Source organism: Streptomyces nanhaiensis (genome assembly GCF_046614825.1).
Taxonomy (GTDB): Bacteria; Actinomycetota; Actinomycetes; order Streptomycetales; family Streptomycetaceae; genus Streptomyces; species Streptomyces radiopugnans.
This window is the reverse complement of the sequence record NZ_JBKJFM010000013.1, coordinates 1-57,671: the sequence shown is the minus strand read 5'-3', so window position 1 is coordinate 57,671 and position 57,671 is coordinate 1. Positions and strand designations below refer to the sequence as shown.

Below are 57,671 nucleotides of genomic sequence, written 5' to 3'. Positions count from 1 at the left end.
TGGACGAGCCGCCCACCGCCCTGTTCGCGGCCAGCGACCAGATGGCGCTGGGCGCGATCGAGGCGCTGCGGCGGCGCGGGATGCGGGTGCCGGAGGACGTCAGCATCGTCGGGTTCGACGACCTTCCGGAAGTCCGCTGGTCCGCTCCGCCGCTGACGACGGTGCGCCAGCCGCTGGTGGAGATGGGCAAGGTCGCGGCCCGCACCGTACTGCGTCAGGCCAGAGGTGAGGAGATCGACTCCCCGCGCGTGGAACTCGCCACTGAGCTGGTCGTTCGTGCCAGTACGGCACCGCTGCGGAACTGATCCCGGCAGCGGACCGGACAACTCCGTATAACGGGCGCATCACGCTGCCGGGCCAGAGGTCCCGTTTTTTGTCAGACCTGTTGACACGGCTGAAACGCGTACGTACTTTCCCACCACCACTACCGATAATTTTCGGAGTCCTTCCGGAAGGTATGCGATGCGAACAGCAGTGCAGGGCTCGGCCGTGAGAGGCCGCAAGGGATTCGGGCGGCGCCACGCCGCCACGCTGACGGCGGCGGTGCTGGCCGCCTCCGTGCTCACCGCCTGCGGCAGCGGCGGGCCCGGCGAGGAGAAGGCCGGCGGAACCCTGGAGGTGTGGGTCTACCAGGATGCCTCGACCAAGGTGCAGCGCGAGGCGGTCGAGCGGTTCAACAAGACCTCCGACGTCAAGGCCAAGCTCGTCGAGGTGCCCGGCGAGGGCTACCAGGACAAGATGCGCAGCGCGATGGGCACGCCCAACGCGCCCGACGTCTTCTTCAACTGGGGCGGCGGCAGCATCAGCAACTTCGTCGAGAAGGACATGCTGGTCGACCTGACCCCCGAGATCCAGAAGGACGAGAAGCTCAAGGACGCGTTCCTGCCCTCGATCCTCAACGCGGGCAAGGTGAACGACAAGATCTACGGCGTCCCGATGCGGGGCATGCAGCCGGTGGTCCTCTTCTACAACAAGGACGTCTTCGAGAAGGCCGGCGCCCAGCCGCCCGAGTCCTGGGACGACCTGCTGGACCTGGTCGACACCTTCAAGAAGGATGGCGTCACCCCCTTCGCGCTCGCCGGCACCGACGCCTGGACCGAGCTGATGTGGGTCGAGTACCTGCTGGACCGCACAGGCGGCGCCGAGGTCTTCCAGCGCATCCAGGACGGCGACTCCTCGGCCTGGGGCGACCCGGCCGTGCTGAAGACCGCCGAGACCATCCGCGACCTGGTGGACCGCGGGGCGTTCGGCAAGAACTACGCCTCGGTCAACTACACCGCCGACGGCGCCTCCACGCTCTTCGCCAAGGGCAAGGCGGCCATGCACCTGATGGGCAGCTGGGAGTACTCCAACCAGCAGGCCAACCAGAAGGAGTTCGCCGAGAAGGGCCTGGGCTGGACCACCTTCCCCGCCCTCCCCGACGGCAAGGGCGACCCCAAGAACGTGGTGGGCAACCCCACCAACTTCTGGTCGGTCAGCTCCAAGCTGAAGGGCGCCGAGCGCGAGGCGGCCCTGGAGTTCGTCAAGACCGCCGCCGAGGACTGGTACGCCGAGGCCCTGGTGGACAACGGCGACGTGCCCACCACCTCCGGTTCGGAGGACATGCTCACCAAGCACCCCGCCCCCGACTACGCCCTCTTCCAGTACGACCTGGTGCGCGACGCCCCGAACTTCACCCTCTCCTGGGACCAGGCGCTGCCCGCGCAGCAGGCCTCGCCGATGCTCACCAACATCCAGAAGCTCTTCAACAAGCAGCTCAGCCCCGAAGAGTTCGTCGACGCCATGAAGGCCCTCAAGTGAAGCAAGCAGTACCGACCGCGTCGCCGCGCGTGGGCCGCCCGGGCATTGCCTGGGCGGTCCCCGGCGTGTTGTTCTTCGTCCTGTTCGCCGTCGGCCCCATGGTGCTCGTCGGCTATCTCTCCTTCACCAGCTGGGACGGCCTCGGCGACTTCCCCTCGGTCAGCGGCACCGGCAACTGGGAGCGCCTGTTCGAGGACCCCACCATGCGGCAGGCCATCTGGCTGAGCGTCCTGCTCACCGGCGTCAGCTGGCTGATCCAGACGCCCGTCGCCCTGCTTCTGGGCGTGTGGTCGGCCGGCCGGCAGCGGAACCGGGCCGTCCTCAGCGCGATCTTCTTCCTGCCGCTGCTGGCCTCCTCCGTGGCGCTGGCGCTGCTGTGGAAGTCGCTGCTGGACCCCAACTTCGGCCTGATCGCCGACATCGGCCCGTGGCTGGGGATCGAGGACGGCAATCTGCTCGGCACCGGCGACGGCGCCTTCGCCGCCGTGGCCTTCGTCGCCGCCTGGCAGTTCATCCCGTTCCACACCCTGCTCTACCAGGGCGGCGCCCGGCAGATCCCCAAGTCGTTCTACGAGGCCGCCTCCATCGACGGGGCGAGCACCGTGCGGCAGTTCTTCTCCATCACCCTGCCGCAGCTGCGCAACACCATCGTCACCTCCTCGGTGCTGATGGTCGTCGGCGCGCTGACCTTCTTCGACACCGTCCTCATCCTGACCGAGGGCGGACCGGGAACGGACACCACGATCGTGCCCTACCTGATGTACGAGACCGGCTTCCAGGCGTACGACATGGGCTACGCCAGCGCCATCGCCACCACCCTGGTGATCGTCGCCACCGCCATCTCCCTGCTGATGGTCCGGGCGACCGGCTTCAGCAAGATGCGCAGCACCCGGGAGGGGATGTGAAGACCGCCGTCCGGCCGGAGCACCGGCCCTCCCCCGCCGCCGAACGGGCCGGCGAGCCCCAGGCCCGCAACGACCGGGGCCTGCGCGGCAGGCTGCGCCGCGTCCGCAAGTGGAACATCCCGGCGGGCGTCGCCTCCGTCGTCTGGCTGGTCATCGTCGGCCTGCCGCTGTACGTCCTGGTCCTCACCACGCTGCGGGACCGCGACTCCTACTTCGACGAGGGCGCGCTGAGCCTGCCGGGCGACCTCACGCTCGACAACTACCGCACGGTGCTGGAGAGCGACTTCCTCGTCTACCTGCTCAACACCGCGATCGTCACGGTCGCCACCGCGGCCATCGTCGTGGTCCTGTCGGTGTGCGTCGGCTACACCGTGGTGCGCACCCTCAGCCGCACCTCCCAGCGGATCTTCCAGTTCTTCCTGCTGGGCCTGGCCATCCCCGCGCAGGCGGTGATCATCCCGATCTACCTGCTGATCACCCAGCTGAACCTCTACGACAGCCTGCTGGCGATCATCCTGCCGACCGCGGCCTTCTGCCTGCCCGTCTGCGTGCTGATCCTGGCCGGCACCATGCGGGACATCGAGGAGGAGATGTACGAGTCGATGGCGCTGGAGGGCGCGAGCCAGACCCGCGTCCTGCTCCAGCTCGTCGTGCCCCTCTCCCGGGGAGGCATCTCCACCGTCGGCGTCTACGCGGCGCTCCAGGCCTGGAACAACTTCCTCTTCCCCCTGATCCTCACCCAGTCGCGCGAGAGCCGGGTCCTCACCCTCGGCCTCTACGACTACGTCGGCCAGTTCCGGGTGGACATCCCCGCACTGCTCGCCGCGGTCGTGCTGTCGATCGTGCCGATCTTCGTCGTGTACCTCTTCGCCCGCCGTCAGCTCATCAACGGCCTCATGGGAGTCGGCGGACGCTGATCCGCGCGCCCCGTCCCACGGGACGCGCGCCGGACACGCCGACGCCGCACAAGGAGCCTCATGCATCACCATCCCTGGCAGGACACCTCCCGACCCGTCGAGGAGCGCGCCGCCGATCTGCTGTCCCGGATGACCCTGGAGGAGAAGCTCGCACAGCTCTCCAGCGTCTGGCCGGGTTCCGAGTCCGACGGCGAGGACGTCGCCCCGCTCCAGCACGAGGTCTCCGAAACCGTCGACCTGGACGCCCTGCTGCCCCACGGCCTGGGCCAGCTCACCCGCCCCTTCGGCACCGCCCCCGTGGAGCCGGCCGAGGGCGCGCGGGCCCTGGCGGCCTTCCAGACGAAGGTCGCCGCGGCCAACCGCTTCGGCATCCCCGCCCTGGCCCACGAGGAGTGCCTGACCGGCTTCACCGCCTGGCAGGCCACCATCTTCCCCACCCCGCTGGCCTGGGGGGCCACCTTCGACCCGGCGCTGGTGCGCGAGATGGCCGCGGCCATCGGCGACTCCATGCGCTCGGTCGGCATCCACCAGGGCCTCTCGCCGGTCCTGGACGTGGTGCGCGACCCGCGCTGGGGCCGCACCGAGGAATCCATAGGCGAGGACCCCTACCTGGTGGCGACGCTGGCCACCGCCTACGTGGCGGGCCTGGAGTCCACCGGGATCGTCTCCACCCTCAAGCACTTCGCGGGCTACTCCGCCTCCCGCGGCGCCCGCAACCACGGCCCCGTCTCGATCGGCCCGCGCGAGCTGGCCGACGTGATCCTGCCGCCGTTCGAGATGGCCCTGCGCGAGGGCGGGGCCCGCTCGGTCATGCACGCCTACAACGACCTCGACGGCGTCCCGGCCGCCGCCCACACCGAGCTCCTCACCGACCTGCTGCGCGAGGAGTGGGGCTTTGCCGGCACGGTGGTCTCCGACTACTTCGGCGTCTCCTTCCTGGAGCTGGCCCACCACGTCGCCGACTCCCCCGCCCGCGCCGCGGCCCTGGCGCTGGCCGCGGGCGTGGACGTGGAGCTGCCGGGCCTGCGCTGCTACGGCGAGCCGCTGCTGAAGGCGGTCCGCTCCGGCGAGGTGCCCGAGGAGCTGGTGGACCGCGCGGCGCTGCGGGTGCTGCGGCAGAAGTGCGAGCTGGGCCTGCTGGACCCCGACTGGTCGGCCGCCCCGCCCGCCGCCTCCGGCGGCGCCGTGGACCTGGACCCGCCCGCGATGCGGGCGCTGGCCCGGCGCGTGGCCGAGGAGTCGGTCGTCCTGCTGGACAACTCCGGCGGAGTGCTCCCCGTGCACCCCACCGCCCGCATCGCGGTGGTCGGCCCGTACGCGGAGGAGCGGGCCGCCATGCTGGGCTGCTACACCTTCCCCCGGCACGTGGGCGTCGAGCACCCCGAGCTGCCCGTCGGCGTGGAGATCCCCACGCTGCTGGACGCCCTGGGCGCCGAACTGCCCGGAGCGGTGCTCACCGACTCCCCCGCCGACGCCGACATCGTTATCGCGGCGCTCGGCGACCGCTCCGGCCTCTTCGGCCGCGGCACCTCCGGCGAGGGCTGCGACGCCGCGGACCTCACGCTCCCCGACGGCCAGGCGGCGTTCCTGGACGCCCTGCTGGAGAGCACCGACAAGCCCGTGGTGCTGGTGCTGCTCACCGGCCGCCCGTACGCGCTCGGCCGGTGGGAGGGCCGGCTGGCCGCCGTCGTCCAGGCGTTCTTCCCCGGCGAGGAGGGCGGGCCGGCGGTCGCCGGGGTCCTCACCGGGCGGGTCAACCCCTCCGGCCGGCTCCCGGTCAGCGTGCCGCGCGGCACCGGCGGCCAGCCGTGGACCTACCTCGTGCCGCCGCTGGGCCTCAAGGGCGACGCCAGCAACATCGACCCGACGCCGCTGTACCCCTTCGGGCACGGCCTGTCGTACACCTCCTTCGAGTGGGAGGCCGCGGGCGCCGGCGCCGGCACGCTGCCGACCGACGGCTCCGCCGAGATCCGCGTCACCGTGCGCAACACCGGTGAGCGGGCCGGCACCGAGGTCGTCCAGCTCTATCTGCACGACCCCGTGGCGCGCGTCGCCCGGCCGGTCGTCCAGCTCGTCGGCTACGCCCGGGTGGCGCTGGAGCCGGGGCAGGCGGCCGAGGTCGTCTTCGACTTCCACGCCGACCTGGCCTCGTACACCGTGCGGCCCGGGCAGCGGGTCGTCGAGCCCGGAGCGGTGGAGCTGCGGCTGGCCGCGTCCAGCGCCGACGTGCGCCACACCGTGCCGCTGACCCTGACCGGGCCGGAGCGCACCGTCGGCTTCGACCGCCGGATGACCTGCGGGACGGAGGTCCACGTCCTGCAGCCCTGACACGGGCCCTTCCAGCCGGGGCCCTTCGAGCCGGCGCCCGCCCCGCCCCCCGGCGGGCGCCGCCTTCCTCGCCTCGGCGTCCCGTCCGGCCTACGCTGTGCCGCGCGAAGGAGACGATCGCGCCGTCACCGTGGGAACGGGCGGGCGCCGAGGCGAGGAGCTGTGGCAGATGGGCTGGACGGTACGGGACATCCCCCGCCTGGACGGACGCACGGCCGTGGTGACCGGCGCCAACAGCGGCCTGGGCTACGTGACCGCGCGCGAACTGGCCCGGTGCGGCGCGCAGGTGGTGCTCGCCTGCCGCGACCGGACGCGCGGGGAGGCGGCCCTGGAACGGCTGCGGGCCGGGGCTCCGGAGGCACGGGCCGAGGTGCGGGTGCTGGACCTGGCCGATCTGGCGTCGGTGCGCTCCTTCGCCGACGCGCTCCCCTTCGACCGGCTGGACCTGCTGGTCAACAACGCGGGGCTGATGGCGATCCCGTTCTCCAGGACCGCCGACGGCTTCGAGACGCAGTTCGGCGTGAACCACCTGGGCCACTTCGCGCTGACCGGACTGCTGCTGGAGCGGCTGCTGGCCGCCCCCGCCGCCCGGGTGGTCACCGTCTCCAGCCTGATGCACCTGCTGTCGGACGTCGATCAGCACGACCCGGCGAGCGGCGCCAGGTACAACCCGTGGACGGCCTACGCCCGCTCCAAGAGCGCGAACCTGCTGTTCACCCACGAACTGGCCCGCCGCACCATCGAGCACCGCCTGGTGGCCGCCGCCGCCCACCCCGGCTGGTCGGCGACCGAGCTCCAGGGCAGGGGCCCGCGGCTGGCCGGCAACCGCGCCCTGGAACGCGGGGCGCACCTGCTCAACCGGCTGGTCGCCTCCTCCCCGGAACTGGGCGCGGCCCCCACCCTGTACGCCGCCACCGCCCCCGGTGTGCGCCCGGACTCCTTCACCGGCCCGCGCGTGCTGGGCATGCGCGGCACGCCCGGCCCCTCCCCGCGCGCCCGCCGCACCCGCGACGACGCCGCCTCCGCGCGGCTGTGGGAGAACTCCGAACGGCTCACCGGCGTGCGCTACGACTTCGCCGCGCGCTGAGCCGCGCGCCGGGCCGGGAGTCCGGCCGCACTCCCGTCCCGGCCGCGGCGACCGGCAGGCGGCCGGCGTGACGACCGCTGTGACGACCGGTGTTGGGGCAACCGGCCGCCCGGCGCGGCCGGTTGTTCATGTCCTGTCAAAGCAGGCTCCCTACCGTTCCAGGTCGTTCGACCCCGCGCCCGACCGGCCGCGGGGCCAGACGACTTCGGTGGAGTGAACGTGGAACGTCGTGACTTCCTGCGCGGGGCCGTACTCACCGGTTCGGTGGCCGCCTTCGGCGGCTCCCTGTGGCGCGGCGCCGCCCACGCCGCGCCCGCCCAGCCCGGCGCCGGGCCCTACGGGGCCCTGCGCCCGGCCGACGCCAACGGCATCCGGCTGCCCCAGGGCTTCACCAGCCGGGTGATCGCCCGCTCCGGGCAGAAGGTGCCCGGCACCTCCTACACCTGGCACAACGCCCCCGACGGCGGCGCCTGCTACGCCGACGACGGGGGTACCCCCATGTCCGCTCAGGGCTATGGGGGAGGCTGGATCTACGTCTCCAACTCCGAGATCAACCCCGGCGGCGGCGCGGGCGCCGTGCGCTTCGACTCCTCCGGGAACATCACCGGCGCCCACCGCGTCCTGTCCGGCACCCGGCAGAACTGCGCGGGCGGCAAGACCCCGTGGAACACCTGGCTGTCGTGCGAGGAGGTCGACCGCGGCTACGTCTACGAGACCGACCCGTGGGGCGTGAAGCCCGCCGTGCGCCGGGACGCCATGGGCCGCTTCAAGCACGAGGCGGCGGCGGCCGACCCGGTCCGCAAGGTGGTCTACCTGACCGAGGACGTCTCCGACGGCTGCCTCTACCGCTTCCGCCCCACCACCTGGGGCGACCTGTCCTCGGGGACGCTGGAGGTGATGACGGGCGGCTCGGGCACCTCCGGCTCCATAGGCTGGGCCCGCGTCCCGGACCCGTCGGCCGCCTCCACCGCCACCCGCCACCAGGTCTCCGCCGCCAAGCACTTCAACGGCGGCGAGGGCTGCCACTACGCGGACGGCACCTGCTGGTTCACCACCAAGGGCGACGGCCGGGTGTGGCGGCTCGACGCGGCGAACAACACGATCGCGCTGGCCTACGACGACTCCCTGGTCTCCGGCACCGCCCCGCTGACGGGCGTCGACAACGTCACCGGTTCGGCCTCCGGCGACCTCTTCGTCGCCGAGGACGGGGGCAACATGGAGATCTGCGTCATCACACCGGACGACGTGGTCGCGCCCTTCCTGCGGATCGACGGCCAGTCCTCCTCGGAGATCACCGGCCCTGCCTTCTCCCCCGACGGCTCCCGGCTGTACTTCTCCAGCCAGCGCGGCACCAGCGGCAGCGGCTCGGGCGGCATCACCTACGAGGTGCGCGGCCCGTTCCGCTCCTGAACCCGGCCCCGGGCGCGGCGGGGCACGCCGTGCGGCCCCACCGCGCCCGGCAGGTGCGGCGGCGGACGCGTCAGCGGTAGTCGTCCGGGTGGTCCTGCATCCAGACGTTGATCCGGCCGCGGGTGCCGAAGATCAGGTCCTGGTGGGACTCGAGGTGCTCGTAGGAGCGGTCCTCCCCGATCCGCTCCCGCATCGCCGCGATCCACTCGATCGGCTCGGTGAAGTGGCCGGGGCCCTTGCTGTCGGCCTTCATCGCCGCGTCGAGTCGTTCGAGTTCGTCGACGACCCGGTTGAGCAGGTACTCGCAGTTCCCCGGGGTGTCGCAGGAGTCGTTCAAGGTGGCCTGGAGCCCGGCGAAGGCGTCGCGGACCGCCTCGGGGCCCGGGCTCGGGTCCGGCGGCGAGAAGGCCGCGGACTCCTCGGCCTCCGCCGATGCGGAGGCGATGTTCCGCAGTTCCTCGGAGGCGGGCCCGGCCGTCGTCTCCGTGACCGCGGACCGGGAGGGCGAGGGGCCGCCGTCCGCCTCCCGGTCCGCGCCTGCGGAACACGACGGCAGCAGTAACGCGAGGGGGACGGCGAGCGCGGCGGCGCGGGCACGGCGGATACGGCGGGTACGCACGGTGTGGTCTCCGATCAGGCGGCCAACTGTTCTGCCGACCCCGGGAGTCGCCCGGACCGGGGCCACGCTCCGACCGTACGCCATGCCGCCGGGGCCGCCGTGTGCGCACCCGTACCGCCGTGCGCGCGCCCGGGGTGGCGGGGCGCGCGCACGGCGGGACCGGTCACCCGAAGGGGACGGTGAGGACCGAGCCGGAGCCGACCCGGAGCTTGGCCGGGGCGTTGCCGATCGCGCTCCAGACCTCGACGCGGATCGTTCCGCCCTTCAGGTCGCCCAGGCGGCCCGAGGCCGACTTCAGCCCGGCGCGGGAGGCGTCGTACTCCTCCCAGCCGTCCACCGGGTCGGTGGCGAAGTAGCGGTAGGTCTCCACCCGGTCGAAGGTGCCGTCGCCGGTCAGGTCGTACGACACCCGCGCCTGCTGGCCGAGCCCGACGGCCGTGCCGGCGTCCACCTTCAGGTTGAAGCCGGTGGCGCCGCCGGACTCGTAGGAGCCGTTGACGTTCCTGACCTCGTACACCAGCGGCCGGTAGGGAGTGCCGTCGCGGTTGGCGCCGCCCGCCGAGGCGATGGTGTCGGTCGAGGCGGTGGTGGCCTGCGCGGTGCTCAGCGTCCCGCCGGAGCGCAGGTGGAAGGTGTCGCCGGTGGCGGGCGGGTCCTGCGGGCCGCCGGGCTCGCCCGGGTCCGTGGGGTTCGCCGTGCCGGTGCCGGTGGCCGTGGAACGGGCCGGGACGCTCAGCTTCCCGCCGTCGGAGAACGTCACGGTCGCCGCGGAGCCGGAGTGGTTGTGGGCGACGTAGGTGCGGGTGCCGTTCTTGGTGAAGACCGCGGCGGTCGGGCTGTCGGCGGTGACGGAGGTGTCGGGGGCGCCGATCGCGTCCAGGGTGGTGACCCAGTGGTAGGTGTGGGCCCTGCTCTCGCCCGCCTCCGGCTCGTAGCCGCTGTTCTGGGCGTCCCAGGCGGCCTTGCCCTTGGCGGGGTCGGCCAGCGCCTGGAACTCCCAGAAGATGTCGCGCCACTCGACGGCCGGGCCGCCGTTGGCCTTCTCCATCTCGGCGATGCTGCGCCGGATGGCGTCCTTGTTCCGGGCCAGGTGGAGCGAACCGCCGGTCACGGGGAGGACGTTGATGCCGTGGATCTCCTCGGGGTTGGCCGTCCACCAGGTGGAGTAGGCGCCGCCGCTGCCCCAGACCATGCCGACCACGTCGTGGCCGAAGTTCTCGGGGTAGACCTTCTGGTCGGCGTCGAACCAGTACTGGGCGATGGCCTCGGACTCGGTGGTCAGCAGGTAGACGCCCAGGTCCCGCAGGGAGTCGTCACCGGTGGCCGCGCCCCACAGGACCAGGCCGGCGCTGAGGTTGACCGACTCCGAGGACGACTCCTGGTTGTTGCCCGCGGCGAAGCCGGCGTGCCCGGCGGCCCAGCTGTGCCCGGCGTAGACGTCGAAGCCTCGCAGGAAGGGGAACAGCTCGTCGGTGCGGCTGGGGTTGGCGGCGTCCCTCACCAGGGTCTTCACCATCCCGCCCCAGGCGGAGTCCGCCGCCCAGGCCCGGTCGTACTGGGCCACGATCGCCGCGGCCATCACGTAGTACGAGTAGTGGAAGTGGTGGTCGTTGAGCTCCTTGTCGCTGCCGTAGGAGGCGGGGTAGCCGATGAGGGTGCGCCAGTCGCGGTCGTAGGAGAACTCCGAGGCCCCGCCCGGAGTGAACCACTCCTGGAGCCGGCCCTTGATCAGGCCGAGCAGCTTGTCGCGGACGCCCGTCTCGCCGATCTGGTCGGCGATCGGCACCAGTTGGGCGAGCTTGCCGAGCTGCTTGCCCGTCCAGTAGGTGTCGGTGGCGCCCTCGAACGGGTCGGCGGCGTCGGCGACCTGCTTGAGGTACCCCGTCAGCCTGGCCTTGTCCACGGCGCCCGGAACGGGCAGGCCGGGCAGGACGCCGGTGACCTTCTGGGAGGTGGTGAAGGAGGCGCCCTCGCGGACCTTCATCTCACCGCGCGGCGAGGCGTAGGTCCAGCCGGTCAGGGCGTCGGAGGTGTGCAGCCACTGGTGGCGGTAGAGGGCCTGGAGGGTGCCGGTCTCGTCGCCCTCCTTGGCCGTCGTGGTCAGGGTGTAGGTGGCCTTCATCCGGCCGGCGGCCTCGTCGTAGTCCCAGGCCACCTTGGAGCCGGTGACGAAGCTGAAGGCGTACTTGCGGAAGGTGGCCAGCGCGTCGGTGCCCGGCAGGACGGCCAGTGAGAAGTAGTCCTTGGAGCCCAGGTCGGCGCGGATGTCGGTGCCGGAGACGGTCCAGTCGCTGCCGGAGGGGGCGAACAGCGCGTAGTGCCGGCCGCCGATGGTCACGCCGAGCACGTTGCCGTCGTCGGCGAAGACGGTCGGGGTGCTCGCGGCGGAGATCCGCGCGGCGCCGCCGGTGCCCTGGGCGTACACGTAGGGCAGGCCGTGCCCGATGGTGGCGCGCAGGGTGCGGGAGCCGTCGGACCAGCGGGGGGTGACGGTCCAGTCGCTCCAGGAGTCGGCGCGGGCGTCGGGCGAGTCGAGGCCGGCCAGGCCGAGGGTCAGGTCGCGCTTGTGCGTGAACTCGTACTGGCGGCCCTCGCCCACGACGGCGTGCGAGGCGGGGTAGCCGACCTCCAGGCCGCCGGAGACGGCACGGTAGGTCAGGGGGTGGCCGTACATGTTCTCGGAGTACGGGTTGTCGGGGTAGCGCTGGAAGGCCAGGGAGGACCACCAGTCGTTGGTGGGCACCGGCTTTCCGGCGGCTTCCGCGGTGACCTTGGGCTTCACCGGCGCCCCGGCGTTGTTCTCCGGCCCGGCGGCCCCGGCGGGGCGGGTGTCGCTGTAGCCGCCCTGGCCGACGGGAACGGTGGCGGCCGCGGCGCTGCCCGTCCCGACGACGCCGAGGCCGGTGGCGACGGCCGCCGAGGCCGCCACCGCCGCCAGCAGCGCGGCGGGACGTCTGCGGAATCTCATGAAACGGCTCCTGAGGGGGGTGTGCGTGGGGGAGGTCTGAGAGCGCTCTCAGATTCCGGCAACGTAGGTTTCACCCTGACCGAGCGTCAAGATGTTCGACAGAAACAATCTTGAAAAGCCTTCGAGCGTTCAGGAGTTGACGCCTTTGACCCCGGTACGTCCACCGGGCCCGCCGCCCCGGACCCGGCGGCCGGCCCGTGGCACGGACGCGGAAGGGCGGCGCCTCCGCACAGGCGCCGCCCTTCCTTCGGGTGCCGGGACCGCCGTTCCCGCCGGTGAGGGTCGGTCGGCGGGACGGTCCCGGTGTCAGGTGGTCCTCGGTCGTTCCCCGGCCGCGGGTCAGCGGCTGTCGCTGCCCTCCCCGCTCTCCATGGCCGCCGCGCGGCCCGCCTCCAGGCGTGCGACGGGGATGCGGAACGGGGAGCAGGAGACGTAGTCCAGGCCGATCCCGTGGAAGAAGTGGACCGACTCCGGGTCACCGCCGTGCTCTCCGCACACGCCCAGCTTGAGGTCGGGACGGGCGGCCCGTCCGGCCTCGACCGCGCCTCGCACCAGCGCGCCGACGCCGTCCTTGTCGATGGTCTCGAACGGCGAGACCCCGAAGATTCCCTTCTCCAGGTAGGCGGTGAAGAAGCTCGCCTCCACGTCGTCCCGGCTGAAGCCCCACACGGTCTGGGTCAGGTCGTTGGTGCCGAAGGAGAAGAAGTCGGCGCACTCGGCGATCTGACCGGCCGTCACCGCCGCACGCGGCAGCTCGATCATGGTGCCGATCAGCAGCTTCAGGTCCACGCCGCGGGCCTGCTCGATCTCGGCGATGACCTTCTCGGCCTCCTCGCGGACGCACTCCAGCTCCTGGACGGTGCCCACCAGCGGAATCATGATCTCCGCGCGGGGGTCGCCGCCGGCGGCGGCCCGCTCGGCGGCGGCCTCGGCGATGGCCCGCACCTGCATGGTGAACAGACCGGGTATGACCAGGCCCAGGCGCACGCCGCGCAGGCCCAGCATCGGGTTCTGCTCGTGCAGCCGCCGGACGGCCTGCAGCAGACGCTGGTCGTCCTCGTCGGTCTCGCCGCGGGCCTCCGCGAGCGCGACCCGCACCGACAGCTCGGTGAGGTCGGGCAGGAACTCGTGGAGGGGCGGGTCCAGCAGCCGTACCGTCACCGGCAGGCCGTCCATGGCCGTCAGCAGCTCGACGAAGTCGCCCTTCTGCAGCGGCAGCAGCGCGGCCAGCGCGGCCTCGCACTCCTCCTCCGTCTCGGCCAGGACCAGGCGCTCGACCAGTTCGCGGCGCTCGCCGAGGAACATGTGCTCGGTGCGGCACAGGCCGATGCCCTGGGCGCCGAAGCGGCGGGCGCGGGCGGCGTCCTCGGCGTTGTCGGCGTTGGCCCGCACCCGCAGGCGGCGCTCGCCGTCGGCCAGGGTCATGATCCGGTGCACGGCCCGGACCAGTTCGTCGGCCTGCTCGTCGGGCCGGATGCGGCCCTCGAAGTACTCCACGACCGGGGAGGGCACGACGGGCACCTCGCCGCGGTAGACGCTGCCGGTGGAGCCGTCGATGGAGATGACGTCGCCCTCGGCGACGACCAGGCCGCCCGGGGCGGTCAGGCGGCGCCGCTTGAGGTCGACCTGGAGCTCCTCGGCGCCGCACACACAGGTCTTGCCCATGCCGCGGGCGACGACGGCGGCGTGCGAGGTCTTGCCGCCGCGGGAGGTGAGGATGCCCTCCGCGGCGATCATGCCGTCGAGGTCGTCGGGGTTGGTCTCGCGGCGCACCAGGATGACCTTCTCGCCGGCACGGGCGCGGGCCACGGCGGTGGCGGAGTCGAAGACGGCCGCTCCGACGGCGGCGCCGGGCGAGGCGGCGATGCCCCGGCCGATCCGCTCGGCCGCGCCGTCACCGATCCGCCCCTCGTCGAAGCGCGGGAACATCAGCTGGGCGAGCTGGGCGCCGTTGACGCGGCGCAGCGCCTCGGTCTCGTCGATCAGGCCCTGGTCGACGAGCTGGGTGGCGATGCGGAACGCGGCGGCGGCGGTGCGCTTGCCCACCCGGGTCTGCAGCATCCACAGCTTGCCGCGCTCGATGGTGAACTCGATGTCGCACAGGTCCCTGTAGTGGTTCTCCAGGGTCTCCATGATCTGCATGAGCTGGTCGTAGGACTTCTTGTCGATCGTCTCCAGCTCGGCCAGCGGCACGGTGTTGCGGATGCCGGCGACGACGTCCTCGCCCTGGGCGTTGGCGAGGTAGTCGCCGTAGACGCCCTGCTGGCCGCCGGCGGGGTCGCGGGTGAAGGCGACGCCGGTGCCGGAGTCGGGACCGAGGTTGCCGAAGACCATCGAGCAGACGTTGACGGCCGTGCCCAGGTCGTGCGGTATGCGCTCCTGGCGGCGGTAGAGCTTGGCGCGCTCGCCGTTCCAGGAGTCGAAGACCGCGCGGATGGCGAGGTCCATCTGCTCGCGCGGGTCCTGCGGGAAGTCGCGGCCGGTCTGCTCCGAGACGATGCCCTTGAACTCCTCGACGAGGCTCTTGAGGTCGCCGGCGTCCAGGTCGACGTCGGTGGACGCGTTCCGGGCCCGCTTGGCCTCCTCCAGCGCCTCCTCGAACAGATCGCCGTCGATGCCGAGGACGGTCTTGCCGAACATCTGGACGAGGCGCCGGTAGGAGTCCCAGGCGAAACGTTCATCCCCGGACTGGGCGGCGAGTCCGGCCACGGAGGCGTCGGACAGGCCGATGTTCAGGACGGTGTCCATCATCCCCGGCATGGAGAACTTGGCTCCGGAGCGGACGGACACCAGCAGGGGGTCGTCCGCCTGGCCGAGCTTCTTGCCCATCTTCTCCTCGAGGGCCTCGAGGTGGGTGCTCACCTCGTCGCGGAGGGCCGGCGGCTCGGAGCCGGAGGCGAGGTAGACCTTGCACGCCTCGGTGGTGATGGTGAACCCGGGAGGGACCGGGAGACCGAGGTTGGTCATCTCGGCGAGGTTGGCTCCCTTGCCGCCGAGGAGGTCCTTGAGGTCCTTGTTGCCCTCGGTGAAGTCGTAGACGAACTTCTGGGTTACGTGAGGCTCTTGGTTTTCCGGCAAGAGAATCGCGCTCCTCGCTGGATCCCCTCGGCGGAGGCCGGGGGAAGGCTGCCCTGACGGCGGGGAGCGTACCCAGATCGAAGGATTTCGAGTACGGCCACCATTAGTCCATGGGGGCGTAACCGCTCATCCGCCGACGGATCGAAAGTAAAGGATGATTCAAGTGCCGCGAACCCGGTCGTTCACCATTCGAATCCATCGATGCGTTGGGTGGCGACCGGGGCCGCATTCACGACTCTGAGTGATGACGGAGACGGGCGGGTGAACGGAAGAGGGGTGGCACCGAGTGCCACCCTTTGAGAAGTACAGGGCCGCATTAAGCGCTCATATGAGCGCGCCCTCTATCAGAGTGGCGAGCATCACCCTCTTGACGGGCCCAACATCTCAGCCATTGGACACATACGGGAGCTACGCCGCTCGAATGAGCGCCCCCTAGACGGCCCCACCGGCCCCCGCCGGCCCCCTTCGGCGCCCCCGCCTCACAGCCCCATGGCGGCCAGCCGGGCATCGGCCCGCTCCGGTGCGTACAGGTGCTCCACGACCATCGCCCCCGCCCCCACCAGACCCGCCCGCTCCCCCAGCCGGGAGGTGACCACGGTCAGATGAGCGGTGCTGCGGGGCATCGCCCGCTGGTAGAGCAGCTCGCGCACCCCGGTGACGAACGGGGCGCCGGCCAGGTCGCCCGCGATCATCAGCACTCCGGGATTGAGCACGGTGACGACGGTGACCAGCACCTCTCCCACCCGGCGCCCGGCGTCCCGGGCCAGCCGCACCGCGTCGGGTTGCCCGGCCGCCAGCAGCTCGCGCACCCCGGTGCCGGACGCGGCCGGGATGCCGGAGCCGGTCAGCCGCGCCGCCAGCGCCCGGCCGCTGGCGACCGCCGCCAGGCAGCCGTACGAGCCGCACATGCACAGCGCGTCGGGCCGGTCGTGCAGCCTGATGTGCCCGATGTCCCCCGCGCCGCCGTCGATGCCGCGGTACATCTCGCCGTCCACCACGAGCCCGGCGCCGATGCCGGTGGAGACCTTGACCAGCAGGAATGCGCCGCAGTCGCGCCAGCCGGTGCGCTGCTCGGCGTACGCCATGAGGTTGGCGTCGTTCTCCACCAGCACCACGGGCCCCTCGCCGTCCGCACCGGTGTGCCGCAGATACGCCCGCCGCATCCGCTCCGGGATCGGGTACCGGTCCCAGCCCGGCATGATCGGCGGCTGGACCACCTGCCCCGACTCCCACTCCACCGGCCCCGGCACCGACACCCCGATGCCGCAGACGTCCTCCGGCGCCGCCCCGGCCCGCTCCAGCAGCGGCGGGAACCACCTCGTGACCCGGTCGATCACGTTCTCCGGGCCGTCCTCGATGTTCAGGGCCCCGGTGTGCTCGGCCAGCACCCGGCCGTTGAGGTCCAGCGCGGCGGCCAGCCCGTGCCGGGTCTCCACGTCCACGGCGAGCACCACGGCGTGCGAGCCGTCGAACTCCAGGCGGTTCGACGGGCGTCCGCCCGCCGGGCCGCCCACCGGCACGGTGGCTCCGTCGCGGATCCAGCCCGCCCGGAAGAGCTGGTCGAGGCGGTGGCCGACGGTGGATCGGGACAGTCCGGTGGCACGCTGGAGCTCGCCGCGGGTGGTCGCCTGCCCGCTGCGGACCAGTCGCAGCAGATGTCCCGCGCTGGATTGGTTCCCGGTCATACGGTCATCTTCTCCGTACCGCCCGGCCGCCGCCGTCCCGCCCCTGCCGAACGCCCTGCTCAGCCCCCGTCCGGGGCCGTCCGGAACCGTCCGGGGCGGCCCGGGACGGCCCCGCCCCGTCCGCGGCGCGCGGACGGAGCGGGAGAGGCGGGCGGCCCTGCACCACGTCCTCGCGCCGGATCCCCGGCCGCGGTGCACGCGCGTTCACGCGTCCCGCCCGCGCACCGGCCACCCCCGCCCGCGCTTCCCCCCGCGCCTTCCTGTGTCCGGTCTCACAGCATCACTTCTGCCTTTTCACAAGACAGAACCCTAGGCTTATGGAGGCGTAACCTAGGAGTCGTACAGACACCGGAGTTCTCGTGGAGCGCGTCGCCCAGTCCACCGACATCCCCATATCCCCGCCCTGCCCCGGGGCCGGCGTCCCGGGGTCGTGGCCACGCCCCGCGGCCGGGGTGCCACGGCCGCACGCACCGCGCTCCACCGCCCGCTCCGGCGCGGGTGCGGCGGTCCGATGAAGCCCGTCCCGATCCCCCTCACAACAGCACGGCCGTTCATCCCCGCCCAGCGGCCGCCCGTCGGCGTCACCGCCGCCGAGCTGCGCCAGGCCGCGCGCCAGGTGCTGCTGCGCAACTGGACGGGCGCCTCGACCGTTCCCTCGCGCAGTCTGTATCCGCACCAGTGGAGCTGGGACTCGGCGTTCGTCGCGATCGGCCTGCGCCATCTGTCGGCGCCGCGCGCCCAGCGCGAGCTGGAGACGCTGATGTCCGCCCAGTGGGGCGACGGCCGCGTCCCGCACATCGTCTTCAACCCGTCCGTGCCGCTCGGCGCGTACTTCCCCAGCCCGGACTTCTGGCGCTCCTCGACCGCCGGAGCCGGGGCCGGGGCGCCCGGGCACGTCGAGACCTCGGGAATCGTGCAGCCGCCCGTCCACGCGCTCGCCGCCTGGCTGGTGCACCGCGCCGACCCGGCGACCTCGCGGCGGCGCGGCTTCCTCAGACGCCTCTACCCCCGGCTGGTCGCCTGGCACCGCTATCTGACCGTCCACCGCGACCTGGGCGGGCACGGGCTGGTGTCGGCCGTCCACCCGTGGGAGCCGGGCATGGACAACAGCCCGGCCTGGGACGCCCCGCTGTCCCGCGTGGAGCCGGCCGACCCCTGCTCCTTCCGCCGCTGCGACCTCGACCACGGCTCGGCCTCCGACCGCCCCACCGACCTGGACTACGGCCGGTACGTGCGGCTGGCGGCCGACTACCGCGACCACGGCTACCGGGACGGCGACGCCCCGCACCCGTTCGCCGTGGAGGACCCCGGTGTCAACGCCCTGCTGATCGCCTCCGAGCACGCCCTGGCGCAGATCGCCGCCGAGGTCGGGGCGCGGGGCCCCGAGGACGACCCCGGCGGGCACCGCGGACGGGCCGCGCGGCTGACCGAAGCCCTGGTGGACCGCCTGTGGGACGAGGAGAGCGGCATGTTCCTGTGCCGCGACGTGCGCGCCGGGCACCGCGGCGAGCCGATCCGGGAGCGCAGCGCCGCCGGGCTGGTGCCGCTGGTCGTCCCCGGCCTGCCGCACGGAACCGTCCGCACGCTGCTGCGCACGGTCGGCGGCGAGCACTTCGGGCTGGGCGACACCGTACGGCTGGTGCCCAGCTACGACCTGAAGGGCCACGCCTTCGACTCGTGCCGCTACTGGCGGGGACCGGCCTGGTTCAACGTCAACTGGCTGGTGGAACGGGGCCTGAGGCAGTACGGGCACACCACCCGGGCCGACTCCCTGCGCGCCGCGGTGCTGGCGTCGGCCGCCGCGTCCGGCTTCGCCGAGTACGTCGACCCGCACACCGGGGCGGGCCGCGGCGCCCGGGAGTTCAGCTGGACGGCGGCCCTCGCCCTCGACCTGCTGTCCCGCAGCGCCGACCGGTCCGCGGACCGTGCGGCGGTGCGCACCGGGATGCGCGTCGGGGCGCTGGTCCGCAGCGGTACGGCGGGCTGAGGCGGCGGTACGGCTCCCCGGGCGGGACCGCCCGGGGGAGGCACCGGGAGCGGGAGCGGAGGCTGCCGCCCCCGGTCACGCCCCGGGCTCCCCGGGGTCTCAGCCGCCGGAGGTGTCCAGCTCGGCCTCGGCCGCGACGCCCGCGCGGTCGTACGGGTCGTCCAGCCAGCCGTCGGGCAGGGCCACCCGGCTGCGTCCGGAGGTGCGCCCGCGCGGGCCGTCCGCGCCCTTCGGCCACGGCTGGTCCAGGTCGAGCTCGCCCAGCAGGTCCTCCAGCTCGGCGAGGGAGGCCGCGACGGCCAGTTTCCGGCGCATCTCGGAACCCACCGAGAAGCCCTTGGTGTACCAGGCGACGTGCTTGCGGAAGTCGATCACCCCGCGCGCCTCGTCCTCCAGCCACTCCCCCAGCAGCCGGGCGTGCCGCAGCATCACCGCGGCGACCTCGCGCAGGGTGGGCTCGGCCCTCTCCGGCCTGCCCTCGCAGGCGGCCACCAGATCGCCGAACAGCCACGGCCGCCCCAGGCAGCCGCGTCCGACCACGACGCCGTCGCAACCGGTCTCGCGCATCATCCGCACCGCGTCGTCGGCCGACCAGATGTCGCCGTTGCCCAGCACCGGGATCTCGGGCACGGCCTCCTTCAGGGCGGCGATGGCGTCCCAGTCGGCGGTGCCGCCGTAGTGCTGGGCGGCGGTGCGGCCGTGCAGGGCGACGGCGGTGACGCCCTCCTCCACGGCGATGCGCCCGGCGTCCAGATAGGTGAGGTGGTCGTCGTCGATGCCCTTGCGCATCTTCATGGTCACCGGCAGTCCGCCGGCGCCGGTGACGGCCTCGCGCAGGATGGCCCGCAGCAGGTTCCGCTTGTACGGCAGCGCCGAGCCGCCGCCCTTGCGGGTCACCTTGGGCACCGGGCAGCCGAAGTTGAGGTCGATGTGGTCGGCCATGTCCTCGTCGGCGATCATGCGGACGGCCTTGCCGACGGTCGCCGGGTCCACGCCGTAGAGCTGGATGGAGCGCGGCTTCTCGGTCTCGGCGAAGTGGACGAGCCGCATGGTCTTGGCGTCCCGTTCGACCAGTGCCCGGGTGGTGATCATCTCGCTGACGAACAGCCCCCGGCCGCCGCTGTACTCGCGGCACAGCGTCCGGAACGGCGCGTTGGTGATCCCGGCCATCGGCGCGAGGACCACGGGCGGCCGGACCGTGTGCGGACCGATGGCGAGCTGCTGTGACATGGGAGCGGGCATCCTCGTTGTCGCTCGGCGGTGGGGGACGATCCTCCATTGTCCCCCATCCGGCCCGCTGCCCCGCGCGGCCCGCCCCTCCGAGACCCGCCGGGGGCTCCTCGGAGGTCTCCGAGCGGCCCTTTCCCGGTTCAGTGCCCCAGGAAGGCGGGGGTGAAGACGGCGAGGAAGCCCGCCAGCCCGATCAGCCCGAGGATCCAGGGCGCCGGGCTCAGCGACTGCCCGCCGCCGCCCCGCGCGCCGTGCTCGGCCAGATGGTGCGCGGCCTCGGCGCGTGCGAGGCCGCGGGCCGTGAAACGGCGGTCGCAGGTGCCGCAGACGAGATGGCGCCCCTCCCCCGTGCCGCGGCGGAAGCACAGCTCACGGGTGATCCTCACCTCGTGTATGCGCCCGTCCTCGCCGTAACCGCTGACCGTGCCCGTGGTCACCGTGCCCGTCGTCAGCATCCGTCCCCCCTTTTTTCGCCCTCCGGATCCCACCCTTGCGTTCCCGGCCGATTCTGGGAGGCGGCACACCCCGGTGCCAGGGCCGAGTGGGGCAGTGTTCGGCGACGGCCGGTTTCCGGATCCCGGCAAGCGGGAGGCGGCCGGGGCGGCTTCACGGCCGTCCCGGCTTCCGGTGCCGTGCGGGCCCCGGCGGCCGGAGGACACCGGCGCAGACCCCCGGGCCCCTTGGGGAACCGGTGTGGAGGAGAACCGAAAATGGGACCGCTCCCACGCTTTGACCAGCAACGATGATGAAATTTGTGACGAAGGGATCGCCCTGCGCAGCCCCCGTTGCTAGCCTCTTCGCGACCCTGTCCCAGGCGTCGGAACGACGCCTTCCACTGCTCCGCGGAGGAAGATCATGCGCAAGAGCCCGAGGTCGTCCTTATCCCTGGCGTTACGCCCGGCGGCCGTGGCCGCCGTCGGTGCGGCGGCCCTCGTCCTGCCCGCCGCTCCCGCCATCGCCGCCGACACCGAGGACCCGGCCGCCGGGCCGCAGTCCCGGCTGGTGCTGACCATGACGCCGGGCCTGCACTCCCCCGGCTCCGAGTACACCCTTGAGTGCCGACCCCCCGGCGGCACCCACCCCGACGCCGTCGGCGCCTGCGCCAAACTCTCCGCCGCCGGCGGCGACTTCGACAAGCTGGTCCCCACCGGGGCCATGGGCTGCCAGGGCCTGCACGACCCGGTGACCGTCTCCGCCAGGGGCACCTGGCTCGGCGGCGAGGTCGCCTGGTCAGAGACCTTCGGGAACAGCTGCGAGGCCATCACGGCGACGAACTTCGTCTTCCGTTTCTGAGCCCGCGCCCCGCATCCCGCCCCCCGCCGCATCCCGTACGCCCGCGCCAGCACCGCCGCCCGGGGCGGCGGGAACGGCCGGAGGCCTCCGCACCCGCACCGGGTCCGGAGGCCTCCGCGGACGGATCCGTCCTGTGCGCGGACTCAGCAGCCGATCAGCCGGGCCGCGAGGTAGGACTCGATCTGGTCGAGCGAGACGCGCTCCTGCTTCATGGTGTCGCGCTCGCGCACCGTGACGGCGTCGTCGTCGAGGGTGTCGAAGTCGACGGTGACGCAGAACGGCGTGCCGATCTCGTCCTGGCGGCGGTAGCGGCGGCCGATGGCGCCGGCGTCGTCGAACTCGATGTTCCAGTGCTTGCGCAGCGTGTCCGCCAGGCCCTTGGCCTTCGGGGAGAGCTGCGGGTTGCGCGACAGCGGCAGGACGGCGACCTTGACCGGCGACAGGCGCGGGTCGAGGCGCATCACGACGCGCTTCTCCATCTTGCCCTTGGCGTTGGGCGCCTCGTCCTCGGTGTAGGCGTCCAGCATGAAGGCCAGCATCGTGCGGCCGACGCCGGCCGCGGGCTCGATGACGTACGGCGTCCAGCGCTCGCCGGCCTCCTGGTCGAAGTACGACAGGTCCTGGCCGGAGGCCTTGGAGTGCGAACTCAGGTCGTAGTCGGTGCGGTTGGCCACACCCTCCAGCTCACCCCACTCGCCGCCGCCGAAGCGGAAGCGGTACTCGATGTCGGCGGTGCGCTTGGAGTAGTGGGAGAGCTTCTCCGCCGGGTGCTCGTACCAGCGCATGTTCTCCTCGCGCAGGCCCAGGCCGGTGTACCAGTTCCAGCGCTGCTCCATCCAGTACTCGTGCCACTTCTCGTCCTCGCCCGGCTTGACGAAGAACTCCATCTCCATCTGCTCGAACTCGCGGGTGCGGAAGATGAAGTTGCCCGGAGTGATCTCGTTCCGGAAGGACTTGCCCATCTGCGCGATGCCGAACGGCGGCTTGCGGCGCGAAGTCTGCTGCACCTGCGCGAAGTTGGTGAAGATGCCCTGTGCGGTCTCGGGGCGCAGGTAGGCCACCGAGCCGGAGTCCTGGGTCGGGCCGAGGTGCGTGGACAGCAGGCCGGAGAACTGCTTGGGCTCGGTGAACTGGCCCTTGACGCCGCAGTTGGGGCAGTTGACGTCCGACAGGCCGGCGGCGGGGAGGCGGCCGTGCTTGGCCTCGTACGCCTCCTCCAGGTGGTCGGCGCGGAACCGCTTGTGGCACGAGGTGCACTCGGTCAGCGGGTCGGTGAAGGTGGCCACGTGGCCGGAGGCGACCCAGACCTCGGAGGCGAGGATGACCGACGAGTCGATTCCGACCACGTCGTCGCGCGAGGTGACCATGTAGCGCCACCACTGGCGCTTGATGTTCTCCTTCAGCTCCACACCCAGCGGACCGTAGTCCCAGGCGGCCCTCTGCCCCCCGTAGATCTCGCTGCAGGGATAGACGAAGCCACGGCGCTTGCTGAGGCTGACGATGGTGTCGATCTTGTCGGCGGCCACGGTGCTCTCTTCGGTACAGACGACGGAATACCTCAGGTTACCGGCGATGACGGGGGCGGGATCAAATCGGTTCGGGGTTCGGACGGAAGATGGTGGAAACCCGGTCGCCGCAGCTCCCCGGGATCTCCATCTCATTTGACAATCATTTCCAACTAGGGCGAAAATGGGTGTCATGAACGATCGAAGCCGCCCTCTCATACCCCGCCCCCGCCGCCGCGCAGCCTCCCGTACCGCGCTGGCCGGAGCCGCCGCCCTGGGCGTGCTAGGCCTGACCGCCTGCGGCGCCGAAGGGACGGGAGGGGGCGCGAGCGACGGGGTGGACGTCGTCGCCTCGTTCTACCCCATGCAGTTCCTCGCCGAGGAGATAGGCGGGGAGCACGTCTCGGTCGGCTCCCTGGTCGAGCCGGGCGTCGAGCCGCACGACCTGGAGCTGAGCCCGCGGCAGACCGCCGAGCTGGGCGAGGCGGACCTCGTGGTCTACCTCAAGGGCTTCCAGCCCGCCGTGGACAAGGCGATCGAGCAGTCCGGCGTGGAGAACGTCGCCGAGGCGACCTCCTACACCGAGCTGGAGAAGCACGGCTCCGGCCAGGAGGAGGAACACGGGGACGAGCACGGGGACGAGCACGCCTCCGGGCACGGGGACGGCCACGGGGAGGAAGGCCACGAGGAGCCCGCCGAGGAGGGCCACGAGGGCCACGACCACGGCGGCGAGGGGGCCGCCGACCCGCACATCTGGCTCGACCCGGTGAAGTACGCCGAGGTCGCCGAGGGCGTCGGCGAGGCCCTGGCGAAGGCGGACCCGGACCACGCGGACGACTACCGCAAGAACGCCGACGCGCTGGCGGAGAAGCTCAGGGACCTGGACGCGGACTTCCGCGAGGGCCTGGAGAACCGCAGGACCGACACCTTCATCACCGCCCACGCGGCCTTCGGCTACCTCGCCGACCGCTACGGACTCCACGAGGAGTCCGTGGCCGGCCTCGACCCCGAGTCCGAGCCCAGCGGCGCGAGGATGAAGCAGCTGCACCAGGTGGCCCGGGAGGACGACGTCGACACGGTCTTCTTCGAGGCGGCGGCCGGCGAGCGCACCGCGAAGACCCTCGCCGACGACCTGGGGCTGCGCACCGACGTCCTCGACCCCGTCGAGGGCATCACCGACGCCTCCCGGGGCGACGACTACTTCGAGGTCATGCGCTCCAACCTCCAGGCTCTGCGGAAGGCGCTCGGCGCCCGGTGAGGAGGCCGACCACGATGGACGAGCACACCACCACGACACAGGCGGCGGCACGGACCGCGGCACAGGCGGCGCCCCCGGTGCTGTCCCTGCGGGGCGTGACCGCCTCGCTCGGGGCACGGCCGGTGCTGCGCGGCATCGACCTGGCCGTGGGGCGGGGCGAGGTCGTCGCCCTGCTCGGCGCGAACGGCTCGGGCAAGTCCACGACGGTGCGGGCCGCCGTCGGCCAGGTGCAGACCTCGGGCGGCGAGCTGGAGCTGTTCGGCACCCCGCTGCGCCGCTTCCGCGACTGGCGCCGCGTGGGCTACGTACCGCAGCGCTCGACCGCGGCGGCCGGCGTACCCGCGACCGTGCGCGAGGTCGTCGCCTCCGGGCGGCTGGCCCGCAGGCGGCTGGGACCGATGGGGCGCGGCGACCGGGCGGCGGTACGGCGGGCCCTGGAGCTGGTCGGGCTGGCCGACCGGGCCCGGGACTCGGTGAACGCGCTCTCCGGCGGCCAGCACCAGCGCGTGCTGATCGCCCGCGCGCTGGCCGCCGAACCCGAGCTGCTGGTCATGGACGAGCCGCTGGCCGGTGTGGACCTGCTCAGCCAGCGCGTCCTGGCCGAGGCGCTGCGCGAGCAGAGCGCCGGGGGCGTGTCGGTCCTGCTGGTGCTGCACGAACTCGGCCCGCTGGCCCCGCTGATCGACCGCACGGTCGTCCTGCACGACGGCCGGGTGGAGCGCGTGGACGGCACCGCCCACCTCCACGACCAGGCGTGCCACCCGCACGCCCACTCCTCCGCCGAACCGACCCGGACCGGACTGCTGACATGATCGAGATCCTCCAGCCCGCCTTCATGCAGCGCGCGCTGCTCGCCGCGCTGCTGGTCGGCGTCGCGGCCCCCGCCATCGGCATCTACCTCGTCCAGCGCCGTCAGGCGATCATGGGCGACGGGATCGGGCACGTGGCCCTCACCGGTGTGGCGCTGGGCTTCCTGCTGAGCACCAGCCCGGTGTGGACGGCCGTGGTGGTCGCCTCGCTCGGCTCGGTCGCCATGGAGCTGATCCGCTGGTACGGCAGAACGCGCGGCGACGTGGCCCTGGCCATGCTGTTCTACGGCGGCATGGCGGGCGGAGTCCTGATCATCAACCTGGCGCCGGGCGGCACCACGGCCGATCTCCTCTCCCCGCTCTTCGGCTCGGTCATGACCGTCTCGCCCGAGGACGTCACCGCCATCGTGGTGCTGTCCGGCCTCGCCCTGGCGGTCTCCTTCGGGCTGCGGCGGCAGTTGTTCGCCGTCTGCCAGGACGAGGAGTTCGCCCGGGTCAGCGGGCTGCCGGTGCGGCTGCTCAACCTGCTGCTGGCCGTCACCGCCGCCGTCACCGTTACCGTGGCCATGCGGGTGGTGGGCCTGCTGCTGGTGAGCGCCCTGATGGTGATCCCGGTGGCCGCGGCCCAGCAGGTCACGCGCGGCTTCGCGACCACCATGGGTCTCGCGGTGGGCATGGGCGTGCTGGTGTCCGTGTCCGGCACCGCCACCTCGTACTACGCCGACGTCCCCCCCGGCGCCACCATCGTGCTGCTGGCCATCGCGCTGTTCGCCGTCCTGTCCGCGGCGGCTCCGCTGCTCAACCGCGCCCGGCTCAGGGCGCGGGCGCGGGACGAGGAGGCGCCCGGGTGGAAGGGCCGGGCGGGAGACCGGGAGGGGGAGGGCCGGGAGGCGGCGGAAGGCGTTACGGTCGTGCGGTGACCGATGGTCGTCGGCGGACGGCGCGGCCGATGACACCACCGGTGCGGAGTGCGCCCGGCGGCGACCGCCGCACCTGGCACAATGACCGATCAGCTACGCGAGGTAGCGCCGACTCTAGGAGGCAATGGTGGCGACCGCAGGTCCCCCCGTACGCGGCCGGTCGACCCGGCAGCGCGCCGCTGTGGCGGCGGCGCTCAGCGAGGTCGACGAGTTCCGCAGCGCCCAGGAGCTGCACGACATGCTCAAGCACCGAGGCGACTCCGTCGGTCTGACCACCGTCTACCGCACGCTCCAGTCGCTGGCCGACGCCGGCGAGGTGGACGTGCTGCGCACCGACGAGGGCGAGGCCGTCTACCGCCGGTGCAGCAGCGACGACCACCACCACCATCTGGTCTGCCGCAACTGCGGCAAGGCCGTGGAGGTGGAGGGGCCCGCGGTGGAGAAGTGGGCGGACTCCATCGCCGCGGAGCACGGCTTCGTGGACGTGGCCCACACCATCGAGATCTTCGGCACCTGCGGCGAGTGCGCGGCCGCGCGGAGCGCCAAGGCCTGACGGTCCCGGTGCCGCGGTGCCGCGGCTCCCAGGTGGGAGCCGCGGGACCGCGGCGGCGCGCGCGCCGGGGCCGCGGGCGTCAGCCCTGCGGCGGTACGGTCCCCTCCGGCCGCGCGCTCCCCTCCTGCGGGGCGGGAGCGGCCTGCGGGGCGGGAGCGGACGCGACGGGCTCGGCACCGCCGAAGCGGCGGTCGCGGCGGGCGTACTCCAGGCACGCGTCCCACAGGTTGCGGCGGTCGAAGTCCGGCCACAGCACGTCCTGGAAGACCATCTCGGCGTACGCGCTCTGCCATATCAGGTAGTTGGAGGTGCGCTGCTCGCCCGAGGGCCGCACGAAGAGGTCCACGTCCGGCATGTCCGGGTAGTACAGGTACCTCGCGACCGTCTTCTCGTTCACCTTCGACGGGTCCAGCCGCCCGGCCCGCACGTCCGCCGCGATGGCCGCCGCCGCGTCGGCGATCTCGGCCCGTCCGCCGTAGTTGACGCAGAAGTACAGCGTCATGGCGTCGTTGTCCTTCGTCTGCTCCTGGGCCACCTGGAGCTCCTGGACGACCGACTTCCACAGCTTGGGCATCCGGCCGACCCAGCGGATGCGGATGCCGAGCGCGTCCATCTCGTCGCGGCGGCGGCGGATGACGTCGCGGTTGAAGTTCATCAGGAAGCGGACCTCCTCGGGGGACCGCTTCCAGTTCTCGGTGGAGAAGGCGTACAGGGAGAGGTTCTTCACGCCCATCTCCAGGCAGCCCTTGAGCACGTCCATCACGACGCCCTCGCCGACCTTGTGCCCCTCGGTGCGCGGCAGTCCGCGCTGCTTGGCCCAGCGCCCGTTGCCGTCCATCACGACCGCCACGTGCCTCGGCACCAGATCGGCGGGGATCCGCGGCGGACGCGCGCCGGAGGGATGCGGTTCGGGGGTGAGGTACTCGCGACGCTGCCGGGACAGCATTCCGCGCCGTGCCATGCGGTTCATCTCCAGTCGGGCGTGGCCGGGAGCGGCCGCGCCTGGGTGAGGACGGGGAAGGGATACCGGGAGCGTAGCCGGTCGGCTCCCTCAGGTCTTCTCGACGTAGCGCAGGGAGCGCAGGCCCCGCTCCAGGTGCCAGTGCAGGTACGCCGACACCAGCCCGCTGCCCTCGCGCACGTGCCGGGCCTCGGCCGCGTCGGCCGTCGCCCAGTCGCCGGTCAGCAGCGCGCCCAGCAGCCGCAGCGCCTCGGGGGACGGCACGACGCTGCCCGGCCTGCGGCAGTCGGCGCACACCACCCCGCCGGCGGCGACGGAGAAGAACCGGTTGGGGCCGGGCATCCCGCACTGGGCGCACGCCTCGAAGCTGGGCGCGTAGCCGCCCACGGCAAGGGAGCGCAGCAGGAAGGCGTCCAGCACCAGCGCCGGGGCGTGCTCGCCGGCGGCGAGGGTGCGCAGGCCGCCGATCAGCAGCAGGTACTGCTGGACGTTGGGCTCGCCCTCGTGGTCGGTGAACCGCTCGGCCGTCTCCAGCATGGCCGTCCCGGCGGTGTAGCGGGCGTAGTCGGTGACGATGTTCCGCCCGTACGGCGCGATGGTCTCGGTCTGGGTGCACAGCGGCAGGCCGCGGCCGACCAGGTCGCTGCCGCGCGCGAAGAACTGGACGTCGACGTGGGAGAACGGCTCCAGCCGCGCCCCGAACTTCGACTTGGTGCGCCGCACGCCCCGCGCCACGGCCCGTACCCGTCCGTGTCCGCGCGTGAGCAGCGTGATGATGCGGTCGGCCTCGCCCAGCTTCTGGGTGCGCAGGACCACGCCGTCGTCGCGGAACAGGCTCACGGCACCTCCGTGGCGCCCGGCCGGGGGTCCGGGGGGTGCCCCCCGGGTCGGCACGGCTGGGTGCGCGAGGCCACGCCGTCGTCGCGGAACAGGCTCATTCCCCCATTGTCCCCCACCCGGGCCGGGCGGGGAGACGGGTCAGGGGAGCCGGGAGGCGTCAGGAGGGGGTGGTGCGGGCGGCGTCCAGCAGGCGGTCGGTCTCCTCCCTGCACAGCCGCAGGGTACGGCCGACCAGACCCAGCGTCCTGCGCTCGCCGGGTGTGTAGGGGCCGTCGGCGAGGGCGATGCGGGCGCCCAGGAGAAGCAGGCTCTCGCGGCCGGGTCCGGCCAGGTGCGGGGCGATCGGGGCCAGGGCCTCGTGCAGCTCTATCTCCATGGTGACCCCGTCGGAGCCGACCGCCGCGAGCAGGGCGACCAGCTGCTCCTCGGAGCAGCCGGTGAAGCCGGCTGCCCGGACGCCCTCCACGGCCGCCTCGCGGGTCGACCGCGCCTCGTAGCCGCCCACCGCCAGCACGGCCAGCGCGACGGCGTGGACGGCGTCGCGGAGCATGGTGCCCAGCCGGGTGGTGGTGGGGTGGTCGAGGGCGTCGGTGCCGAAGTGCCCGTCGCAGGACGCGCACTCCAGCACGGGCCCGGCCTCGCCGCGCGGCAGCACGGGGACACCGAGCACGACCAGGCGGCGGCGCCCGGTGCGGCGTCTGTAGTTGCGGTCGCCGCCGCAGGAGGGGCAGAAGAACTCGCCGTCGTCGACCGTGTGCCAGGCCGTGCGGACACCCGCCAACCGCAGTCTCCGGCCGTCCCGGCTCCGGGAGTGCACCACTGCCGTACCTCCGTCACGCTTCAGCGCCATTGCCGCGTGGCGTGATGTTAACCACATCCATGAGGTGCCGTCAGTACCCCGGAAGGCACCCGTCCCTTCCCCTTGTGGCCCTTGCGGGCCGGTCCGGAGGGCGTACGCGCAGGTCGGGAGGGGTTCTGCGGCATCCGTGCACCGGACGGAAACCTTTGCGAAAGCACGGCGCCACCGGACCGCCCGGGTGCCCGGCGCTCCGGACCCCGGCGAACGGGCCGCGGGCCCGGACGCGCTCCGGGGAGGCCTCGCACACCCCGCCGGAGCGCGCCCGCCTCCCCCGGTGGCCTCGTGGAGACGGCCCGCCCCGCCGGACGGGCGTCCGGCGGGGCGGGCGGTGTTCACAGCGGAGGGAGCGGCCGCCGGGTCCCGGGACCGCCGGGCCGCCGGGCCGTCAGCGGAAGGCGCGGTTGACGGCGGAGACGATCGCCTTCAGCGAGGCGCGGGTGGTGTTGGGGTCGATGCCGATGCCCCACAGCACCTTGCCGTCGATGGCGCACTCGATGTACGAGGCGGCCTGCGCGGAGGCGCCCTCGCTCATGGTGTGCTCGGTGTAGTCCAGCAGCCTCGCGTCGATGCCGATGCCCTCCAGCGCGTCGAAGAACGCGGAGATCGGGCCGTTGCCGCTGCCGGTCAGCACGGTGTCGGTGCCGTCGACGGCCGCCTCGACGGTGAGGGTGTCCACGCCGTCGGTGTCGGTGGTGGTCTGGCCGTTGCGGACCTGGATGCGGCCCCAGGGGTTGTCGGGGTTGGGCAGGTACTCGTCACGGAAGGCCTCCCAGATCTGCGCCGGGGTGATCTCGCCGCCGTCCGCGTCCGTCCTGGCCTGGATGATCTTCGAGAACTCGATCTGCATCCGGCGCGGCAGGTCCAGCTTGTGGTCGTTCTTCAGGACGTAGGAGATGCCGCCCTTGCCGGACTGGGAGTTGACGCGGATGACCGCCTCGTAGGAGCGTCCGACGTCCTTGGGGTCGATGGGCAGGTACGGCACCGCCCACTCGATCTCCTCCACCGGCTTGCCGGCCGCGGCCGCGTCGGCCTCCATGGCCTCGAAGCCCTTCTTGATGGCGTCCTGGTGGGAGCCGGAGAAGGCGGTGTAGACCAGATCTCCCGCGTACGGGTGGCGCGGGTGGATCTCCATCTGGTTGCAGTACTCGGCGGTGCGGCGGATCTCGTCGATCCGGCTGAAGTCGATCTGCGGGTCGATGCCCTGGCTGAACAGGTTCATCCCCAGCGTGACCAGGTCCACGTTGCCGGTGCGCTCGCCCTGCCCGAACAGGCAGCCCTCGACCCGGTCGGCGCCGGCCATCACGGCCAGCTCGGCGGCGGCCACGGCGGTGCCGCGGTCGTTGTGCGGGTGGGTGGACAGGCAGACGAACTCGCGCCGCGACAGGTTCCGGGACATCCACTCGAAGCGGTCGGCGTGGGTGGAGGGCGTGGAGCGCTCGACGGTGGCGGGCAGGTTCAGGATGATCTCGCGGCCCTCCTCGGGCTGCCAGACGTCCATGACCGACTCGCAGACCTCCAGGGCGAAGTCCAGCTCGGTGTCGGTGAAGATCTCCGGGCTGTACTGGTAGCCGAAGACCGTCTCGTCGCCCAGGATCTTCTCGGCGTACTCGACCACCAGGCGGGTGCCGTCCACGGCGATCTGCCGGATGTCGTCCCTGGAGCCGCGGAAGACCACGCGGCGGAAGACCGGGGCGGTGGCGTTGTACAGGTGGACCGTCGCCCGGTGGGCGCCGGCCAGGGACTGCACGGTGCGCTCGATCAGGTCCTCGCGGGCCTGGGTCAGCACCGAGATCGTCACGTCCTCGGGGACGGCGCCCTCTTCGATGATGGAGCGCACGAAGTCGAAGTCGGTCTGGCCGGAGGAGGGGAAGCCGACCTCGATCTCCTTGTAGCCCATGCGGACCAGCAGGTCGAACATCTCGCGCTTGCGGGCGGGCGACATCGGGTCGATCAGCGCCTGGTTGCCGTCGCGCAGGTCGGTGGACAGCCAGCGGGGGGCCTTGGTGATCCGCTTGCCGGGCCAGGTGCGGTCGGGCAGCTCGACGGCCTCGTAGCCGCGGTAGCGGTGGATCGGCATGCCCGACGGCTTCTGGGCCACCGTGGCGGCGGTGACGGGCGTGGGGCGGCCTACGCGGGAGGAATCACTGCTCATGTGGACTGGGCTCCTGTGGAGGGCGATGGGCTTCGAAGCGCTTTCCGAACGCTTCCGAAGGGGCCGACGACGGCATCACCGAACTCCGCGGGGAGGGGGTCGGCCGTATGACTACAGGCCCTCGCCGCGGCAGCTAAGGAGAAGCAGCCCAAAACGCATGATGCGATTCAGCGTAACCGAGGCGGACGGTGCGTGGCGGCGCGTATCAGTATGCGAGAACTCACATGGGTGAGCACGGCTTTCGCGGACCGGCCCCCGCACCCCGCCGGGGCGGGGTGCGGGGGCCGGGTCGTACGGCGTACGGCGGCCTGCGGGCGCGCCCTCCTCCGGGAGCGGCTAGAAGCCGAGCCTGCGGAGCTGCTTGGGATCGCGCTGCCAGTCCTTGGCGACCTTGACGTGCAGGTCCAGGTAGACGGGGGTGCCCAGCAGCGCCTCGATCTGCTTGCGGGACTTGGTGCCGACCTCCTTCAGCCGGCTGCCCTTGGGGCCGATGACGATGCCCTTCTGGCTGGGGCGCTCGATGAAGACGTTGGCGTGGACGTCCAGCAGCGGCCGGTCCGCCGGGCGCCCCTCGCGCGGCGTCATCTCCTCGACCACCACGGCGATGGAGTGCGGCAGTTCGTCGCGCACCCCCTCCAGCGCCGCCTCCCGGATCAGCTCGGCGACCATGACCTGCTCGGGCTCGTCGGTGAGGTCGCCGTCCGGGTACAGCTGCGGGCCCTCGGGCAGGAGGGGGACGAGCAGGTCGGCCAGCAGGCCCACCTGGTCGCCCGCGGTGGCCGAGACGGGGACGATCTCGGCCCACTCGACGCCCAGTTCCTTGCCGAGCCGGTCGACGGAGACGAGCTGCTCGGCCAGTGCCCTGGAGTCCACCAGGTCGGTCTTGGTGACGACCGCGACCTTCGGGGTGCGCTTCAGGGCCGCCAGCTCCCCCGCGATGAAGCGGTCGCCGGGACCGATCTTCTGGTCGGCCGGCAGGCAGAAGCCGATCACGTCGACCTCGGCCCAGGTGGTGCGCACCACGTCGTTGAGGCGCTCGCCGAGCAGGGTGCGCGGCTTGTGCAGACCGGGGGTGTCCACCAGGACGAGCTGCGCGTCGGGGCGGTGGACGATGCCGCGCACGGTGTGGCGGGTGGTCTGCGGGCGGTTGGAGGTGATCGCGACCTTCGTCCCCACCAGGGCGTTGGTGAGGGTCGACTTGCCCGCGTTGGGGCGGCCGACGAAGCAGGCGAAGCCCGCGCGGTGCGGTGCGGACTCCGCCTGCTGCTCGGGCCGGGAAGAGGGGGAACGGTCGCTCATGGTGGCCATTCTCCCCGATTCGCGGGGTGCCCCCGTACCGCGGCCGCCCCGCCCCCTCCCCCCGCCCGGCCGTTCAGCCCGCGGTGACGGTGGAGCGGACCGCGCCGTCGGGGCCGGCCAGCAGTACCGGGGTGGCGGGGCCGCCCAGCTCGTGGACGGCGGCGAGGTCGGCGGAGGGCACGGCGGGCGCCTCGGAGACCACGGCCGCGGCCTCCAGGGACTTGGCTCCGGACGCCACCGCCATCGCGACGGCCGTCTGCAGCGCGCTCAGCCGGAGCGACTTCAGAGCGACGGTTCCGGCCACGTACGTGCGCCCGGTCTCATCGCGTACGGCCGCGCCCTCGGGCACGGCGTTGCGGGCCCGCGCGCTGCGCGCGAGGGTGACGATCTTGCGGTCTTCGGGATCCAGGTCGGCGGCTTCGCTCATGCGGGTGAGCATATGTGCTCACCGCCCGGCGGGGCGGCCGGACCGGGAACAGGCACATCCCGTCCCCACGTCCCCCTCCGGCCCTCCGCCCGTCAGCCGCCGGCCTCGGCCGCCGCCTCGTCCTGCGGCTCCGGCACGGGGGCGCGGACGGGCTCGACCAGGACCGTGACGATGCGGTTGCGGCGGCCCGCCGGGGACTCGGCGGTCAGCCGCAGGCCGAGCGGCGCCGGATCGCCCCGGTTGTCCGCGTGGTGGCCGCCGCGGTGCTCGCCGCGCCCCTCGGGCAGCTCCACCGTCGCCGTGGCCCCCGCGATGGGGACGCGGCCCAGGAGCTTGGCCAGCAGCCCGCCGACCGTCTCCACGTCCTCGTCCTCCAGGTCCAGGCCGTACAGCTCGCCCAGGTCCCCCAGGTCCAGACGGGCGGTGACCCGGTGGCGGCCCTCGCCCAGATCCTCGACGGGCGGCAGCTCCCGGTCGTACTCGTCGGTGATCTCGCCGACGATCTCCTCCAGGATGTCCTCGATGGTGACGATCCCGGCGGTGCCGCCGTACTCGTCGATCACGACGGCGACGTGGTTGCGGTCCTTCTGCATCTCGCGCAGCAGGTCGCCGGCGTTCTTGGTGTCGGGGACGAAGACGGCCCGCCGCATGGCCGTGGAGACCAGGTCGTTCTCGGTCTCGCGGTTGATGTGGACCTTCCGGGAGAGGTCCTTGAGGTAGACGATGCCGACGATGTCGTCCTCGTTCTCGCCGGTCACCGGGATGCGGGAGAAGCCCGAGCGCAGGGCCAGGGTGAGCGCCTGGCGGATGGTCTTGAACCGCTCGATGGAGACCAGCTCGGTGCGCGGCACCATCACCTCGCGCACCAGGGTGTCGCCCAGCTCGAAGACCGAGTGCACCATGCGGCGCTCCTCGTCCTCGATCAGCGCCTCGCGCCCGGCCAGGTCCACCATGGCCCGCAGTTCGGCCTCGGTGGCGAACGGGCCCTTGCGGAAGCCCTTGCCCGGGGTCAGGGCGTTGCCCAGGAGGATCAGCAGCTGCGGCAGCGGGCCGAGCACCCGGGCGAGCGGCAGCAGCACGTACGCGGCGGCCGTGGCGGTGTTCAGCGGGTGCTGGCGGCCGATGGTGCGCGGCGAGACTCCGACGGCGACGTAGGAGACCAGCACCATCACGCCGCCGGCCGCGGACAGCGCCTGCCAGGTGCTGTCGAAGGTGTGCAGGAAGCCGTAGGTGACCAGGACCCCGGCCGACATCTCGGCGGTCACCCGCAGCAGCAGGGCGAGGTTGAGGTAGCGGGTGGGGTCGGCCGCGACGGCGGCCAGCTTGTCCCCGCCGCGCCGCCCGGAGCGTACGGCCTCCTCGGCGCGGTAGCTGGTGGTGCTGGCCAGGCCCGCCTCGGCGCAGGCGGCCAGCCAGGCGAGGCCGACCAGCAGGACCGCCGCGGCGATCAGGGGGGCGCTCATGTCGTCGTCGGGGCCGGGGAGGGCCCCTCCAGGCCCCGCTCGGCGCGCCAGCCGTCGACGATCGCCGCCTGGAGGCCGAACATCTCGGTCCGCTCGCCGGGCGTCTCGTGGTCGTAGCCCAGCAGGTGGAGCACCCCGTGGACGGTGAGCATCTGCAGCTCCTCGTCCATGGAGTGCTTCGTCGGGGCCTCGTCGCCCTGCTTCTCGGCGACGTCGGGGCAGAGCACGATGTCGCCGAGGAGGCCCTGCGGGGGCTCGTCGCCGTCCTTGGAGGGCGGGCGCAGCTCGTCCATGGGGAAGGACATCACGTCGGTCGGGCCGGGGAGGTCCATCCACTGCTTGTGGAGCTGCTCCATGGCGTCGGGGTCGACGGCGATCACCGACAGCTCCGACAGCGGGTGGATGCGCATCCGGGCGAGGGCGTAGCGGGCGATGTCGAGGATCGCCCGCTCGTCGATCTCGCGGCCGGACTCGTTGTTGACGTCGATCGACATGTGGGTGGTGGTTGCTTTCCGTTACTTTCGTTCACTGCCGTCGGTGGTGCCGTGGCGGTCGTCGTAGCGCTCGTAGGCGTCGACGATACGGCCGACCAGCTTGTGCCGTACGACATCGGTGCTGGTGAGCCGCGAGAAGTGGACGTCCTCCACGCCCTCGAGGATCTCCTGCACCTGGCGCAGGCCGCTTCTGGTGCCGCCGGGCAGGTCCACCTGGGTGACGTCGCCGGTGATCACGATCTTGGAGTCGAAGCCGAGCCGGGTGAGGAACATCTTCATCTGCTCGGGGTTGGTGTTCTGCGCCTCGTCCAGAATGATGAAGGCGTCGTTGAGCGTCCGGCCGCGCATGTACGCCAGCGGCGCGACCTCGATCGTCCCGGCGGCCATCAGGCGCGGGATCGAGTCGGGGTCGAGCATGTCGTGCAGCGCGTCGTACAGCGGCCGCAGATACGGGTCGATCTTCTCGTAGAGCGTGCCGGGCAGGAAGCCCAGACGCTCCCCCGCCTCGACGGCGGGCCGGGTCAGGATGATGCGGGTGACCTGCTTGGACTGCAGGGCCTGCACCGCCTTGGCCATGGCGAGGTAGGTCTTGCCGGTGCCCGCCGGGCCGATGCCGAAGACGACCGTGTGCTTGTCGATCGCGTCCACGTAGCGCTTCTGGTTGAGCGTCTTGGGGCGGATCGTGCGGCCGCGGTTGGACAGGATGTTCTGCGTGAGCACCTCGGCCGGTGTCTCGTCGGCGCCGCCCTCCGCGTCGCGGAGCATGGCGATCGATCGTTCCACCGCGTCCTCCGTCAGCGGCTGGCCGGTGCGCAGCACCAGCATCATCTCGTCGAACAGCCGCTGGACGAGCTCGACCTCCGCCGCCTCGCCGGTCGCGGTGATCTCGTTCCCCCGGACGTGGATGTCCGTCGCCGGGAAGGCCTTCTCGATCACGCGGAGGAGGGAGTCGCCGGAACCCAGCACCGTCACCATCGGGTGCTTGGCCGGAACGGTGAAACGGGCACTCGCTGAGGTGGACCGTGCCTGGTCCGTCTGTGTCTGAGTCATGGGCCGGCTCTGTGGCCTGCGCGTCCCTCTCTGTCGCTGCTGTGCCGCCGGTCTTTCACCGCCGCGCGCCTGGACTTCCAGGGTACGACGTGACGCTGGCAGGCCAGTAGCCATTTGTATGCCCGGCCCCGCCTCCGGGAGCCCGGAGGGCCCGCGGCCGGCACACGGGGGCCGCGGGCGGTTCGCAGGGCCGCGGGCGGCCCACGGCGCCCCGCGGACGCCCCGCGGACCGCTCACGCCCGGCGGAAGCCGATGGTCGGCACCGCACGGCGCAGCGGCCACGGCCGGGCGCAGCCGGGCAGCAGGGCGTCCAGGAAGCCGTAGCGGCTCAGGGCGGCCGGATCCTGCTCGTCGAAGTCGCGCACGCGCTGCCACCAGGCGGCGATCTCGACCCAGCCCGGCGCGGACAGCGAGCCGCCGAACTCCTGCACCGACAGGGCGGCGGTCAGCCCGGCGAAGGCCAGCCGGTCGGCCAGCGGCCAGCCGGCCAGGGTGCCGGTGACGAAGCCGGCCACGAACACGTCACCGGCGCCGGTGGGGTCCAGCGCCTCCACCGAGATGGCGGGCACCTCGGCGGTCTCGCCCGTGGCGCCGTCCACCGCGAAGGCGCCCTCGGACCCCATGGTCACCACGGCCAGCGGCACCCGGTCGGCGAGGCGGCGGGCCGCGGTGCGGGGGCAGTCGGTCCGGGTGTAGCGCATCGCCTCCCCGGCGTTGGGTAGGAACGCCTCGCAGTGCTCGAGGTCGGCGAGGTCGTCCGGGTCCCAGCGGCCGGTCTCGTCCCAGCCGACGTCGGCGAAGACCCGGCTGCCGGCCCGGGCCGCCCGTGCGATCCACTCCTGGCGCCTGCCGGGCTGGAGGGAGGCGACGCAGGCGCGGGCGGCGGGCGGGTCGTCGGGGGCGGGCTCCTCGGGCCGGGGGGCCTCGTGCCCGTGGGAGACCATCGTCCGCTCGCCCTCGTAGGCCATCGAGACGGTGACCGGCGAGTGCCAGCCGGGCACGGTGCGCGACAGCTTCAGGTCGATGCCCTCACCGCGCTCCAGCGCCTCCCAGCAGTACTCGCCGTACATGTCGTCGCCGAAGGCGGCGGCGAGCGAGGTGCGCAGGCCGAGCCGGGCCAGGGCGGTGGCCATGTTGGCGACGCCGCCGGGGCTCGATCCCATGCCCCGCGCCCAGGACTCGGTGCCGCGCACCGGCGCCGAGTCCAGGCCCGTGAAGATGATGTCCAGGAAGACCGTCCCGGTCAGGTAGACGTCGCAGGACGGGTCGTCGGGGGTGCGGAGCGCGGCGAGCGGGTCGAGCATGCGGCCAGTGTGCACGATCGGTGCGGTGGGCCGTCGGCGGGTTGCGGACGGCCTCACCAGCGCGGTACTGAGGGGGTTTTCCACCGCGGATCGGCCCGGCGCATGGCGGCGGCGTCGTCCCGGTCGCGCATCGAGCCGTCGTCGGCCAGCCAGCGGCGGTGGAGGGCGTCGAGGCGGTCGCGGTCGAGGGTGACGCCCAGGCCGGGGGTGTCGGGGACGGTGACGGCGCCGTCGAGGAAGGCGACTCGCTCGGTGAGCACGTCCTCGGTCTGCCAGGGGTAGTGGGTGTCGCAGGCGTGCCCCAGGCCGGGGACGGTGGCGGCGACATGGGTCATGGCGGCGAGGCTGACGCCCAGGTGGGTGTTGGAGTGCATGGAGACCCCGACCCCGAAGGCGCGGCAGACCGCGGCCAGTTGCTGGGTGCTGCGCAGCCCTCCCCAGTAGTGGTGGTCGCTGAGCAGCACCTGGACTGCGCCGGCGGCGAACGCCTCGGCGATCTCGGGGAAGGTGGTCACGCACATGTTGGTGGCCAGCGGCAGCCCTCCGGCCCGCGCGGCGACCTCGGCCATCGCGTGCGTACCGGTGACCGGGTCCTCTCCAGGTACTCCAGCACGTCGCGCAGTTCGTCCGCGACCCTCAGCGAGGTCTCCACCGACCAGGCGCCGTTGGGGTCCAGCCGCAGGGGCCTGCCGGGGAAGGCCTCGGCGAGCGCCCGGACGGCGGCCACCTCCTCCTCGGGCGGGAAGACCCCGCCCTTGAGCTTGAAGGAGCCGAAGCCGTGGTCGGCCGCGAAGCGGCGGGCCTGGGCGACGATCCCGTCCGGGTCGAGGGCGGCGCCCCAGTCGTCGCCCCCGGCCGCCTCACCGCCGGGGTGCGCGGCCCAGCGGTAGAACAGGTAGGCGCTGTACTCGACCCGGTCGCGCACCTTCCCGCCGAGCAGGGCGTGCACGGGCATCCCCAGCGCCCTGCCCAGGGCGTCCAGGCAGGCCACCTCGAAGCCGGAGACGACGGACAGCCGCAGCTTGTCGGCGGTTTGGACGCCGCGCAGCCCGCCGACGTCCACCGAGCCGTCCGTCCGGTGCCCGTCCAGGGGGAGGGCTCCGGCGAGGGCGAGCAGTCCGTTCAGGTCGCTGACCGGGTGCCCGGGCAGCCGCCGGGCGAGGGAGCGCGCCAGTTCCAGGTACTCGGTGTCGCCGTAGGTCTCCCCGACCCCGGTGACGCCGCCCGCCGTGACCACCTCGACGATCAGGCGCGGGGTGTACGGCTGGTGGACGCCCTGCGTGTTGAGCAGGGGCGGGTCGGCCACGAGGATCGGGGTGAGGCGCACCTCGGCCACGGTCAGGTCCTTCATCGGCGACTCCTGTCGGGTCGGGGCCGACGGCGGCGGGCGCCGGGGAACCGGGGAGCTGGGCCTTGGGGCTGCGGCCTTGGGGTCGGGCCTTCCCGCCGTCGATCCGTTCTCCTACGTGAACTCTGTCCATGTGCGGAAACGGAGACTAGGTACGGCGCGGGAAGGCGTCAAGGGTGCCCGTACGTTTCCGGAAGAGGGCGTGCGGCGGCGCCGGCCGGGGCGGGCCGGTACGGGTACAGGTGCGGGGATGCGCGGAGAAGGGCGGGCGGCCGGGGCGCGGGCCGTCAGCGCCGCCGGGGCAGCGGCACCCGCATCAGGTCCTCGGCCACGGTCAGCTCCCCGGTGAACCCCGCCGCCCGGGCCTGCGCGGCGAACCGGGCCGGATCGTCGTAGCGCTGCGAGAAGTGGGTGAGCACCAGGTGCCGCACCCCCGCCCGCACCGCGGCGGCGGCCGCCTGGCCCGCGGTGAGATGGCCGTACTCATGCGCCAGGGCCTCCTCCTCGTCGAGGAAGGTGGCCTCGATGACCAGCATGTCGCAGCCCTCGGCGAGCGCGTGCACGCCGTCGCACAGCCGGGTGTCCATCACGAAGGCGAAGCGCTGCCCCGGGCGGGTCTCGCTCACCTCGTCGAGGGTCACCCCGCGCAGCTCGCCCTCGCGCTGGATGCGGCCGACGTCGGGGCCCGAGATGCCGTGGGCGGCGAGCCGCTCGGGCAGCATCCGGCGCCCGTCGGGCTCGACCAGGCGGTAGCCGTAGGACTCCACCGGATGGGACAGGCGCCGCGCCTGGAGGGTGTACGCGCCGGTGACGGCCAGCGTGCCGTCGGCGACGACCGGCTCCTCGCGCAGCTCGACCGTCTCGCGGTAGGCGGTGGCGTACCGCAGGCGGTCGAAGAAGCGCTGCCCGCTGACCGGGTAGTGCGCCGCGACCGGGTGCGGCACCCGGTCGAGGTTGATGCGCTGGATGACCCCGGCCAGCCCCAGGCTGTGGTCGCCGTGGAAGTGGGTTACGCACAGCCGGGTGAGGTCGTGGGCGGCCACGCCCGCGCGGAGCATCTGGCGCTGGGTGCCCTCGCCGGGGTCGAACAGCAGCGCCTCGCCGTCCCAGCGCAGCACGTAGCCGTTGTGGTTGCGCCGGCGGGTGGGCACCTGGCTGGCCGTGCCCAGCACGACCAGTTCGCGTACGGACAACGGACTTACCCGGGAGGCCAGTTCAGGCCGCGCCCGCCGAGGACGTGGGCGTGCGCGTGCCAGACGGTCTGCCCGGCGCCCGCCCCGGTGTTGAACACGATCCGGTAGCCGACGGTGGCACCCCCCGGCGGGGCGATGTTCTCCTGCTCGGCGACCTCGCCCGCCGCGCGCAGCACGTCGGCGGCGAGCTGCGGGGCGGCGGCGGCCAGCGCGGCGGCGTCGGGGTGGTGCTCCTTGGGGATCACCAGCACATGGGTGGGCGCCTGCGGGTTGATGTCCCGGAAGGCGAGCGTGGTGTCGGTCTCGTGGACGATCGTCGCCGGAACGTCCCCCACGACGATCTTGCAGAACAGGCAGTCCGCCTGCGGTTCTTCCGCCACGGTGGCGCCTTTCGCTGTGGAGTGGGTCGATCGGTGGTCGCGCAGCGCAGATCGTATACCCCGGCCGGGGCGCCGGTGATCAGGACCAGCGGCCGGTGCGTCCCAGCAGCAGCGCCGCCGCCGCCGTACCCGCCGTGGAGGTGCGCAGCACACTCGGACCCAGCCGGTACGGATGCGCGCCCGCCTGCGCGAAGGCCTCCAGCTCCTCCGGCGCGACCCCGCCCTCCGGGCCGACGACGAGCACCAGCTCGCCCTCGGCGGGCAGTTCGGCGGTCGCCAGCGGCAGCGAGCCCTCCTCGTGGAGGACCGCGGCGAAGGCGGCGGACGACAGCAGCGGGAGCAGCTGCCGGGTGGTGGCCGGCTCGGCGACCTCAGGGAAGCGGAGCCTGCGCGACTGCTTGCCGGCCTCGCGCGCGGTGGAACGCCACTTGCGCAGCGCCTTCTGCCCGCGCTCGCCCCGCCACTGCGTGACGCAGCGCGACGCGGACCAGGGCACGATCGCGTCCACGCCCGTCTCCGTCATCGTCTCCACGGCCAGCTCGCCGCGGTCGCCCTTGGGCAGAGCCTGGACGACGGTGATCCGCGGGCGGGGCTCCGGCTCGGTGCGCACCTCGGCGACGGCGACCTCCAGCCGGTCCTTCCCCTCGACGGCCGCGACGGTGCCGAAGGCACCGGTGCCCGCCCCGTCGGTGAGGACGATCCCCTCGCCCGCGCGCAGCCGCCGTACCGCGACGGCGTGCCGGCCCTCGGGCCCCTCCAGCGCCAGTACGGCGCCGGGGGCGGCACCGGCCAGGGCCGCGGTCTCGGCCAGGAAGACGGGGGCGGTCACGAGGGCCGCCCGGAGGGGCGTCCCGGCCGGGCGGCCGGGGTGATCAGCTCGGTGGGCATGACGGCATCCTGCCATGCCCTCCGGGCACCGGCCGCTCCGCCTCGGCACCGCGCCGGTACCGCCTCAGCGCCGCCTCAGTGCCGTGCCGGTACCGCCTCAGCGCCCGTTGAACGCGTCCTTCAGCCGCGAGAACAGACCCTGCTGCCCCGGCTGGAACTGGCCCGTCGGCCGTTCCTCGCCCCTCAGCTTGGCCAGACGGCGCAGCAGCTCCTCCTGCTCCGGGTCCAGCTTGCTCGGCGTCTGGACCTCCACATGGACGATCAGGTCGCCGCGGCCGCCGCCGCGCAGGTGCGTCACGCCGCGCTGGTGGAGCGGGATCGACTGGCCGGACTGGGTGCCGGGCCGGATGTCGACCTCCTCCATGCCGTCCAGCGTCTCCAGCGGGACCTTGGTGCCCAGCGCCGCCGCCGTCATGGGGATGGTGACCGTGCAGTGCAGGTCGTCGCCGCGCCGCTGGAAGACCGGGTGCGGCACCTCGTGGATCTCGACGTACAGGTCGCCCGGCGGGCCGCCGCCCGGGCCGACCTCGCCCTCGCCGGCGAGCTGGATGCGGGTGCCGTTGTCGACGCCGGCCGGGATCTTCACCGTCAGGTTGCGCCGCGAGCGCACCCGGCCGTCGCCCGCGCACTCCGGGCAGGGGGTGGGCACGACCGTGCCGAAGCCCTGGCACTGCGGGCAGGGGCGCGAGGTCATGACCTGGCCCAGGAAGGAACGGGTGACCTGCGAGACCTCGCCGCGGCCGCGGCACATGTCGCACGTCTGCGCGGACGTGCCCGGGGCCGCGCCCTCGCCGCTGCACGTGGTGCAGACGACCGCCGTGTCCACCTGGATGTCCTTGGTGGTGCCGAAGGCCGCCTCGTCCAGCTCGATGTCGAGCCGGATCATGGCGTCCTGGCCGCGCCGGGTGCGGGACCTCGGCCCGCGCTGGGAGGCGGCGCCGAAGAAGGCGTCCATGATGTCGGAGAAGTTGCCGAAGCCCCCGCCGAAGCCGCCGCCCCGGCCCGCGCCGCCCATCGGGTCGCCGCCGAGGTCGTACATCTGCTTCTTCTGCGGGTCGGAGAGCACCTCGTAGGCGGTGTTGATCTCCTTGAACCGCTCCTGCGTCTTCGGGTCCGGGTTGACGTCGGGATGCAGTTCGCGCGCGAGCCGGCGGAAGGCCTTCTTGATCTCGTCCTGCGAGGCATCGCGCTGCACGCCCAGGACCGCGTAGTAGTCGGTTGCCACTTACGACTCCGCGAGGATCTGTCCGACGTAACGTGCCACTGCGCGTACCGCTCCCATCGTTCCGGGGTAGTCCATCCGGGTCGGTCCGACCACACCGAGCTTGGCGACCGCCTCGTCTCCCGAACCGTAACCGACCGAGACGACCGACGTTGACGTCAGCCCCTCGTGAGCATTCTCATGACCGATTCGCACCGTCATGCCCGGATCCTTCGCCTCCCCCAGCAGCTTGAGCAGGACGACCTGCTCCTCCAGAGCTTCCAGCACCGGCCGGATGGTCAGCGGGAAGTCGTGCACGAAGCGGGTGAGATTGGCGGTGCCGCCGATCATCAACCGCTCCTCTGTCTCCTCAACCAGTGTCTCGAGGAGCGTGGCGAGCACCGCCGAGACCGTGCCGCGGTCCTCGGCGTCGAAGGACTCCGGCAGGTCCTGCACCAGCCTGGGCACCTCCGAGAAGCGCTCGCCGACCACCCGGCTGTTGAGCCGGGCGCGCAGATCGGCCAGGGACGACTCGGAGATGGGGGCCGGGCAGTCCACCATGCGCTGCTCGACCCGCCCGGTGTCCGTGATCAGCACGAGCATCAGACGCGCGGGGGCCAGGAGCAGCAGCTCCACGTGGCGGACGGTCGAACGGGTCAGCGAGGGGTACTGGACGACGGCGACCTGGCGGGTGAGCTGGGCCAGCAGCCGCACGGTGCGGCTGACGACGTCGTCGAGGTCGACGGCGTCCTCCAGGAAGTTCTGGATCGCCCGGCGCTCCGGCTTGGACAGCGGCTTGACGCCCGCCAGCCTGTCGACGAACAGACGGTACCCCTTGTCGGTGGGGATGCGGCCCGCGCTGGTGTGCGGCTGGGCGATGTACCCCTCGTCCTCCAGGGCCGCCATGTCGTTGCGCACCGTGGCCGGGGAGACCTGGAGGTTGTGCCGCTCGGTGAGGGCCTTGGACCCCACCGGCTCCTGGGTGCCCACGTAGTCCTGGACGATGGCGCGCAGGACTTCGAGTCTGCGTTCGCTGAGCATCTGGGCGCACCTCCCGTCCGGCCGTCTCTTCCGGTCCTCTTCCCTGGCACTCTCAGCCGGTGAGTGCCAGTCGCCCTGTGCCAGTGTACGGCCGGTGACCACGACCAGGGCAAGGGCGGGCGCCGACCGGGAGGGCGATCCGTACCACATCCCCGGCGGGCACCGCCCGCGTGTTGGCGCTAGCGTCGCGGTATGGAGACGGATTGGGAAGAGCTGTCGCCTGGGGTCGTACGCCGCCGCATGCCCGGCTGGGACGAGACCGTCGGGGCCGTCGCGGGCGAGTCGGGGGTGCTGGTGGTCGACACGGGCGCGACGCTGGGTGACGGCGCGCGCGTCCGGCGGCACCTGCACGAGCGCTTCGGGCAGCCGGTGACCCATGTGGCGCTGACCCATCCGCACTTCGACCACGTCCTGGGCGCGTCGGCCTTCGCCGGGGTGGAGGTCTACGGGGCGGTGGGGATCGAGGACCTGCTGGTCCACTCCAAGGACGGGCTGCGCGAGGACGCCGTACGGCACGGCGTGGACCCGCGGGAGGCGGCCGAGGCGGTCGACGTGCTCGTCCACCCGCACCACCGGGTGGCCGGCGAGCTGACCGTCCGGCTGGGCGGCCGGGAGGTGCTCCTGGCCAACGTCGGCCCGGCGCACACCGCCCACGACCTGGCCGTCGTGGTCCCCGGCGCCCCCGGCGGGCCGGACGTGGTCTTCTGCGGCGATCTGGTGGAGGAGTCCGGCGAGCCGCAGGCGGGCCCGGACTCCCACCCCGTCCACTGGCCGGCCGCGCTGGACCGGCTGCTCGCCCTGGGCGGCGAGGACGCGCTGTACGTGCCGGGCCACGGGGCGGTGGTGGACGCCGCCTTCGTCCGCGCCCAGCGCGGCGTGCTGGCGGAGCGCTTCGGCGTCGGGTGACGGGTGACGGGGCAGGTCTCACGGCGGGTTCCGCTTTCCGCTCCGGGTTTCGCGGTGGGGATCACGTAACACAATGACCGCATGCGCAGCAGACAGTACGGCCCCGACCTGACCCCTCCGTGGAAGCGGACCCCGGGGAACCGCAGACCCGCGCCCGAGGTGCCCGCCGAGCCGGACCTGGTGGTGGAGGAGGTCACGACCGGTTTCTGCGGGGCCGTGGTGCGCTGCGAGAAGACGGCGCAGGGGTTCACCGTCACGCTGGAGGACCGCTTCGGCAGGCACCGGGTCTTCCCGATGGAGCCGCGCGGCTTCCTGCTGGAGGGGAAGGCCGTCACCCTGGTCCGGCCGCCGGCGGCGGCCCCGCCCGCTCCGCAGGCGCCCCGGCGCACCGCCTCCGGGTCGGTGGCGGTGCCGGGCGCCCGCGCCCGGGTGGCGCGGGCGGGGCGCATCTACGTCGAGGGGCGCCACGACGCGGAGCTGGTGGAGAAGGTCTGGGGCGACGACCTGCGGATCGAGGGCGTGGTCGTGGAGTACCTGGAGGGCGTGGACGACCTCCCGGCCGTCGTGGAGGCCTTCGGTCCCACCCCCGAGGCCCGGCTGGGAGTGCTGGTGGACCATCTGGTGCCCGGTTCCAAGGAGTCCCGGATCGCCGCCCGGGTCACCGGCGAGGACGTGCTGGTCGTCGGCCATCCGTACATCGACGTCTGGGAGGCGGTGAAGCCGTCCGCCCTGGGCATCGGCGCCTGGCCCGAGGTGCCGCGCGGCCAGGACTGGAAGAGGGGGGTGTGCCGGGCGCTGGGCTGGCCGGAGAACACCGGCGCGGCGTGGAAGCGGATCCTGGGGAGCGTGCGCGACTACACGGACCTGGAGCCGGGACTGCTCGGCCCGGTCGAGCGGCTGATCGACCACGTCACGGTGGGGGGACCGGCCGGTCCGTGAGCCCTCGGGGACAGGCCCCGGTCCGGGACGGGTGCGGGACAATGGACCCCATGCCTTCCGCACTCCCCGACGGCGAGCCCGTCCCCGCCGACGGCTCCCTGCCCGCGCACGCCCTGGCGGGCGCGGCGCGGCGCCCCCTCGGCTTCTACCTGCACGTGCCGTACTGCGCGACGCGCTGCGGCTACTGCGACTTCAACACCTACACCGCGAGCGAGCTGCGCGGCTCCGGGGGCGTCCTCGCCTCGCGGGAGAACTACGCGGAGACGCTGGCCGAGGAGGTGCGGCTGGCCCGCAAGGTGCTCGGCGACGACCCCCGGCCGGTGGAGACGGTCTTCGTCGGCGGCGGCACCCCCACCCTGCTGCCCGCCGCCGACCTGGGGCGGATGCTGGCCGTGATCCGCGAGGAGTTCGGGCTGGCGGAAGGCGCCGAGGTCACCACGGAGGCCAACCCGGAGTCCGTCGACCCGGCCTACCTGGCCGAACTGCGCGAGGCGGGCTTCAACCGGATCTCCTTCGGCATGCAGAGCGCCCGGCGGCACGTGCTGGCCGTGCTGGACCGCACCCACACCCCCGGCCGCCCCGAGGCGTGCGTGGCCGAGGCCCGCGCGGCGGGCTTCGAGCACGTCAACCTTGACCTGATCTACGGCACCCCGGGCGAGAGCGACGACGACTGGCGGGCCTCGCTGGAGGCCGCCCTCGGCGCCGGGCCCGACCACGTCTCGGCGTACGCGCTGATCGTGGAGGACGGCACGCGGCTGGCCGCCCGCATCCGGCGCGGCGAGGTGCCGATGACGGACGACGACGTGCACGCCGACCGGTACCTGATCGCCGAGGAGATGCTGTCGGCGGCCGGTCTCGACTGGTACGAGGTGTCGAACTGGGCGTCGACGGAGGCCGCCCGCTGCCGCCACAACGAGCTGTACTGGACGGGCGCCGACTGGTGGGGCGCCGGTCCGGGGGCGCACAGCCACGTCGGCGGGGTGCGCTGGTGGAACGCCAAGCACCCGGGCGCGTACGCCCAGGCGCTCGCCGAGGGCCGCTCACCGGGCGCGGGCCGCGAGGTGCTCGACGCCGGGGACCGGCGCGTGGAGCGGATCCTGCTGGAGCTGCGGCTGGTGGACGGCGTACCGCTGGACGTCCTGGCCCCGGCCGGGGCGCGCGCCGCCGAGCGGGCGCTGGCGGACGGGCTGCTGCGCCCGGAGGCGTACGGGCGCGGGCGCGCGGCGCTGACCCTGCGCGGCCGGCTGCTGGCCGACGCGGTGGTCCGCGGCCTGGTGGACTGAGCGGACCGGACCGCCCCCGCCGGGCACTGCTGCCCGGCGGGGGCGGTCCGGGAAAGCGGTCCGGAGCGGTCCGGGGGCGGCGCGCCCCCGGGTCTCACGCCTCGCGGGTGCCCTCGTACATCTCCTCGATCAGGTGGCCGAACTCCTTCTCCACCGCGGGCCTCTTCAGCTTCAGGCTCGGGGTGAGCTCGCCGTGCTCGATGTCCAGGTCGCGCGGCAGGATCCGGAACTTCTTGATCGTCTGCCAGCGCTGGAGGCCTTCGTTGAGGCGCTGGACGTAGCCGTCGACGAGCTTGTGGACCTCCTCGGAGCCGACGACCTCCGCGTAGCTCTTCCCGCCGAGCCCGTGCTCCTCGGCCCACCCCATGATGGTCGGCTCGTCGAGTGCGATGAGCGCGGTGCAGTAGTTGCGGTCGGCGCCGTGCACCAGGATGTTGGAGACGTAGGGGCAGACCGCCTTGAACTGCCCCTCGACCTCGGCCGGGGCGATGTACTTGCCGCCCGAGGTCTTGATCAGGTCCTTCTTGCGGTCGGTGATCCGCAGGTAGCCGTCCTCCGACAGCTCGCCGATGTCGCCGGTGTGGAACCAGCCGTCCTCCTCCAGGACCTCGGCGGTCTTCTCCGGCAGCCTGTGGTAGCCCTGCATGATGCCGGGGCCGCGCAGGAGGATCTCGCCGTCCTCGGCGATGCGCACCTCGGTGCCGGGCAGCGGCTTGCCGACCGTGCCGGTGCGGTACGCCTCGCCGGGGTTGACGAAGCTGGCGGCGCTGGACTCGGTGAGCCCGTAGCCCTCCAGGATGTGGACGCCTGCGCCGGAGAAGAAGTAGCCGATCTCCGGGGCCAGGGCTGCGGAGCCGGAGACGCAGGCGCGCAGTCTGCCGCCGAAGGCCGCACGGAGCTTGGCGTAGACGAGCTTGTCGGCGATCGCGTGCTTCGCCCTCAGGCCGGCGGGGGCGGAGGCCGTGCCGGTGCGGCGGAAGTTGTCCTGGGTGACCTTGGCGTACTCGCGCGCGACCCCGGAGGCCCACTTGAAGATCTTGTACTTGGCGCCGCCGCCGGCCCGCGCCTTGGCGGCGACCCCGTTGTAGACCTTCTCGAAGATCCGGGGCACGGCGGCCATGTAGGTGGGCTGCACGACCGGGAGGTTCTCGATGATCTTGTCGACCCGGCCGTCCACGGCGGTGACGTGGCCGGCCTCGATCTGGGCCGCGGTGAGCACCTTGCCGAACACGTGCGCCAGCGGCAGCCACAGGTACTGCACGTCGTCGGCGCGGACCAGTTCCGTCACGGTGATGGCCCTGGCCATGTAGGACCAGGCGTCGTGCGGCAGCCGTACGCCCTTGGGCCGGCCGGTGGTGCCGGAGGTGTAGATCAGGGTGGCGAGCTGGTCGGAGCGCAGGGCGCCGACGGTCTCCTTGACCGCCTCGGGGTGCTCCTCCAGATACGCCTCGCCGCGCTTGCGCAGCTCGTCCAGCGACAGCACCCAGCCCTCCGGGTCGCCCTCGGCGGCCACGGCGCCCTCGGCCTCGATGACGACGACATGTGCGAGGTCCGGCAGCTCCGCCCGGCGCTCGCGGGCCTTGGCGAGCTGTGCGGCGTCCTCGGCGATCAGCACCCGGCTCTCGGAGTCGGCGAGGATGTACGCGGTCTCCTCGGCGTTGGTGCTGGGGTAGACGGTCGTGGTGGCCGCCCCGGCGCACAGCACGCCCAGGTCGCACAGGATCCAGTCGACCCGGGTGTTGGAGGCGATGGCGACCCGCTCCTCGGGCCGCACACCCAGGTCCATCAGCCCCGCGGCGATCGAGAAGACGCGCCGCGCGGCCTCGCCCCAGGTGTAGGAGCGCCACTCGTCCGGCCCCTCGCCGGAGGCGGGGGGCACGGGGTAGCGGTACGCCTCGCCGTCCGGGGTCGCCTCGACGCGCTCCAGGAAGAGGTTCGCCACCGAGGGCGGACGGTTCTCGATCAGGGACTGGTGGTCGCTCACAACATCCTCCGGGGCCCGCGACGGTGCAGGGGGGTGGCTCCAAGGCTCGGTCCACCGCGAGTACTGGGGTGGGAAGGGGTGGAACGGTTCCGTGCTGTGCGTACTGGTCTGTGCGTATTGAGTGACTCGCGGGTAACAACCGAGCGGGCGATCAGCCTAAGGCGGAAGGCCCCGCCTTGAAAGGGCTTGCACATCGCCTGCGTGAAGCCGTGACCTGTGCGATACATACACCACATACCCCGCTGTACGCCCGTGCGCCCGCGGACGGCCCCGCACGTGTGAGGGTGCCCGCCGGCCCGTACGGGCCGGCGGGCACCCTCACAGACGCTCCGTCCTGCGGCTCCGCCCGCACACCGGCCCGTACGGGCCGGCCCGGGACGGCTCCGGGCGGACCCTACTTCTTGCCCTTGGCCTCACCGCCGCCGTCGGAGTCCGAGGAGAGCGCGGCGATGAAGGCCTCCTGCGGGACCTCCACCCGGCCCACCACCTTCATGCGCTTCTTGCCCTCCTTCTGCTTCTCCAGCAGCTTCCGCTTGCGGGAGATGTCACCGCCGTAGCACTTGGCGAGCACGTCCTTGCGGATGGCGCGGACGGTCTCGCGGGCGATGACGCGCGAGCCGATGGCGGCCTGGATGGGCACCTCGAACTGCTGCCGCGGGATGAGCTCGCGCAGCTTGGAGGCCATCCTGACGCCGTAGCTGTACGCCTTGTCCTTGTGGACGATCGCGGAGAAGGCGTCCACCTTGTCGCCGTGCAGCAGGATGTCGACCTTGACCAGGTCGGCGGTCTGCTCGCCGGTCGGCTCGTAGTCGAGCGAGGCGTAGCCGCGGGTCTTGGACTTGAGGGCGTCGAAGAAGTCGAAGACGATCTCCGCCAGCGGAAGGGTGTAGCGCAGTTCGACGCGGTCCTCGGACAGGTAGTCCATGCCCAGCAGGTTGCCGCGCCGCGACTGGCACAGCTCCATCACGGCGCCGACGAAGTCGTTGGGGGTCAGCACCGTCGCGCGGACGACCGGCTCGTGCACCTGGGCGACCTTGCCCGTCGGGTACTCGCTGGGGTTGGTGACGACGTGCTCGGTGCCGTCCTCCATGTCCACGCGGTAGACCACGTTGGGCGCGGTGGCGATCAGGTCGAGCCCGAACTCGCGCTCCAGGCGCTCGCGGATGACCTCCAGGTGCAGCAGGCCGAGGAAGCCCACGCGGAAGCCGAAGCCGAGGGCGGCGGACGTCTCCGGCTCGTAGACCAGCGCGGCGTCGTTGAGCTGGAGCTTGTCCAGGGCGTCGCGCAGCTCGGGGTAGTCCGAGCCGTCCAGCGGGTAGAGGCCGGAGAACACCATCGGCTTGGGGTCCTTGTAGCCGCCCAGCGGCTCGGTGGCCCCCTTGGAGAACTGGGTGATGGTGTCGCCGACCTTGGACTGGCGCACGTCCTTCACGCCGGTGATCAGATACCCCACCTCGCCGACGGACAGACCGTCGGCGGGCAGCATCTCCGGGCTGTTGGTGCCGATCTCCAGCAGTTCGTGGGCGGCGCCGGTGGACATCATCTGGATGCGCTCGCGCCTGGAGAGCTTTCCGTCGACGACCTTCACGTACGTCACGACGCCGCGGTAGGCGTCGTAGACCGAGTCGAAGATCATGGCGCGGGCGGGGGCGTCCGCGACGCCGACCGGGGCCGGGACCTGCCGCACGACCTCGTCCAGCAGCGCCTCGACGCCCTCGCCGGTCTTGGCGGAGACCTTCAGCACCTCCGACGGGTCGCAGCCGATGAGGTGCGCCAGCTCGGCGGCGAACTTCTCCGGCTGGGCGGCCGGGAGGTCGATCTTGTTGAGGACTGGGATGATCGTGAGGTCGTTCTCCATCGCCAGGTAGAGGTTGGCGAGAGTCTGGGCCTCGATGCCCTGGGCGGCGTCGACCAGGAGGATGCACCCCTCGCACGCGGCCAGCGAGCGGGACACCTCGTAGGTGAAGTCGACGTGCCCGGGGGTGTCGATCATGTTGAGGATGTGGGTCGTCCCCTTGTCCTCGCCCTCGGTGGGGGCCCACGGCAGGCGGACCGCCTGGGACTTGATCGTGATGCCGCGCTCGCGCTCGATGTCCATGCGGTCGAGGTACTGGGCGCGCATCTGGCGCTGCTCGACGACACCGGTGAGCTGGAGCATCCGGTCGGCGAGCGTCGACTTGCCGTGGTCGATGTGCGCGATGATGCAGAAGTTGCGGATCAGCGCCGGGTCGGTACGGCTCGGCGCCGGCACGTTCGATGGGGTCGCGGGCACGCAGGGTCCTGTCGGGTCATGGCTCGGGTCGGTACGTCTCCCCCATCGTCCCACGAGTGGCGCTTACGGTCCGGTTTGGGAGCCGATCAGGCCTGCTGGTACCCTGACCGACTGTGTCTCATCGCCCTCGCGCGGGGCCCGGCGCGCGGACGGTGCGACGGGATCGCGCGGGGAGACGACGGGGCACGGAATCACACCTCATCACACCCGAGAAGGCTCTTTCGTGGCGAACATCAAGTCCCAGATCAAGCGGATCAAGACCAACGAGAAGGCCCGCCAGCGCAACAAGGCGGTCAAGTCCGAGCTGAAGACCGCGATCCGTCGCACCCGCGAGGCGATCGCCGCCGGTGACGCCGAGAAGGCCGCCGAGGCCGCGCGCCTGGCCGGCAAGAAGCTGGACAAGGCCGCCAGCAAGGGCGTGATCCACAAGAACCAGGCCGCCAACAAGAAGTCGGCGCTGGCCCAGAAGGTCTCCGCTCTCAAGGGCTGAAGCTCCCGGACCGTCGGCTGACGGTCCGTCCCGGTGCCGAAACGGACTCCAGCGGACCCTCTCACCGCTCCGTACCGGCCCACCGCGCCGCACGCGGCCTGCGTTCGCCACGCGGGTGCGGCGCACCGAGAAGTTCCGGGCCGAGAGCCTGAAGCGACCGCCCGCCGTGATCCCCCACGGCGGGCGGTACGCGTTCGGCGCTCAGTCCAGGGGGATCTCCAGGTCGATGCCGCTCTCCTCCACGGTGAACCCGCCGTCGTCCTCGACCCGCAGCAGCCGGACCCGGCCGGGATCCACCGAGTCCCTGACCTCCTTCGCGCCGGAGACGCTCGCGAAGGTGCTCTGCCCCAGGAAGCAGCGCAGCCTCCAGGTGGCACCCGCCGGTATCGTCCGGTTCTTCTCGTCCAGACCGCCCATGTCGCCGTCCTCGCCGGGCGGCGCGTCCACCCGCAGGCACGAGATATTGTCGGCGCAGTACTCGGACCCGTCGTCGCACTGCCGCAGGGTGCTCCCCTCCGGCGCCGCGCTCCTGGGCACATCGATCCGCCAGTGGGTCAGGATGTCTCCCAGCGGCGCGCTCCGGTCCTTCTGGAGGTTCCTCACCGCCACGTCCACGTGGACGAAGACGTGTCCGGGACGCGCGGACACCACCTCCCCGTCGATCTCCTCACCGATCTCCGGAACCGTCCCCGCGCCCATCCCGACTGCCTCGAAGCGGTATCCCTCGTCGTCGGTGACCGTCACCGCGGGCCCGGAGGGCTTCCCCTCACCGGGCTCCTGCCCGGTGGGATCCCCGGCCGAGGCGGTGTCCCGGGACGAGGAGTCCGCCGGCGGCCGGGGGTCGCCGTCCCCCTCTCCCGAACCGCAGCCGGCCGATAAGCACATCGCCACCAGCGCCACGCACACCGTCCACCGTCTGGCTCTCATTCGCCCCACCCGTTCCATGTCCGGACCCGATCGGCCGGCCAAGAGGATCCCGGCGGCGCACTCCGCGGTCAAGCCGCCCTGGTGAGGCCGGGCACCCGGCTCAGCGGGAACGGGCCGCGCGGGCGACGGTGATGACGGCCTTCTCCAGGGCGTACTCCGGATCGTCGCCGCCGCCCTTGACCGCCGCGTCGGCCTCGGCCACCGCGCGCAGCGCCGCCGACACCCCGGCCGCCGACCAGCCGCGCATCTGCTGGCGGACCCGGTCGATCTTCCACGGCGGCATGCCCAGCTCGCGTGCCAGGTCGCCGGGACGCATCCCGCGCGGGGCCGACATCAGCTTGCCGATGCCGCGCACCCCCTGGGCCAGGGCGCTGGTGACCAGCACCGGGGCCACACCCGTCGACAGCGACCAGCGCAGCGCCTCCAGCGCCTCGGGCAGCCTGCCCTCCACGGCCCGGTCGGCGATGGTGAAGCTGGAGGCCTCGGCGCGCCCGCTGTAGTAGCGGGCGACGACGGCCTCGTCGATGGTGCCCTCGACGTCGGCGGTGAGCTGGGAGCAGGCACTGGCCAGTTCGCGCAGATCGCTGCCGAGGATCTCCACCAATGCCTGGCAGGCCTCCGGCGTGGCCGAGCGTCCGGCGGCGCGGAACTCGCCGCGCACGAACGCCTGCCGGTCGGCGGGCTTGGTCATCTTCGGGCAGGCGACCTCGCGCGCGCCCGCCTTGCGCGCGGCGTCCAGCAGTCCCTTGCCCTTGGCGCCGCCGGCGTGCACCAGGACCAGGGTGATCTCCTCGGCCGGAGAGCCCAGATACGCCTTGACGTCCTTGACGGTGTCCGCCGCGAGGTCCTGCGCGTCCCGGACGACCACGACCTTGCGTTCGGCGAACAGGGACGGGCTGGTCAGCTCCGCCAGCGTGCCGGGCCGCAGGTCGGCGGGGGCGAGTTCGCGCACGTCGGTGTCGGCGTCGGCGGCCCTGGCCGCGTCGATCACCTGGCGCACCGCGCGGTCGAGCAGCAGATCCTCCTGGCCCACCGCGAGCGTGACGGGGGCGAGGGGGTCGTCGGTCGAGGACTTCCTGGTTTTACCGGCCATCGCGCACCAGCATCCCACGAGCCGCGGACAGTCCGGCGGCGGCCGGAGGCTGTCCCCGGGGCCGCCCGGGGCCTGTGCTCGGGGCCGCCCCGGGGCCTGCGCGCGGGCCGCCCGGGCGGCTGTCGCACAATGACGCGGTGGACGACGTACGACACATCCTGGTGCTCCCCGACCGCGACGCCGCGGAGGAGGTGGCCGAGGAGGTCGCCGAACGGCTCGGCCTGGCGGAGGAACCGCGGCCGGTCCGCGAGGCGCTGGCGGGCGAGGACGACGCGGAGGACGCCCAGTGGCTGGTCGTGCTCGACGACCCGGACGGCGCGTACGACCCGGCCGAGCTGGAGGCCCTCGCGACCGGGTACGACGGCTGGCTGGAGCGGGGCTGAGGCGGCGAGTGGCATCCGGCGACCGGACCGGACCGGACGGGGCTGTCGGTGCGGCGGCCGGGGGCAGAGCGCGCGGGGGCAGGACGCGCGGGAGTAGGCCGTCCGGCCCAGGGCGTCCGCCCGATGTGCCGGGCCGCGCAGCCGGTTAGCGTCCGGCGCATGACGGTCCCTCACCCGGCTCCGCGCACAGCGGAGCAGCGCAGGCGCGATGTGCTGAAGCGCCTGGAAGACGATGCGGACGCCTGGGTGTCCACGGTGGGTCCCGACAGCACTCCCTGCCTCGTGCCGCTGTCGTTCCTCTGGTCCGAAGGTTCGCTGGTGATGTCCACCCGGCACTCGCGTCCCACCGTCCGCAACCTGCGGGCCGTACCGCGGGCGCGGGTGGCGCTGGGGCACACACGGGACGTGGTTCTGATCGACACCCGCGCCGGGATCCTCGGCCCCGGCGAGCTGCCCGGGCGGGAGGCGGACGCTTTCGCCGCGAAGCTGGGCTGGGACCCGCGCGAGAAACCCGGATGGGTCTACCTGCGGCTGCGGCCGGAGAGGCTGCTGGCCTGGCGCGAGGAGAACGAACTGGCCGGCCGGGAGCTGATGCGCGACGGTCTGTGGCCAGCCCGCTGACGGCCCTTCGCCGACGGCCCTTCGGCGAGGGGCCGGGACAGGGCGCCCCCCGCGGTACGGCGGCCGCCGCGGCGGCCCTCAGCCCGACGCGACCACCGTGCCGTCCGCGGTGACGGCCAGGGAACCGTGGGTGTCGGTGCGCAGGACGGCGGAGCCCGAGGCTCGCAGCCCGGCGAGGACCTTCGGGGACGGGTGTCCGTAGGGGTTGTCCTCTCCGCAGGAGACGAGGGCGACGCGGGGGCTCAGCCTCTCCAGCAGGGCCGGGTCCTGGTGGGCCGAGCCGTGGTGGGCCACTTTGAGGACGTCCACCGCGGGCAGGTCGGGGTGTGCCTCCAGCAGGCCGCGCTGCGCCGGGGGTTCGAGGTCGCCGGGGAGGAGGACGGTCAGGCCGGCCGCGCGGACGAGGAGGGTGACGCTGGCGTCGTTGGCGTCCTCGCCCGAGGGGGAGGGCGGTCCGGGCGGCGGCGGCCGGCGGGGCCAGAGCACCTCCCAGGACAGGTCACCGATCCGGCGCCGCTCCCCCGGCCCCGCCCCGATCACCGGCACCCCCGCGCGGGCGGCCTCGCGCCGTACCGCCGCTGCCTGCCCGGCCGGCTCGCTCCGGTCGGTGGTCTGGATCGCCCCGACCGCGCGGCCCCTCAGCACACCTGGCAGTCCGGCGACGTGGTCTGCGTGGAAGTGGGTGAGCACCAGCAGGGGGACGGCCGTGACGCCGAGGGCGCGCAGGCAGCGGTCCACGGCCTCCGGATCGGGGCCGGCGTCGACGACCACGGCCGCGCCCTCCCCGGACGCCAGCGCCAGCGCGTCCCCCTGGCCCACGTCGCAGACCGCCAGCCGCCATCCCGGCGGCGGCCAGCCGGTGAGCGGGCGGATCAGCGGGACGGGACGCAGGACCGCCAGGGCCAGCAGTACGGCGCAGGCCGCGCAGAGCCACCGGTGCCGCACCAGTCGGCGGGCGGCCAGGACCGCCGCCGCGGTGAGCGCGGCCAGCAGCAGTGCGCCGGTCCAACTGCCGGGCCAGTCGATCTCGGCGCCGGGCAGGGAGGCCCCCGCACGGGCGATGGCGGCGACGGCCCCGGTGGGCCAGCCCGCCGTCCAGGCCAGCGCCTCGGCCAGGGGCGGCGCGAGGGGTGCCGTGACCAGGGCCGCGAAACCGAGCACGGTGGCGGGCGCGACCAGGAACTCGGCCAGCATGTTGCACGGGATCGCCACCAGGCTGACGTGGGCCGCCAGGACCGCGACCACGGGCGCGCACACCGCCTGCGCCGCTGCCGCCGCCGCCAGCGCCTCGGCGAGCCTCCCCGGCACGCGCCGGCGGCGCAGGGCCTCGCTCCAGCGGGGTGCGACGGTGAGCAGCGAGCCGGTGGCCAGGACCGAGAGAACGAAGCCGAAGTCGCGGGCGAGCCACGGGTCGTGGAGGACGAGCAGCAGTACGGCGGCGGCCAGGGCCGGCAGCAGGGAGCGCCGCCGTCCGGTACCGATCGCCACGATGGTGACCAGCCCGCAGGCCGCCGCCCGCAGCACGCTGGGCTCCGGGCGGCAGACCACCACGAAGGCGAGGGTGAGCAGCGCACCGGCGACCGCGGTGGTGCGCAGCGACATCCCCAGCCGGGGCGCCATGCCCCGGCGTTCGGCGCGTACGGCCCGGTCCGGCGGTCCGATGAGCAGCACCAGCAGGATCGTGAGGTTCGAACCGCTGACCGCCAGCAGATGGAGCATGTCGGCGGCCCGGAAGGCGGCGTCGAGATCGGGCGGGATGCGTGAGGTGTCGCCGACGACCAGTCCGGGCAGCAGCGCCCGCGCGTCGCCCGGCAGCCCGTCGCTGGCCTCCCGCAGCCCGGAGCGCAGCTCTCCCGCGGTGCGCTGGACCGCCGTCGGCCCGGCGGTCACCGTGGGCGGCCCGCCGGCTCTCACCCTCAGGACGGCGGCGACACCGCGGCCCCCGGCCCCGTCGTCCCGGGGCGGCAGGAGCCGGGCCTGGAGCCGCAGCCGGGTGGAGGGCAGCAGATCGAGCCATCCCGCCGGCGGCCCGGCCGCCGAGTCCGTCCCCCGTACCAGGACGAGCACCGGCGACCGGGTGGCGGTCACCGTGCCGTCGGCGGTGGTGACGCGCAGGGCCTCGGCGCGCAGCATCACCGTGCCCGCCAGTTGCTCCGAGCCGCGTACGCGTGGCCGGACCAGGCGCGGATCACCGGTGACGGCCACCTCGACGGTGACGTGCGCGTACTGCCGGGCCGCCGCGGGCAGCGGGCCCCGGTGCAGATCGGCCGCGTGCGCCGCGGCCACCCCGCCGCCGGCTGCGGCGCACACCAGCGTCATGGCGACGGCCGTACGCCCGCCTCCCCGGATCCCGCCACGGCGAACCCCACCGCGGTGGATTCCGCCACGGCCCCGTGCCAGGGCCAGGGACACCGCGGCACCCAGGAGGCACAGTGCCACGCCGGCGACGGCCGCACCGCCCGGAGCGCCCAGGGCCAGGGCCGCCGCGCCCCAGGCGGCCAGCGCGGGCGGCACCAGCCGCAGATCGGCCGGTCCCTCCTGGCGCGGCTCCGCCGCCCCCAGCCGGCGGCCGGCGGCGGAGTGGACCGCCGACCGGGCCGTCGTACGGGCCGCCGCCCCCGTCGGCGTGCCGGTCGGCGCACTCGTGGTCACGGCACGACCAGCGGCTTCAACTCGGCGAAGCGGCGTTCCCCGATTCCGGTGACCTCGCGGAGCTCCTCGACGGAGGAGAAGCCACCGCGCTCTGCGCGGTGGTCGATGATGCGCTGGGCCATCACGGGGCCGATACCGGGCAGGGCGTCGAGCTGGTCGGCCGTGGCGGAGTTGAGGCTGACCGGTCCGCCCACCGCCGGCCCGCCCCCACCCCCGCCACCGCCTCCGCCCGCCGCGGCGGGCGGATGCGGGACGGCTGCCGCCGTGGGAGGCTCCCCGACGACGATCTGCTCACCGTCGGCCAGCGGCCGGGCCCGGTTGAGGCCGTGGAGGTCGGTGCCCGGCCGGACACCGCCCGCGGCCCGCAGTGCGTCGGCGACGCGGGCTCCGGCCGGCAACCGGTGGACCCCGGGCCTGCGGACCTCGCCCGCCACGTCTACCAGCAGCGTCCCTCCCGCGGAAGCCGCGCCGGGCGCCGGGCCGGGAGCCGCCGCGGACGCCGGAACGGAGGTGGGTTCCGGGGGAAAGGCCGGGGAGGGCGCGGGGCGCGATCGGGAGGCCGACTCCACAGGCGGTGCCTGCACCGTCTGCGGGCGTCCGCTCCAGAAGTGGTGTACGGCGAAGCCGAGGGCCACGGCCAGGGCCAGGGCGAGTGCGGCCAGCGTGCGCGGTTCCACTCCGCACCGTGTGCGCACCCACAACGGCATCCTGTCCCGCACGGCCTCCGCCAGCCGTGCGCGCCGGGACGCGTCCGTGGGACCGGTGTCCACGGGATCGGCGCCCGGCTCGGCCGCAGGGCCGGCAACAGGGCCGGGAACGGCACGGGCCGGGCGCGGCGCGGGCACCCGCTCCGCCGCCCGCCCCCGCGG

General features: G+C 73.1%; 47 protein-coding genes and 1 pseudogene (1 of these 48 running past the window's edge). 19 read left to right on the top strand and 29 right to left on the bottom strand.

The features are described 5' to 3' along the window. The 7 genes from ACLIYP_RS06335 to ACLIYP_RS06305 form a co-directional block, all read left to right on the top strand. Positions 1-305 carry the 3' end of a LacI family DNA-binding transcriptional regulator gene (locus tag ACLIYP_RS06335; RefSeq protein ID WP_412712162.1) on the top strand. 715 nt of this gene lie to the left of the window's left edge, so only the last 305 of its 1,020 coding nucleotides appear in the window; the start codon falls outside the window, past its left edge; it ends in the stop codon at positions 303-305. A 238-nt stretch (positions 306-543) separates the two neighbouring features. Then, positions 544-1,800: an ABC transporter substrate-binding protein gene (locus ACLIYP_RS06330; RefSeq protein ID WP_412712161.1), complete on the top strand. Its 1,257-nt coding sequence runs from the start codon at positions 544-546 to the stop codon at positions 1,798-1,800. Continuing rightward, entirely contained in the window at positions 1,797-2,705 is a 909-nt protein-coding gene (locus ACLIYP_RS06325; protein ID WP_412712157.1) for a carbohydrate ABC transporter permease, read from the top strand. The genes ACLIYP_RS06330 and ACLIYP_RS06325 overlap by 4 nt, the downstream gene beginning before the upstream one ends. Then, positions 2,702-3,622: a carbohydrate ABC transporter permease gene (locus ACLIYP_RS06320; RefSeq protein WP_177213831.1), complete on the top strand. Its 921-nt coding sequence runs from the start codon at positions 2,702-2,704 to the stop codon at positions 3,620-3,622. The genes ACLIYP_RS06325 and ACLIYP_RS06320 overlap by 4 nt, the downstream gene beginning before the upstream one ends. Before the next feature lie 60 nt (positions 3,623-3,682). Further along, the gene (locus ACLIYP_RS06315) at positions 3,683-5,950 is read left to right on the top strand and encodes a beta-xylosidase/alpha-l-arabinosidase (protein WP_412712156.1); all 2,268 of its coding nucleotides are present in this window, start codon (positions 3,683-3,685) and stop codon (positions 5,948-5,950) included. A 169-nt stretch (positions 5,951-6,119) separates the two neighbouring features. After that, positions 6,120-7,037: an oxidoreductase gene (locus ACLIYP_RS06310; RefSeq protein ID WP_412712155.1), complete on the top strand. Its 918-nt coding sequence runs from the start codon at positions 6,120-6,122 to the stop codon at positions 7,035-7,037. Positions 7,038-7,256: 219 nt separating this feature from the next. After that, entirely contained in the window at positions 7,257-8,447 is a 1,191-nt protein-coding gene (locus ACLIYP_RS06305) for an alkaline phosphatase PhoX (RefSeq protein WP_412712154.1), read from the top strand. Positions 8,448-8,517: 70 nt separating this feature from the next. Here ACLIYP_RS06305 and ACLIYP_RS06300 read toward each other — a convergent pair whose 3' ends face one another. The 4 genes from ACLIYP_RS06300 to ACLIYP_RS06285 all read right to left on the bottom strand — a co-directional run bounded on the left by ACLIYP_RS06300 (position 8,518) and on the right by ACLIYP_RS06285 (position 16,797). Continuing rightward, positions 8,518-9,066, bottom strand: coding sequence for a hypothetical protein (locus ACLIYP_RS06300; RefSeq protein WP_412712153.1), 549 nt, complete (start codon positions 9,064-9,066; stop codon positions 8,518-8,520). 163 nt (positions 9,067-9,229) lie between these two features. After that, entirely contained in the window at positions 9,230-12,034 is a 2,805-nt protein-coding gene (locus ACLIYP_RS06295) for a glycosyl hydrolase (RefSeq protein WP_412712152.1), read from the bottom strand. Positions 12,035-12,373: 339 nt separating this feature from the next. Continuing rightward, on the bottom strand, positions 12,374-15,112 hold the full coding sequence (ppdK, locus tag ACLIYP_RS06290) for a pyruvate, phosphate dikinase (protein ID WP_412712151.1): 2,739 nt from the start codon (positions 15,110-15,112) through the stop codon (positions 12,374-12,376). A gap of 479 nt (positions 15,113-15,591) precedes the next feature. Further along, positions 15,592-16,797, bottom strand: a complete 1,206-nt coding sequence (locus ACLIYP_RS06285; RefSeq protein ID WP_093654589.1) for an ROK family transcriptional regulator — start codon at positions 16,795-16,797, stop codon at positions 15,592-15,594. Positions 16,798-17,308: 511 nt separating this feature from the next. Here ACLIYP_RS06285 and ACLIYP_RS06280 point away from each other — a divergent pair. Then, complete coding sequence (locus ACLIYP_RS06280) at positions 17,309-18,784, top strand: MGH1-like glycoside hydrolase domain-containing protein (protein ID WP_412712150.1); 1,476 nt, start codon at positions 17,309-17,311, stop codon at positions 18,782-18,784. Positions 18,785-18,883: 99 nt separating this feature from the next. On the opposite strand, the gene dusB is transcribed toward ACLIYP_RS06280, so the two are convergent. Then, on the bottom strand, positions 18,884-20,026 hold the full coding sequence (dusB, locus tag ACLIYP_RS06275; protein WP_412712149.1) for a tRNA dihydrouridine synthase DusB: 1,143 nt from the start codon (positions 20,024-20,026) through the stop codon (positions 18,884-18,886). 128 nt (positions 20,027-20,154) lie between these two features. Beyond that, positions 20,155-20,469, bottom strand: a complete 315-nt coding sequence (locus ACLIYP_RS06270) for a hypothetical protein (RefSeq protein ID WP_412712148.1) — start codon at positions 20,467-20,469, stop codon at positions 20,155-20,157. 451 nt (positions 20,470-20,920) lie between these two features. Between ACLIYP_RS06270 and ACLIYP_RS06265 the strand changes: the two genes are divergently transcribed. After that, on the top strand, positions 20,921-21,307 hold the full coding sequence (locus tag ACLIYP_RS06265; protein ID WP_412712147.1) for an SSI family serine proteinase inhibitor: 387 nt from the start codon (positions 20,921-20,923) through the stop codon (positions 21,305-21,307). Between the two features lie 143 nt (positions 21,308-21,450). Here ACLIYP_RS06265 and ACLIYP_RS06260 read toward each other — a convergent pair whose 3' ends face one another. Further along, positions 21,451-22,833 (bottom strand): glycine--tRNA ligase, encoded by a 1,383-nt coding sequence (locus tag ACLIYP_RS06260; RefSeq protein ID WP_412712146.1) that lies wholly within the window; start codon positions 22,831-22,833, stop codon positions 21,451-21,453. Positions 22,834-22,996: 163 nt separating this feature from the next. Between ACLIYP_RS06260 and ACLIYP_RS06255 the strand changes: the two genes are divergently transcribed. The 4 genes from ACLIYP_RS06255 (at position 22,997) to ACLIYP_RS06240 (ending at position 26,352) form a co-directional block, all read left to right on the top strand. Beyond that, entirely contained in the window at positions 22,997-24,070 is a 1,074-nt protein-coding gene (locus tag ACLIYP_RS06255; RefSeq protein ID WP_412712145.1) for a metal ABC transporter solute-binding protein, Zn/Mn family, read from the top strand. 14 nt (positions 24,071-24,084) lie between these two features. Next, a complete protein-coding gene (locus ACLIYP_RS06250; protein WP_412712144.1) occupies positions 24,085-24,882 on the top strand; it encodes a metal ABC transporter ATP-binding protein in 798 nt (265 codons plus the stop codon). Further along, a complete protein-coding gene (locus tag ACLIYP_RS06245; protein ID WP_412712143.1) occupies positions 24,879-25,799 on the top strand; it encodes a metal ABC transporter permease in 921 nt (306 codons plus the stop codon). Before ACLIYP_RS06250 ends, ACLIYP_RS06245 begins: the two co-directional genes overlap by 4 nt. A 127-nt stretch (positions 25,800-25,926) precedes the next feature. Next, the gene (locus tag ACLIYP_RS06240) at positions 25,927-26,352 is read left to right on the top strand and encodes a Fur family transcriptional regulator (protein WP_412695548.1); all 426 of its coding nucleotides are present in this window, start codon (positions 25,927-25,929) and stop codon (positions 26,350-26,352) included. 79 nt (positions 26,353-26,431) lie between these two features. Here the strand turns inward: ACLIYP_RS06240 and ACLIYP_RS06235 are convergent, their stop codons facing one another. The 16 genes and pseudogenes from ACLIYP_RS06235 to hrcA all read right to left on the bottom strand — a co-directional run bounded on the left by ACLIYP_RS06235 (position 26,432) and on the right by hrcA (position 43,252). Next, positions 26,432-27,313 (bottom strand): isoprenyl transferase, encoded by an 882-nt coding sequence (locus ACLIYP_RS06235; protein WP_412712142.1) that lies wholly within the window; start codon positions 27,311-27,313, stop codon positions 26,432-26,434. A 90-nt stretch (positions 27,314-27,403) separates the two neighbouring features. After that, positions 27,404-28,153 (bottom strand): DNA repair protein RecO, encoded by a 750-nt coding sequence (gene recO, locus ACLIYP_RS06230; protein WP_412712141.1) that lies wholly within the window; start codon positions 28,151-28,153, stop codon positions 27,404-27,406. Between the two features lie 157 nt (positions 28,154-28,310). Then, on the bottom strand, positions 28,311-29,003 hold the full coding sequence (locus tag ACLIYP_RS06225; RefSeq protein WP_412712140.1) for a tellurite resistance TerB family protein: 693 nt from the start codon (positions 29,001-29,003) through the stop codon (positions 28,311-28,313). 394 nt (positions 29,004-29,397) lie between these two features. After that, positions 29,398-31,164, bottom strand: a complete 1,767-nt coding sequence (gene leuA / locus ACLIYP_RS06220; RefSeq protein ID WP_412712139.1) for a 2-isopropylmalate synthase — start codon at positions 31,162-31,164, stop codon at positions 29,398-29,400. A 336-nt stretch (positions 31,165-31,500) separates the two neighbouring features. Next, positions 31,501-32,472 carry a GTPase Era gene (era, locus tag ACLIYP_RS06215; RefSeq protein ID WP_412712138.1) on the bottom strand — a complete coding sequence of 324 codons (972 nt, stop codon included), beginning with the start codon at positions 32,470-32,472 and terminating at the stop codon, positions 31,501-31,503. Positions 32,473-32,536: 64 nt separating this feature from the next. Then, complete coding sequence (locus ACLIYP_RS06210; protein ID WP_093654565.1) at positions 32,537-32,902, bottom strand: cytidine/deoxycytidylate deaminase family protein; 366 nt, start codon at positions 32,900-32,902, stop codon at positions 32,537-32,539. 80 nt (positions 32,903-32,982) lie between these two features. Next, a complete protein-coding gene (locus tag ACLIYP_RS06205) occupies positions 32,983-34,353 on the bottom strand; it encodes a hemolysin family protein (protein WP_412712137.1) in 1,371 nt (456 codons plus the stop codon). Continuing rightward, the gene (gene ybeY, locus ACLIYP_RS06200; protein ID WP_412712136.1) at positions 34,350-34,847 is read right to left on the bottom strand and encodes an rRNA maturation RNase YbeY; all 498 of its coding nucleotides are present in this window, start codon (positions 34,845-34,847) and stop codon (positions 34,350-34,352) included. Before ybeY ends, ACLIYP_RS06205 begins: the two co-directional genes overlap by 4 nt. 21 nt (positions 34,848-34,868) lie before the next feature. Then, positions 34,869-35,897 carry a PhoH family protein gene (locus ACLIYP_RS06195; protein WP_410538595.1) on the bottom strand — a complete coding sequence of 343 codons (1,029 nt, stop codon included), beginning with the start codon at positions 35,895-35,897 and terminating at the stop codon, positions 34,869-34,871. A 233-nt stretch (positions 35,898-36,130) separates the two neighbouring features. Next, entirely contained in the window at positions 36,131-37,201 is a 1,071-nt protein-coding gene (locus ACLIYP_RS06190; protein WP_412712135.1) for a carbohydrate kinase family protein, read from the bottom strand. A 53-nt stretch (positions 37,202-37,254) separates the two neighbouring features. Next, positions 37,255-38,552 (bottom strand): annotated as a pseudogene (locus ACLIYP_RS06185) (glucarate dehydratase family protein). Positions 38,553-38,836: 284 nt separating this feature from the next. Further along, positions 38,837-39,742, bottom strand: a complete 906-nt coding sequence (locus ACLIYP_RS06180) for a ribonuclease Z (protein ID WP_412712134.1) — start codon at positions 39,740-39,742, stop codon at positions 38,837-38,839. A 5-nt stretch (positions 39,743-39,747) separates the two neighbouring features. Further along, entirely contained in the window at positions 39,748-40,122 is a 375-nt protein-coding gene (locus ACLIYP_RS06175; protein WP_093654551.1) for a histidine triad nucleotide-binding protein, read from the bottom strand. A gap of 79 nt (positions 40,123-40,201) precedes the next feature. Then, entirely contained in the window at positions 40,202-40,951 is a 750-nt protein-coding gene (locus tag ACLIYP_RS06170) for a 16S rRNA (uracil(1498)-N(3))-methyltransferase (RefSeq protein WP_412712133.1), read from the bottom strand. A 156-nt stretch (positions 40,952-41,107) separates the two neighbouring features. Further along, entirely contained in the window at positions 41,108-42,235 is a 1,128-nt protein-coding gene (gene dnaJ, locus ACLIYP_RS06165; RefSeq protein ID WP_412712132.1) for a molecular chaperone DnaJ, read from the bottom strand. Continuing rightward, positions 42,236-43,252, bottom strand: a complete 1,017-nt coding sequence (gene hrcA / locus ACLIYP_RS06160) for a heat-inducible transcriptional repressor HrcA (protein ID WP_412712131.1) — start codon at positions 43,250-43,252, stop codon at positions 42,236-42,238. A 192-nt stretch (positions 43,253-43,444) separates the two neighbouring features. Between hrcA and ACLIYP_RS06155 the strand changes: the two genes are divergently transcribed. From ACLIYP_RS06155 to hemW, 3 genes are all read left to right on the top strand, one after another. Next, positions 43,445-44,158 carry an MBL fold metallo-hydrolase gene (locus ACLIYP_RS06155; RefSeq protein WP_412712130.1) on the top strand — a complete coding sequence of 238 codons (714 nt, stop codon included), beginning with the start codon at positions 43,445-43,447 and terminating at the stop codon, positions 44,156-44,158. 81 nt (positions 44,159-44,239) lie between these two features. Then, a complete protein-coding gene (locus tag ACLIYP_RS06150; RefSeq protein WP_412712129.1) occupies positions 44,240-45,097 on the top strand; it encodes a DUF3097 domain-containing protein in 858 nt (285 codons plus the stop codon). 50 nt (positions 45,098-45,147) lie between these two features. Next, positions 45,148-46,380: a radical SAM family heme chaperone HemW gene (hemW, locus tag ACLIYP_RS06145; RefSeq protein ID WP_412712128.1), complete on the top strand. Its 1,233-nt coding sequence runs from the start codon at positions 45,148-45,150 to the stop codon at positions 46,378-46,380. A gap of 94 nt (positions 46,381-46,474) precedes the next feature. Here hemW and ACLIYP_RS06140 read toward each other — a convergent pair whose 3' ends face one another. Both ACLIYP_RS06140 and lepA read right to left on the bottom strand, forming a co-directional pair. Then, positions 46,475-48,364: an AMP-dependent synthetase/ligase gene (locus ACLIYP_RS06140; protein ID WP_412712127.1), complete on the bottom strand. Its 1,890-nt coding sequence runs from the start codon at positions 48,362-48,364 to the stop codon at positions 46,475-46,477. A gap of 394 nt (positions 48,365-48,758) precedes the next feature. Next, positions 48,759-50,636 carry a translation elongation factor 4 gene (lepA, locus tag ACLIYP_RS06135; protein WP_412712126.1) on the bottom strand — a complete coding sequence of 626 codons (1,878 nt, stop codon included), beginning with the start codon at positions 50,634-50,636 and terminating at the stop codon, positions 48,759-48,761. 223 nt (positions 50,637-50,859) lie between these two features. Here lepA and rpsT point away from each other — a divergent pair, with 223 nt between their 5' ends. Next, entirely contained in the window at positions 50,860-51,126 is a 267-nt protein-coding gene (gene rpsT / locus ACLIYP_RS06130) for a 30S ribosomal protein S20 (protein WP_093654535.1), read from the top strand. 201 nt (positions 51,127-51,327) lie between these two features. Here rpsT and ACLIYP_RS06125 read toward each other — a convergent pair whose 3' ends face one another. Together ACLIYP_RS06125 and holA are read right to left on the bottom strand one after the other, a co-directional pair. Continuing rightward, positions 51,328-52,053, bottom strand: coding sequence for a hypothetical protein (locus tag ACLIYP_RS06125; protein ID WP_412712125.1), 726 nt, complete (start codon positions 52,051-52,053; stop codon positions 51,328-51,330). 100 nt (positions 52,054-52,153) lie between these two features. Further along, positions 52,154-53,146, bottom strand: a complete 993-nt coding sequence (gene holA, locus ACLIYP_RS06120; RefSeq protein ID WP_412712124.1) for a DNA polymerase III subunit delta — start codon at positions 53,144-53,146, stop codon at positions 52,154-52,156. A gap of 137 nt (positions 53,147-53,283) precedes the next feature. Here holA and ACLIYP_RS06115 point away from each other — a divergent pair, with 137 nt between their 5' ends. Beyond that, positions 53,284-53,529: a hypothetical protein gene (locus tag ACLIYP_RS06115; protein WP_412712123.1), complete on the top strand. Its 246-nt coding sequence runs from the start codon at positions 53,284-53,286 to the stop codon at positions 53,527-53,529. A 159-nt stretch (positions 53,530-53,688) separates the two neighbouring features. After that, positions 53,689-54,150, top strand: a complete 462-nt coding sequence (locus ACLIYP_RS06110) for a pyridoxamine 5'-phosphate oxidase family protein (RefSeq protein WP_412712122.1) — start codon at positions 53,689-53,691, stop codon at positions 54,148-54,150. A gap of 78 nt (positions 54,151-54,228) precedes the next feature. Here ACLIYP_RS06110 and ACLIYP_RS06105 read toward each other — a convergent pair whose 3' ends face one another. Further along, complete coding sequence (locus ACLIYP_RS06105; RefSeq protein ID WP_412712121.1) at positions 54,229-56,802, bottom strand: ComEC/Rec2 family competence protein; 2,574 nt, start codon at positions 56,800-56,802, stop codon at positions 54,229-54,231. Beyond that, positions 56,799-57,479, bottom strand: a complete 681-nt coding sequence (locus ACLIYP_RS06100) for a helix-hairpin-helix domain-containing protein (protein ID WP_412712120.1) — start codon at positions 57,477-57,479, stop codon at positions 56,799-56,801. The genes ACLIYP_RS06105 and ACLIYP_RS06100 overlap by 4 nt, the downstream gene beginning before the upstream one ends. Positions 57,480-57,671 lie beyond the last annotated feature (192 nt).

Coding starts and splice junctions, on each gene's coding strand:
- ACLIYP_RS06315 (WP_412712156.1), top strand. CDS start 3,683: ATGCATCACCATCCCTGGCAGGACACCTCCCGACCCGTCGAGGAGCGC.
- ACLIYP_RS06190 (WP_412712135.1), bottom strand. CDS start 37,201: ATGCTCGACCCGCTCGCCGCGCTCCGCACCCCCGACGACCCGTCCTGC.
- ACLIYP_RS06150 (WP_412712129.1), top strand. CDS start 44,240: ATGCGCAGCAGACAGTACGGCCCCGACCTGACCCCTCCGTGGAAGCGG.
- ACLIYP_RS06250 (WP_412712144.1), top strand. CDS start 24,085: ATGGACGAGCACACCACCACGACACAGGCGGCGGCACGGACCGCGGCA.
- ACLIYP_RS06255 (WP_412712145.1), top strand. CDS start 22,997: ATGGGTGTCATGAACGATCGAAGCCGCCCTCTCATACCCCGCCCCCGC.
- ACLIYP_RS06210 (WP_093654565.1), bottom strand. CDS start 32,902: ATGCTCACCCGCATGAGCGAAGCCGCCGACCTGGATCCCGAAGACCGC.
- ACLIYP_RS06270 (WP_412712148.1), bottom strand. CDS start 20,469: ATGCTGACGACGGGCACGGTGACCACGGGCACGGTCAGCGGTTACGGC.
- ACLIYP_RS06205 (WP_412712137.1), bottom strand. CDS start 34,353: ATGAGCGCCCCCCTGATCGCCGCGGCGGTCCTGCTGGTCGGCCTCGCC.
- ACLIYP_RS06310 (WP_412712155.1), top strand. CDS start 6,120: ATGGGCTGGACGGTACGGGACATCCCCCGCCTGGACGGACGCACGGCC.
- ACLIYP_RS06155 (WP_412712130.1), top strand. CDS start 43,445: ATGGAGACGGATTGGGAAGAGCTGTCGCCTGGGGTCGTACGCCGCCGC.
- ACLIYP_RS06235 (WP_412712142.1), bottom strand. CDS start 27,313: ATGGCACGGCGCGGAATGCTGTCCCGGCAGCGTCGCGAGTACCTCACC.
- leuA (WP_412712139.1), bottom strand. CDS start 31,164: ATGAGCAGTGATTCCTCCCGCGTAGGCCGCCCCACGCCCGTCACCGCC.
- ACLIYP_RS06195 (WP_410538595.1), bottom strand. CDS start 35,897: ATGACTCAGACACAGACGGACCAGGCACGGTCCACCTCAGCGAGTGCC.
- holA (WP_412712124.1), bottom strand. CDS start 53,146: ATGGCCGGTAAAACCAGGAAGTCCTCGACCGACGACCCCCTCGCCCCC.
- hrcA (WP_412712131.1), bottom strand. CDS start 43,252: ATGCTCAGCGAACGCAGACTCGAAGTCCTGCGCGCCATCGTCCAGGAC.
- era (WP_412712138.1), bottom strand. CDS start 32,472: ATGGCCACCATGAGCGACCGTTCCCCCTCTTCCCGGCCCGAGCAGCAG.
- ACLIYP_RS06295 (WP_412712152.1), bottom strand. CDS start 12,034: ATGAGATTCCGCAGACGTCCCGCCGCGCTGCTGGCGGCGGTGGCGGCC.
- hemW (WP_412712128.1), top strand. CDS start 45,148: ATGCCTTCCGCACTCCCCGACGGCGAGCCCGTCCCCGCCGACGGCTCC.
- ACLIYP_RS06125 (WP_412712125.1), bottom strand. CDS start 52,053: ATGAGAGCCAGACGGTGGACGGTGTGCGTGGCGCTGGTGGCGATGTGC.
- dusB (WP_412712149.1), bottom strand. CDS start 20,026: ATGCCCGCTCCCATGTCACAGCAGCTCGCCATCGGTCCGCACACGGTC.
- ybeY (WP_412712136.1), bottom strand. CDS start 34,847: ATGTCGATCGACGTCAACAACGAGTCCGGCCGCGAGATCGACGAGCGG.
- ACLIYP_RS06285 (WP_093654589.1), bottom strand. CDS start 16,797: ATGACCGGGAACCAATCCAGCGCGGGACATCTGCTGCGACTGGTCCGC.
- ACLIYP_RS06280 (WP_412712150.1), top strand. CDS start 17,309: ATGAAGCCCGTCCCGATCCCCCTCACAACAGCACGGCCGTTCATCCCC.
- ACLIYP_RS06245 (WP_412712143.1), top strand. CDS start 24,879: ATGATCGAGATCCTCCAGCCCGCCTTCATGCAGCGCGCGCTGCTCGCC.
- ACLIYP_RS06110 (WP_412712122.1), top strand. CDS start 53,689: ATGACGGTCCCTCACCCGGCTCCGCGCACAGCGGAGCAGCGCAGGCGC.
- ACLIYP_RS06225 (WP_412712140.1), bottom strand. CDS start 29,003: ATGGCGCTGAAGCGTGACGGAGGTACGGCAGTGGTGCACTCCCGGAGC.